We start from the raw sequence: 57,671 nt of genomic DNA on the forward strand, positions 1-57,671 counted from the left end.
GCCCTGGGTCNTTCCCNCCCCTCCGATTCCGCCCAATGCCAGGATCACCGGCAGCAGCACCCACGGCGCCAGCATCATCGGCAACGTCTCCGAGGAGATCGCGCCGATCGTGGTGAGTGCCCGCGGTGACAGCGTGTAGGCGAGTGCGGCGATGACCCGCGAGGTGGTGCTGCCGATCTTCAACGCCTCGGCGACCCGCAGCACGCCCCAGAAACCGACGGTGAGCAGCAGCGCCCACCACAACCGTTGGGTCACCCAGCCCGGGACGCCGAGCAGGTCGCCGGCCAGGAAGAAGGTGCCGTGGGGAAACAGGTAGCCGTAGGCCTGGTTCTGGGCCTGGCCGAACGGCAGGTCGCTGTTCCACAGGCTGAACGCGCGGGCCAGGAAGCGCAGCGGGTTCGCGGTGAGATCGAGCTTGGTGTCGGGTGAGATCTGTCCCGGAGACTGGGCGAACGTCAGGACCAGCGCCGCCGCGGCGGCCACCCACAGCCAGCGCCGGGAGAGCGGCTCGAGCGTCCCCGGGCGGGATCGGCTGGTAGCGGAGCGCAGGAGCGGGGCGTCCCGGGAATTAACTTCTGTCGCCGTACTCGACCCTGTTGAGAACGGACGACGCCGGATCGCCTGCTTGCAGCGGCGGCTTGGTGTCCTGCTGGACCATCAGCGTCACCCCGAACACGGCAGCCGCGCCCAGCAGCAGGCCGACGACGATACTGGCGGCAGCGGGCACGAGGAACCGATCCATGAGCCTCAAACTAGCACGCGCGGCATCATGGCCCCGGCGCCGCGAACAGCACCGGGTGATGCCCCTTACGCAGCACCTGATCACCCGGCACCGTGTTGAGGCGGGCGGGGCTAACGCCGCGACAGCGGCTGCCATTAGTGTCGGGACGCATGGTCATCCCCCGAACTCGATGGACAGCGCCCGGTGCCCTGCTGGCGATGGTGGCGACGGTCGCCTTCTCCGCGGGCTGCACCTCGGCCGACGACCAGACGGCAGCACCATCCAGCGCACCGTTGGCGATGGCGGCCGGCCCGGTCCCGAACAACGCGCCACCGCCCGCCGCCCCCGTCCCGGCCGCACCGGCCTGCGGCGATCCGGCCGCGATGTCGACGCGGGACAAGCTGGCCCAGCTCCTGATGGTCGGGGTGACCGGGGCCGCCGACGCCCGCGCGGTCGTCGACACCCACCACGTCGGCGGCATCATGATCGGCAGCTGGACCGACCTGTCCATGCTGTCGGACGGCTCCCTGGCCGACATCGCCGCGACCGCGGGCCCGCTGCCGTTGGCGGTGAGCGTCGACGAGGAGGGGGGTCGGGTCTCGCGGCTGTCCAGCGTGATCGGTTCGCAGCCCGCCCCCAGGGTGCTGGCGCAGAGCAGCAGCCCCGAAGAGGTGTACGCCATCGCGCTCGACCGCGGTCGCCAGATGCGCAACCTGGGGATCACCATCGACTTCGCGCCCGTCGTCGACCTCACCGACGCTCCGGCCAGCACCGTGATCGGCGACCGGTCCTTCGGTTCGGATCCCACCGTGGTCACCGACTATGCGGGTGCCTACGCCCGCGGGCTGCGCGACGGCGGGTTGCTGCCGGTGCTCAAGCACTTCCCGGGGCACGGGCAGGCGTCAGGCGACTCCCACGAGGGCAGCGTCGTCACCCCGTCGCTGGACACGTTGCAGGCCAGCGACCTGGTGCCCTACCGCACGCTGACCGCGGAAGCGCCGGTCGGCGTCATGGTCGGGCACATGGAGGTTCCCGGGTTGACCGGTAGCGAACCGGCCAGCCTGAGCCCGGCCGCGTACGCGCTGCTGCGCTCCGGCGACTACGGCGGTCCGCCGTTCAACGGCGTGGTGTTCACCGACGACCTGTCCAGCATGCGGGCGATCACCGACCGGTTCGGGGTCGCCGACGCGGTCCTTCGCTCGCTGCAGGCCGGCGCGGACGTCGCGCTGTGGGTGACCACCAGAGAGGTTCCCGCGGTGCTCGACCGGCTGGAGAAGGCGGTGGCGGCCGGCGAACTGACGATGTCCGGTGTGGACGCCGCGGTGACGCGGATCGCGGCCGTCAAGGGTCCGTCTCCGCTCTGCGGCGGCTGATCGGCGCGGCATTGCTTACCCTGTGGTGAGAACACGTCGCAGGAAGGCGGACCCATGGCAGGTGGTACCAAGCGGTTGCCGCGTGCTGTCCGCGAGCAGCAGATGCTCGACGCGGCCGTGCAGATGTTCTCGGTGAACGGCTATCACGAGACCTCCATGGACGCGATCGCGGCCGAGGCGCAGATCAGCAAGCCGATGCTCTACCTGTACTACGGCTCCAAAGAGGAACTGTTCGGCGCCTGCCTGGACCGGGAGCTGACCCGGTTCGTCGACGAAGTCCGCACCAACATCGACTTCGACGATGCGCCGAAGGAACTGTTGCGCAGCGCAGTGCTGGCGTTCCTGAAATACATCGACACCCACCGCGCGTCCTGGATGGTGCTCTACACCCAGGCCACCAGCTCGCAGCGGTTCGCCCACACTGTGCGCGAGGGTCGCGAACGCATCATCGAACTCGTCGGCCGGCTACTGCGGTCGGGCACCCGGTCTCCGGGGCCGGACACCGATTTCGACATGATGGCCGTCGCACTGGTGGGGGCGGGGGAGGCGGTGGCGTCGCGGGTCAGCACCGGTGACGCCGACGCCGACGAAGCCGCCAAACTGCTGATCGACCTGTTCTGGCTCGGCCTCAAAGGGAAGCCGTCCGACGCTGCGGTCGACGCCGCGGCCGTCGCCTCCCACTAGCGGCCCGCTCAGGCCGGTGTCACCGACCCGGTGAGGTGCGGGTGTCCCTTGGTGAGGTGGCGCAGGGTGAGCTCCCAGCCGTCGGCACTGCGGTCGACGTACAGGCCGGCCTGCGCAGGCAGCACCACCGGCTTGGCGAACCGCACCGAGTAGCGCACCGCATCCGGCAGCTGCCCCTCGATGTTGGCCAGCACGGCAGCCGCGCTGAACATGCCGTGCGCGATCACCGTGGGGAACCCGAACAACTTCGCAGCGACGGCGTTCGTGTGGATCGGGTTGTGGTCGCCGCCGACCGACGCGTAGTGGCGGATCTGGCCGGGCGTGATGCGCAGCACCGCGTTCGGCGGTCCCAGCTTCGGCTGCTTCTGTGGCGGAGGCTTGGGCTCGTCGGACAGGCTGGTCCGCTGCTGGTGCAGGAACGTCGTCACCTGATGCCAGGCGGTGTCGTTGCCGACGTTGACGTCGGTCACGATGTCGACCAGCAGACCCTTGCGGTGCTCGCGCAGGTTCTCGGCATGCGCCGAAACCCCGACGGTGTCGGTGACCGAGATCGGCCGGTACTGGGTGATGTGGTTCTCCAGATGCACCGAACCCATTGCGGCGAACGGGAAGTCGAAACTCGTCACCAACGACATCACCGTGGGGAAGGTCAGCGCGAACGGATAGGTCAGCGGCACGGTGTCGCCGAACCGCAGTCCGGTGACGGTGGCGTACTCGGCGACGCTGGCCGGGTCGATGGGTAACTCGTCGACGGTCAGCGTGCGGTCGGGCAGGGTGTCGTCGCGGGGCACGAACGGCAACGCGCCCGCAACGGCACGCAGCATGTTCCGCAAGCCCGAAGGCTGCTCGGTCATGATCCTCGATTCGCTTCGCAAGCTTCGCTCACCGTCACGCCCCCAGCATGGCCTGGCCGCACACCCGGATGGTGTTGCCGGTGACCGCGTTGGATGCCGGGTTGGCGAAGTAGGCGATGGCCTCGGCGACGTCGACCGGCTGACCGCCCTGGAACAGCGAGTTCAGCCGTCTGCCGACCTCGCGGGTGGCCAGTGGGATCGCGTCGGTCATCTTGGTCTCGATGAACCCCGGCGCGATCGCGTTGATAGTGATGTTCTTCTCGGCGAACGGCGGCGCCAGCGCGTCGGTGAGCCCGATCATGCCCGCTTTCGTCGCGGCGTAGTTGGTCTGGCCGCGGTTGCCCGCGATCCCCGCCATCGAGGACAACCCGACGATCCTGCCGCCGTCACCGATGACGCCGTTGCCCACCAGGCCTTCGGCCAGGCGCAGCGGGGCGAGCAGGTTCACGGCGATGACGGAGTCCCAGCGGCCTTCGTCCATGTTGGCGAGCAGCTTGTCGCGGGTGATGCCGGCGTTGTTGACCAGGATGTCCAACCGGCCGTCATAGTGCTCGCGGACATGCTCGGTGATCCGGTCGACGGCATCCGCTGCGGTGACGTCGAGGGTCAGGGCGGTACCACCCACCTTGGTGGCGACTTCGGCGAGGTCCTCGGCCGACCCCTCGATATCGACGGCGATCACCTTTGCGCCGTCGCGGCCGAACACCTCGGCGATCGTCGCACCGATGCCGCGGGCGGCGCCGGTGACCACCGCCACCTTGCCGTCCAGCGGCTTGTCCCAGTCGGCCGGCGGCGTGGAGTCGGCCGCGCCGACCCGGAACACCTGAGCGTCGACGTAGGCCGACTTCGCCGACAGGATGAACCGCAGCGTCGACTCGAGGCCGGTCGCGGCGGGCTTGGCGTCCGGGGACAGGTAGACCAGCGCGGCGGTGGAGCCGTTGCGCAGCTCCTTGGCCAGCGAGCGGGTGAACCCCTCGAGTGCACGCTGGGCGGTCCGCTCGTGCACGCTGTCGATGTCCTCCGGGGTGGTGCCGATGACGACCACGCGGCCGGAATGGCCGAGGTTGCGGAGCAGGGGCGTGAAGAACTCGTAGAGCCCCTTGAGGCCCTCGGGCTCGGTGATCCCGGTGGCGTCGAAGACCAGGCCACCGAAGGAATCCGCCCAGCGGCCGCCGAGGTTGTCGGCGACCACGTCGTAGTCGTCGGCCAGCGCAGCACGCAGCGGTTCCACCACGCGTCCACCGCCGGCGGAGCCGGCGATCGAGCCGGAGCCGGCGGAGCTGCCGATCAGCAGGGATCCGTCCAGGGGTGACTGCCCCGGGCGGTAACGGCGCAGCGGTTCGGGCTGCGGGACGCCGAGCTGTTTGGCCAGGAACCCTCCCGGCCCGGAGTTGACGACTTGTGAGAGGAGGTCGGAAGCCACAGCGCTGCCTTTCGGAAAATCTGAGGTACGTCTTCGATTTGAACTCGGTCCGTTGTGGGGTACCCACTGTTGTGCTGCTCACGAACTTACTCCAGAGTAATAACGGTGGGTAGTATGACCCTCGACACCCCAACGATCCTCGCGACGCCGGGAGGCAGATGTGGCCGACAACAAATCAACCCGCCGGGTAGCAGTTCTCGGAGGGAATCGGATCCCGTTCGCGCGCGCGGACGGCGCGTACGCAAACGCGTCCAACCAGGACATGTTCACCGCGGTGCTCGACGGTCTCGCCGACCGGTTCTCCCTCAAGGGCGAGAAGCTCGACGCGGTCATCGGCGGCGCGGTGCTCAAGCACAGCCGCGACTTCAACCTGATGCGTGAGTGCGTGCTGGGCAGTGCGCTGTCGTCCTACACCCCTGCTTTCGACCTGCAGCAGGCATGCGGCACCGGCCTGCAGGCCGCCATCTCCGCCGCCGACGGCATCGCGCTCGGCCGTTATGACGTGGCGGCGGCCGGAGGGGTGGACACCGCCTCGGATGCGCCGATCGCCTTCGGCGACGACCTGCGGCAGGTGCTGCTGGGGCTGCGTCGTGCCAAGTCGAACGTGGATCGCCTCAAGCTGGTCGGCAAGCTGCCTGCCTCGCTCGGAGTGGAGATCCCGGTCAACAGCGAGCCGCGCACCGGAATGTCTATGGGGGAGCACGCGGCCGTCACCGCCAAGGAAATGGGCGTCAAGCGCGTCGATCAGGACGCGCTCGCCGCGGCCAGCCACAACAACATGGCCGCCGCCTACGACCGAGGCTTCTTCGACGACCTGGTGACCCCGTTCCTCGGCGTCTACCGCGACAACAACCTGCGTGCGGACTCGTCGGCGGAGAAACTGGCCAAGCTCAAACCGGTTTTCGGGGTACGCAACGGCGACGCGACGATGACGGCCGGCAACTCGACACCGCTGACCGACGGTGCCTCGGTGGCGCTGCTGTCCAGCGAGGAGTGGGCGGCCGCACGCTCCATTCCGGTGCTGGCCTACTTCGTCGACGGAGAGACCGCGGCGGTGGACTACGTCAACGGGCCCGACGGACTGCTGATGGCCCCGACCTACGCGGTGCCGCGGCTGCTGGCGCGCAACGGGCTGTCGCTGCAGGATTTCGACTTCTACGAGATCCACGAGGCGTTCGCGTCGGTGGTGCTGGCGACGCTGGCGGCGTGGGAGTCCGACGAGTACTGCAAGGAGCGCCTCGGTCTGGATGGGGCGCTCGGCGCCATCGACCGGTCGAAGCTCAACGTCAACGGCTCGTCACTGGCCGCGGGGCATCCGTTCGCCGCGACGGGCGGCCGGATCCTGGCTCAGCTGGCTAAGCAGCTGGCAGAGAAGAAGGTGCAGACCGGCCAGCCGGTCCGCGGCCTGATCTCGGTCTGCGCCGCAGGTGGGCAGGGTGTGACGGCCATCCTGGAGGCCTGAGAAAAAACCTCGCCCAGGGCTGTAACGCCCGCCGGTGAGGGATCGATACATGGGATAGCTCCGTGTTGCCGTCTGACCCCCCGACCCGACGGCAACACGGGGCTCTTACTTTCGGCACTACAGTTCCTGGCATGCAGATCAGCATGTTCGGACAGCTCAGCGGTGCCGGGGACGGCTCACCGATCGACGCCACCATCGCCAACCTGGCGCAGCTGCGTGACGAGGGTTTCGGCAGGGTCTGGATGAGCCAACTTCCCTTCGAGCCCGACCTTCTCACCGTGTTGGCCGTGGCGCTGCGGGAGGTCGACGGCATCGAGGTCGCCAGCGGTGTCGTCCCGATCCAGAACCAGCACCCGATGCAGATGGCGCAGCGCGCGCTGACCGTCAGCCTGGCTTCGGGGGGCCGGTTCCTGTTGGGTCTCGGGATGACCCACGCCGCCGTCACCGAGGGTATGTGGGGCATCCCCTGGGACAAGCCGGTGCGCCGGCTCAACGAATACCTCGACGGGCTGCTCCCGCTGCTGGCGGGCGAACCCGCCGATGCGGTCGGGGAGACGGTCACCACCCGTGGCGCGCTGATGATTCCCGGTGCCCCCCGCCCCGATGTGTACATCGCCGCCCTGGGGCCTCAGCTGCTGCGCCTGGCGGGCCGTCGCACGTCGGGCACGTGCACCTGGATGACGGGGCCTACCACCCTGCGCGACCACGTCAGCCCGACGCTTCGGCAAGCCGCGGCCGACGCGGGCCGCCCCGACGGGTCGGTGCGCGTCGTCGCCGCTCTGCCGGTGGCCGTCACCGACGACGTCGATGCCGCGCGTCGCCAGGCCGCCGAGCAGTTCGCCATGTATGGCACGTTGCCCTCCTACCGCGCGATGCTGGATCGAGAGGGCTACGCGGGGCCGGAGGACGCGGCGATCATCGGCGACGAGCAGACGGTCTCGCAGCGACTGGACGAGCTGGCCGCAGCCGGCGTCGACGAGTTCGTCGGGGCCCCGTTCGACCCGTCCGCCGAAGGGCGGGCGCGGAGCCGCGCACTCCTCCGCAGCAAGGAGACCTGACCGAAAATCGGGCTGGTGTGACGTCACTCACAGGCGTAGCATCGATCGCACGACGGGTTCGGGAGTGACAGATCCAAAGAGTCGACAAGGGATGAAAGTCGGCCGCGTGAGACCAAGAAGAACGCACCCAATTGTCCTCCCGAACCCGCCCTTATGCGCCGGTCCCGCTCGCGAGCAGACATAAAGTCGCACAGTTCACTCGCAATTCGCGCGAGTTTGTGTCTGTTCGCCGGTCGAGTGGCTCCCAATGCAAGACGCCCCCGGGAAGAGTCCGGGGGCGTCTCGAACTGAAAGACCTTCTCTAGAAGGCCGCTTCGTCCAGTTCCATGACCTCGTTGTCGAGGTTGTCCACGATCGAGCGGGTGCTGGTGAGCAGCGGCAGGAAGTTCTTCGCGAAGAACGACGCCACCGCGACCTTGCCCTCGTAGAACGCGCGGTCGTCACCCGTCGCTCCGGCGTCGAGTTTCTCGATCGCCACGGCCGCCTGCTGCTGCAGCAGCCAGCCGATCACCAGGTCACCGACGCTCATCAAGAAGCGCACCGAGCCCAGCCCCACCTTGTAGATGCTCTGCGGATCCTCCTGCGAGGCCATCAGGTAGCCGGTCAGGGTGGCGGCCATGCCCTGGACGTCTTCCAGTGCGGTCGCCAGCAACGCGCGCTCTGCCTTGAGCCGGCCGTTGCCGGCCTCGGCCTTGACGAACTGCTCGATCTGGCCGGCGACGTGCGCCAGCGCGACGCCCTTGTCCCGGACGATCTTGCGGAAGAAGAAGTCCTGAGCCTGGATCGCGGTGGTGCCCTCGTAGAGCGAGTCGATCTTGGCGTCGCGGATGTACTGCTCGATCGGGTAGTCCTGCAGGAAGCCGGAGCCACCAAAGGTCTGCAGGCTCTCGGTGAGCTTGGCGTACGCCTGCTCGGAACCCACACCCTTGACGATCGGGAGCAGCAGGTCGTTGACCTTGACCGCCAATTCGGGCTCGATACCGTGCAGTTCCTTGGCCACCGCCGCGTTCTGGTGGGTGGCGGTGAACAGGTACAGCGCGCGCAGTCCCTCGGCGTAGGCCTTCTGGGTCATCAGCGAGCGACGCACGTCCGGGTGATGGGTGATGGTCACCCGGGGCGCGGTCTTGTCGGTCATCTGCGTCAGGTCGGCGCCCTGCACCCGCGTCTTGGCGTACTCCAGCGCGTTGAGGTAGCCGGTGGACAGCGTGGCGATCGCCTTGGTGCCCACCATCATCCGGGCCTGCTCGATGACGTCGAACATCTGCGCGATGCCCTCGTGCACCTCGCCCACCAACCAGCCCTTGGCCGGAACACCGTGCTGGCCGAGCGAGAGCTCACACGTCGTGGAGATCTTCAGGCCCATCTTGTGCTCGACGTTGGTGACGAACACGCCGTTGCGTTCACCGGGCTCGCCGGTTTCGGGGTCGAACAGGAACTTCGGGACGAAGAACAGCGAAAGCCCCTTGGTGCCCGGGCCGGCGCCCTCAGGGCGGGCCAGCACAAGATGCATGATGTTCTCGAACAGGTCGTCGGAATCGGCAGAGGTGATGAAGCGCTTCACGCCGTCGATGTGCCAGGTGCCGTCGGGCTGCTGGACGGCCTTGGTGCGCCCGGCGCCGACGTCGGAGCCGGCGTCCGGCTCGGTCAGCACCATCGTGGAGCCCCAACCGCGTTCGGCGGCCAGCACGGCCCACTTCTTCTGCTCCTCGGTGCCGAGGTTGTGGAAGATGCCGGCGAATCCGGCGCCCATCGCGTACATGTACACCGCGGGGTTGGCGCCGAGAATGTGCTCCTGCAGCGCCCACGACAGCGCGCTGGGCATCGGCGTGCCGCCGAGCTCCTCGCTGATGGTCAGTTTGTCCCAGCCGCCGTCGATCACGGCGCGCACGGACTTTTTGAAGGCCTCGGGCAGCTTCACGCTGTGGGTCTGGGGATCGAACACCGGCGGGTTGCGGTCGCCCTCGGCGAACGACTCCGCCACCGGGCCCTCGGCCAGCTTGGCCATCTCCGCCAGCATCTCGGCGGCGACGTCGGCATCGATGTCTGCGTACTCGCCCTGGCCCAGCGCCTTGTCGACGCCGAGCACCTCGAACAGGTTGAACACCTGGTCACGGACATTGCTCTTGTAGTGGCCCACTATTCCTCCTCGATGAGAACGCCACATGCGGTTGGGTACTTCGGCTAAGTTACCCACCAGTAACTGTGTCCGACTATACCGCCCGGTAACTTCAACGCAAAGCGACTGTGAGCAATTTCCGGCGATCGGCCAACCCGGCAGTTGGGCGGGCACCGGAATCGCGCTATTTCTGGCCTCTGAGCTGGACTTCTGCGTGGCTGTGATGATGGTCACCTTGACCCGGTTAGGGTGTATCGGTGGAGTCGAGAACACGGGTCGCGGTGTGGGGAACGGGCAACATGGGGGCGACCTCGATCCGATCGGTGACGGCCTTCCCCGGGCTCCGGTTGACAGGTGTCATCACGTCGTCGCAGGACAAGGCGGGTTCCGACGCCGCCGTCCTCGCCGGACTCGAAGGTGACACCGGGATCGCCGCGTCCACCGACGTCGACGCGGTGCTTGCGCAGTGCGACGCCGTCGCCTACATGGCATCCGGCGACATCCGCCCGGACGAGGCCGTCGCCGACATCGAACGCTGCCTGCGCGCCGGCGCGCATGTCGTCACCCCGTCGCTGTACTCGCTCTACGACCCGCGCTCCGCGCCGCCGGAGTGGGTGCAACGCCTCACCGCTGCGGCTGAGGAGGGCGGGGCGACACTGCTCGTCAGCGGCGTGGACCCGGGCTGGGGCAACGATGCGCTGGCGGTGACCGCAGCGGGACTGTGCACCAGGATCAAGACGATCCACTGTCAGGAGATTTTCGACTACTCCACCTACGACCAGCCCTACGCGGTGAAGGTGTCGTGTGGTTTCGGGGGCTCGATGGACGAGATTCCGATGATGCTGCTGCCGTCCATCCCGACGATGGTCTGGGGCGGCAACCTCCGGCTCATCGGCCGTGGTCTCGGGCTGGAGATCGACGAGATCACCGAGGACGTGCAACGCCGCCCACTCGAAGAGTCCGTCGACACCGTGATGGGCCGATTCGAGAAGGGCACTCAGGGCGCCTTCTGGCTCAAGGTCATCGGGTGGTCGGGTGGACGCGAACGGATCGTCATCGACCACATCACCCGGATCCACGAGTCCTGCGCGCCCGATTGGCCTTACCCCGACGAGGGTGTCGGCGACCACCGGGTGATCATCGACGGCGACCCGCAGCTGACGATCGTCAGCCGGGCCGACGTTCCCGGCGGCACCCGCGCCGACGGCGGTAACACCACCGCCGCCAACCGGCTGCTCGGCGCGATCGGCTGGTTGGCCACCCAGAAGCCTGGAATCTACGACGGTCTCGATGTGCCGTTGCATCCGCCGCTTCCGCCGGAGGTGGAGGCGACGCGGTGGTCGACCGACTGACTACCGACCCGCGAGGCGCTTGTTGACCAGCCTGGTGAGCCACGCCGGCGAGAAGCGAGATCCCAGCGCCAGCACCTTTGCCTGTGTCCCGACCGCGAAATGCACCTGGCTGACCAGCCGCCGCGGCAACGTCGGTTCGACCGCGGACACGATGTCCTCGGCGATGTCCTGGGCGCTGAGCCGGATACCCAACGACGTCGTGGTCCCGGTCTTCACGTCCCGGGTCATCGCGGTCTGCACATACAGCGGCCACATGTCGATCACGCGGATGTCGTGATCACCCCACTCGAGGTTGAGCGCCTCGGTGATCGCCCTGACGAAGAACTTGGTGGCGCTGTAGTTGGCGAGCTCGGCCTGGCCGTAGATCGCCGAGGCCGACGCGAGGTTCACCACCACCGCCCCCGGGGTCGTCTTGAGGTGGGGGAACGCCCCGTGCAAGCCGTTGACCACGCCTTTGATGTTGACGTCGATCTCGCGGTGGTGCACCGCGACGGGGATCTCCTCGAAGTGTCCGGCGTTGAGCAGGCCGGCGTTGTTGATCATCACGTCGAGCCGGCCGCCGGCGCCCGCGACGAACTCGGACAACCGCTGGGACACCTCGTCGGCGTCGGTGACGTCGAGATGCCCGACAACACCCGCACCGCCGACCGCGGCGATGTCGGCGGCCAGAATCTGCAAGCCCGTCTCGTCGATGTCGTAGCCGCCCACGAAGTAACCGCGTCCGGCGAACAACAAGGCGGTCGCCCGGCCGATACCCGTCGCGGCCCCTGTGATGAACACCGTCTTCGTCATACCTGCCCCTTTGCCACAGTCAATTGAGTTGCCACACTGCAAAATTCATACACAGGCGAACCCCGACCAGACGAGGTAGGGCAGCAGTGGAACAACGGGGTTCAGGCGGCGTTGAGCACCAACTGCACGGCATACACGGCCGGCGGATGGCGGGTTTGCGCCGACGGCGCCGATCGAGACGCCCAGCACCAGCCGTGACTTCGGGCGGGTGCTGGACGTCTCGGCCACCATGGACGGCAGGTTACCCGTCGGTGCTGGCTTCCTTACCGGCCCGGCTGTGGCCATTTGGTGACGACTGCTCGGCTACGGGGATCTGTTCGGCCTGTTCGGCCTGTTCGGCCTGTTCGGCCTGTTCGGCCTGTTCGGCCTGTTCGGCCTGCTCGGCCGGTTCGGCCTGCTCGGCCGGTTCGGCCTGCTCGGCCTGCTCGGCCGGTTGCGCCGCTGACTCCGTGTCGGGCAGCTGCGCCACCAGATACTCGGCAAGCCCGCCGATGGTCGGGTAATCGAATACCGCCGTCGCGTTGAGGGTGAACTTGCCGCCGAACTGGCTGTGCAACCGGTTGCGCAACTCGATCGCCATGAGCGAGTCCGTACCGAGATCCAGGAACCGGCTGGTGGCTGCCGGCGGCTGCGCCAGCCGAAGGAAGTTCTGCACCTCGCGCTGCAGGAACTCGGTGACGAACGCCGCACGCTGGGGCACCGGGATCTCCAGCAGTTGCTTGAGAACTTCGCTGTCCTCGGTGGCCTCGCCCGCCGCACTGGGCAACACGAGGTCCAGGATCGGCGGTCGCGCACCGCCCAACACCTTGGCCGCACGCTGCCAGTTCGCCTTGAGGATGGTGGCCTGGCCGGTGCCGTGGGCCACCGCCTCACCCAGCGCAGCCAATGCTGCCGACGGTTCCAGCGGGATCAGGCCCTGAGCACTGATGTTGGCCGTCGCCGCCTCGGAGGAAGCCATCCCGCCCTGGCCCCAGGGGCCGAAGTTGATCCCGGTGGCCGGCAATCCCAATGCTCGCCGCCGGGCGACCAGCCCGTCGAGGAACGCGTTGGCCGTCGCGTAATTGGACTGACCGGGGGAACCGAACAGACTGGACACCGACGACGACACGATGAAGAAGTCGAGGTCGTCGTCCTGGGTCAGGCGATCCAGGTACGAGGCGCCATACGCCTTGGCTGCCAACGACGTCCGGAACCGTTCCGGGGTCTGCTGGGACAGCAGTGCATCGTCGAGCACACCGGCCAGGTGCACCACCCCGCCCAGCGGCGGCAGCTCCGCGCGGATCTGGTCCAGCAGCGCTGCCACGGCGGCTTCGTCACCGACGTCGGCGCTGTGGACATGGATGCGGCACTTGAAACGTTCGACCATCTCGTCGATCAGCTGTTGGGTGTCGGCATCGGGTGCGCGCCGGCTGGTGAGCACGATGTCACCGGCACCCAATTGGGCGAGGTAGGACGCCGTGTGCAGACCGATGGCGCCGAGCCCGCCAGTGATCAGGTAGCTGCGGTCGGCCCGCGGCTGCAGCGGGGCCGGGATCTGCACGACGATCTTTCCGATGTGACGCGCGGTCTGCATACGCCGGAATGCGGCCCGCGCCTCGGTCACCGGGTAGATCTCGGCCGGCAGCGGTGTCCACTCTCCGTCGGCCAGCCCCTGCGACACCTCTGTGAGCAGGTCGCGAATGCGGTCGGGTTCGGTGAACATCACGGTGTCCAACGCGACGATCTCGTAGGCGATGTCGGGCCGCGCCTCGGCCATCCGCTCCGGTGACCAGATGTCGCGCTTGGCGATCTCGGCGAAACGGCCGTTCGAAGCGGTAGCCCGAAGGGTCGCATCGATGAACCCCTCTCCGGTCAGGGAGTTGAGGACCACGTCGACACCGGCACCGTCGGTGTCAGCCAGGATCTGATCCGCGAAATCGGTTGTGCGCGAGTCATAGACGTACTTGACACCCAGCTTGCGCAACGTCGCACGCTTGAAGGTGCTGGCCGTGGCGAAGACCTCGGCCCCGCACTTCTGGGCCATCTGGATGGCCGCGAGCCCCACCCCACCGCTGGCCGCATGGATGAGCACCTTGTCGCCCGGCTTGATCCGAGCCCAATCGAACGCCAGCCGAACAGTCAGCGCGGCAGCGGGGATCGTCGCGGCATCCACCGCGCTCACCCCGTCCGGGATCGGTGCCAGGAACTGAGCGGGCACGTTGAACCGGGTGGCGAAAGCACCCTGCATGGAGCCATAAACTCGCTGGCCCACCTGCAACCCGGTCACGCCGTCACCGAGCTGGGTCACCACCCCGGCGAAGTCACCGCCGATCGGCCCGGGGTCGCCAGGATAGAGACCCAGGACGTTGAGCACGTCGCGGAAGTTCAGACCGGCGGCTTCGACCCGGACCTGCACGTAACCCTCGGCCGGTGCCGACACCTCGGTGTCGACCAGGCGGAGGTTGTCGATCGCCCCGCGCTCGGTCGGAGCCAGCACGAAGTCGCCCCCTCGCGGTACCGCGAGGTTGCCGCTGCGCGCCCACGGCAGGAGCCGGGAGGCCAGCAACTTTCCTTGCCGAATCGCCAGTTCCGGTTCGTCGACCGGGGTGGCCATCAGACCGGCGACCGCGCTCACCGCTTCCGGCGAACCGTCACAGTCGACCAGGCGGCACCGCAGCGCAGGTTCTTCGTTGATCGTGGTGCGTCCGAATCCCCAGAGAGCGGCTTGCCCCGGGTCGACGGGTTCACCGGATTCGGTGGCCACCGCCCGCTCGGTGACGATCCACAGGCCGCCGGGGAGTTTCACCTCCCCGCCCTGCGTGGTGTGTACCGCGCTGAGCAGGTGGGTCACCTCGGCCTCGACGCGTGCGGCGAGCTCGGTAGCCGACTCACCGGCGCTGCCTGCCTTACTGCGCCAGATCACGCCGGCGAACGGCACGCCCTTCTCGTTGGCCTGGGTCAGGACCTGGCCCAGGGACTCGGAATCGGCGGACCGATCGAACGGTATGCAGCCGGCCACCTTGCCTGCCAGCTCATCGAAGCCGGCGATCAGCCAGGTGCCCTGCGGCGCGGCGGCGCCATCCTCCTCGGTGCCGGGCAACGGCACCTCGTGCCAGCCGAGCGTGTAGAGCAGCCGGGTGGCGTCGCCGCCGAGACCGCGCAGCAGTGCCTCGCGCGGTGCGCGCTTGACGGTGAACTCACGGATGCCGCCGAGCAGGCGACCATCCCGATCCAGGAAATCGAGGTCGAAGACCTGGGTTTCGGCGTTGAGTTCATTGCTGTGCCACTTGGTCCGGCAGTAGAACCGGCGCGGCATCTTCTCCTTGAGCATGACCTGTCCGTAACGCAGTGGCAGGAACAGGTCGTTGACACCCTGCTCGGCCGCCAGCACGGCCGGGAACGCGGGGAATGCGACCCCCGTGCACAGATCCATCAGCACCGGGTGCATCGGCTCGGCGCCGAGTTGCTCGGCGAGTTCCTCGCCCACCAGGATGTCGCCGATCGCTTCGCCGTCGCCCAGCCACAGCGACTTGAGTGAGCCCGACCATGTCGGTCCCCAGGACAGTTCCAGGTCAGCGAAGGTCTCGAACAACTCCTGCGGACGCATCCGGGTCAGCCGATCGACCATGTCGTCGACCGGTTCGGACTGCTCGGGGGAAGCGTCTTGTTCGGCGGCACCGGATAGCACCGTGCCTTCGGCGTTGAGCGCCCAGTCGGCAGTGCGGTCGCCGAACGGGCGGCTGTGCACCTGGAACTTCCACTCACCGTCGTGGTCCATCGGATGCAGCGTCAGCTGCATCTCACGAGAGCTCTTCTCGGGCAGGATGATCGGCTCGTAGAAGAACACGTCCTTGGCGTGCGCCGGGGTGCCGACAGCGGCCAGCGCCATGGCTGCGTACGTCGCGCCGGGGACGACGACGGTGCCGTAGATGACGTGGTCGGACAGCCAGGGCTGAGTCTTGACCGACAACCTGCTGGTGTAGATGGTGTCGCCAGAGGCGAGGTCTTTCTCCGCGCCCAACAGGCCGGACTGGGTGGGACCGTCGATGGTGATTCCCGACGTTCTCGGCCAGAAGCGGCGCCGCTGGAACGGGTAGGTCGGCAGCTCCACCCGGCGGCGGTGCTGGCCGTGGAGCGCGGCAAAGTCGGGCCGATGTCCGCTGACGTAGGCCGCTGCCAGCGCGTCGGCGATCTGGTGCCGGTCGGCAACCCCCTTGCGCAGCGACACGATCGCCCGCGGAGCGGCCAGATGCTCCGGCCAGACCTGGACCGCGGCACCGGTCAACACCGGCTGCGGTCCGATCTCCATCAGCACCGAGCAGCCGAGTGCTGCGATGGTGCGCACGCTCTCGGAGAACTGCACCGGCTGACGGGAGTGCCGGCGCCAGTACGGAGCGTCGAGCAAGGTCTGGCCGGCCAGCACAGCGCCGGTGCGGTTGCACACCAGTGGCAGCGTCGGCGCTGCGAACGTCAACTCTGCTGCCAGCGACTCGAATTCGTCGAGGACGGGATCGAGCAACTCCGAGTGGAAGGCGTGGCTGGTTTCCAACCAGGTGCAGCGAATAGCGTCTTCACCGAACTTCGCGACGATCTTCTCGAGGTCCTCGCCGGGCCCGGAGAGGACGGTGTTGGGCCCGTTGTAGGCGCCGACCGAGACCCGCGGGAACTCGGCCGAAACCGCTTCGACCTGCTTGGGGTCGGTGAAGATCGCCACCATCCGGCCACCCTCGGGCAGACTGCCGAACAGTCGCCCGCGGTGGGCCATCAACCGGGCCCCGTCCTCGAGGCTGAACACCCCGGCCACGCAGGCGGCGGCGTACTGGCCGACACTGTGGCCGAGCACCACGTCGGGCACGATCCCCCACGATTGCCACAGCCGGGCCAGACCCATCTCGACGGCGAACAACGCGGGCTGGGCGAATGACGTGTGCCGCAACAGGCCGGCAGTCTCGCGGTCGGTGGCGAACAGCACGTCAAGCAGCGGGCGGGGCAGGATCTCGCCGACCGCCTTGGCGCACTGGGTCACCGTCTCGGCGAACACCGGTTCACTGTCGAACAGTTCGCGCGCCATACTCGCGTACTGACTGCCCTGACCAGTGAACAACCACGCCGTCGTCGGGTGGTGGCTGTGCTCGCCGCGGACGACGCCGGGACGTAACCGATTCTCGGCCAGATCGGACAGTGCCGCGCGGGCGCTGTCCACCGAATCGACAACCATCGCCGCCCGGTGATCAAAATGCGAGCGTCCGGTACCGGCGGTCAGGCACACGTCGGCGATATCGGCGTCGGGACGGGCGCTCAACCAGGCTTCATACCGTTGAGCCAACTCGGCCAGGGCCGCCGGTGACTTCGCCGAGAGCGCAAGCACGTTGATCGCGTCTTCCCCCGACCCGGGTTGGGTAGCTGATGCGACGGCTTCCTCGCCCGGGGTCTGGGTTCCATCACCGACGACCGGCGCGCTCGGTGCCTCCTCGATCAGCACGTGGGCGTTGGTCCCGGTGAACCCGAACGAGCTGACGCCGGCGCGGCGCGGTCGGCCATTGGCCGTCCACGGCGTTGGCTTGTCCACGACCTGCACCGCTAGCGAATCCCACGGAATATGCGGCGAAGGGGTCTCGAAGTGCAGGCTCTGCGGCAGCAGATTGTGCTGCAGAGACAATACGACCTTGATCAAACCCGCTGCGCCGGAGGCTGACTCGGTGTGACCGATGTTGCTCTTCACCGAGCCCATCAGCAGTGGCCGGTCCGCCGCGCGCGAGCCGCCGTAAGCGGCGGCTGCGGCCTGGACTTCGATCGGATCACCAAGAGGGGTGCCGGTCCCGTGCGCCTCGAGGTAGTCGACGTCCGCGCCGGTCAGACCGGCACGCGTCAACGCGGTCCCGATGAGCCGTTGCTGAGCACCACCGTTGGGCACTGTCAGGCCGCTGGAGGCGCCGTCCTGGTTGACCGCACTGCTCGGTATGACCGCACAGATGCGGTCGCCGTCTCGCTGGGCGTCGCTGAGCCGCTTGAGAACCAACATGCCGCAGCCTTCGCTGCGGACGTAGCCGTCCGCGGAGGCGTCGAAGGTCTTGCACTGTCCGACCGGCGAGAGCATCCTCGCCCGCGATGCGGCGACGACGGTGACAGGGCTCAGCAGGACGTTCACCCCACCGGCCACGGCCAGGTCGCAGTCACCGGAACGCAATGCCTGACTGGCTTGATGCACGGCCACCAGCGAAGAGCTGCAGGCAGTGTCGACGGCCACTGCGGGCCCCTCGAATCCGAGTGCGAACGCGACGCGTCCCGATATCGCGTTGAGCGCGTTGCCGGTGATGAAGTGTGGCTCGATCTTCTCGATCGGTTCGGCCGACAACAAGTGCGCGTATTCGTTGGCGGCGACGCCGGTGAAGATGCCGGTCCGGCTGCCACGTAGAGCCGCTGGCGAGCACCCGGCACGTTCCAGTCCTTCCCAAACGGTCTCGAGTACGAGTCGCTGCTGGGGCTCGATCCAGACCGCTTCACGGGGGGAGATGCCGAAGAACTCGGGATCGAATCCGTCGATACCTTCCAGGAATCCGCCGAACCGCGTGTAGGTCTTGCCGGGGACGTCGGGGTCGGGGTCGTAGAACTCGTCGATGTCGAAGCGGTCCTCGGGGACTTCGCTGATCGCGTTGAGCCCGTTGGACAGTAGGTCCCAGAACGCTTCTGGATTCGGGGCACCCGGGAATCGGCATGACACCGCGATGATCGCGATCGACTCGTCATTGTGCGCGGACGAAACCGCTGCCGGGGCAAGCTGAGCCGCGGCCTCGGCGAGGCCGAGCACATCGCCGAGCAGGTAGTCGGCGACATCGGAGAGTCGAGGATGATCCATCGCCAACGTGGCCGGGATCTCGTGGCCGACGCCCTGTTCGATGCGGCGCCGCATTTCGACGGCCATCAGCGAGTCCATGCCGATGTCGAAGAAGCCGGTGTCCTCGCGGATCTCCGCGGCGTCGATGCGGGTGATGTCGGCTACCGATTCGCGGAGGTAGTCGGTGAGCAGCTTCTTGCGCTGTTGAACTGGAGCATTGGTGAGCCGTTCAACGAGCGCGGTCTTGCCCGACGCGGTCAGAACAGCTCCGGCGACGGTGCTGGTTTCGGGAAGTTCGCGCTCCAACTCCGCGAAGATCGCCCGTCGGCCCGCCTGCTGATACAGCGGCAGGAATCGCGCCCAGTCGACCCTGGCCACCATGCCCTGCGCGGGTCCCGGCGTCGACGCGGTCGCCACCACGTCGGCCAGACCGTCCAGAGCGTGGGTCGGTGACAGGGTCTTGATCCCGCGTTGTTCCAACCTGGCGCGGGATTCCGCGTCGGCCATGCCCGCCGACCAGGGGCCGAAGTTGACACTGACTCCGGCGATACCGCGTTCCCGCAGGCGCCAGGCAAGAGCATCGAGGAAGGCGTTGGCCGCCCCGTAGGCGGTTTGACCGAACCCGCCCCACACCGAGGCGATCGACGAGGTGCTGATGAAGAAATCCAACGGGAGGCCGGCCGCAGCCTCGCTCAGATGCCAAGCACCCCAGACCTTTCCGGAGAACACCCGATCGACCTCATCGTCATCGAGGTCGGTCAGCGCGGTGGTGCCGATTTCCCCGGCGGCATGCACGATTCCGCGCAGCGCCGGCATTTCGGCTCCCACCATGTCCAGGAGCCGTTCGACTTCCCGGGCGTCGGACACATCAGCGGTCACGACGCGGAACTCGCAATCGTGCTGTCGACCGAGCTCGTCGATACGCTGTTGGGTCGCTTCCGCGGGAGCACGCCGGCTGGTGAGCACCAGGTGTTTGGCACCTTGAGCGGCCAGGTAGCCGGCAATTTCCAGTCCGATCGCGCCCAGACCCCCGGTGACCAGGTAGGTAGCGTCCTCGCGCAGCTGCAGCGGTGTACCGCTGGGCAACTCGGCGTGCCGAACCAGGCGTGGGACGTAGACGGCCTGATCGCGCAGCGCGATCTGATCCTCGCGATCTGCCGTGTCGCGGGCCGCCGAGACCCGATCGATCAGCGCCGACCAGTCTTCGGCTGTGTCCGCACCGGCGGCGGGCATGTCGGCAAGTCCGCCCCACAGGTGGGGCATCTCCAGGGCTGCGGCTCGGCCGAATCCCCAGAGGCAGGCCTGATCTGGGGCAACCGAGTCGGAGTCGGTGACCCGCTGTGCACCGCGGGTCACCAGCCAGATTGGGCTGCGCAGTCCGGCGGTGTTGGCGGCGCAGAAGAGTCGACGCGTCCCGCTCATGATCCGTTGTTGCATTCGCTCGACACGCGCCGTCGCAGGTGCGTCGCCCGCGGAATCGAGAGCCGCGACATTCACGATGCGCACGGACGTGTTCTCGGCAGCAGCGGCCTGCAGTGTGTCGACCAGTTGCTCGGCATCGGCCTCGGATGCCGGTAGCCCGACGCTCCGGTGCTGCTGGCCGCATGCGTCGAGTGCCTCGACCAGCGGTGCGACGGCAGCGTCTTGCTCACCGACCAGGATCCACAGCGAACCTGCGGCAGTCATCCCGGCTGGAGCCGGGGCAGCAGCGACGTCCCAGCGGATCTCGTAGCGGGCGTCGGCGATCGACTGGGTGCCGCGCTGGCGGTTGTGCTGCTGGGCGAGCTTGGTCAACACGCTCAGGGTCTGTGGATCGGTGTCGGTGCCGTCGAGCAGCGCCGCGAGTTCCTGGACGCGCCCGTCTTCGAGGAGCCGCATGGACTGCGTCTGGGCCGAGCTCTTGCGCTGGTGGCTGGGCCTGCGCGCGTCGGCGCGGTTGTCCCAGAACCAATATTCGCGATGTTCGAAGGGATAGGTCGGCAGATCCACTTTGCGTGCGCGCTGACGCCGGAAGGCGGTGAAGTCGGGCAGGTGGCCCAGCACGTAGGCATCGGCGACTGCTTCGGTGATCTGCCGATGATCGGCGGAGTTGCGGCGCATCGAGGCGATCGCGCGGGGCGTGGTGGCCTGGGCCGGCCAGGCGCTCAGAGCAGCGGCGGTGAGGATCGGGCGTGGACCGATCTCGACCAGCACTCGGCAGTTCAGGTCCGCGAGCGTGCGCACGCTCTTGGCGAACTCGACCGGCTGGCGCGCGTGCCGACGCCAGTACGCGCCGTCGATCACGACGCTGCGGCCCAGCGCTGCACCGGTCCGGTTGTCGATCAAGAGGCGCTGCGGGGTTCGATACGTGAAACCCTCTGCATACGACTCGAATTCGTCGAGGATCGGGTCGAGCAGCGCCGAATGGAACGCATGGCTGGTCTCCAGCCAGTCGCACCGGACACCGTCCTTCTCCAAGGGTGCCACGGCGCGTTCGAGGTCGGCGGCAGGGCCGGACAGCACCGTGTTGGCGCCGTTGTACGCGGCGACGGACAGCGTCGGGAAGTCGTCGGTCAGTCGTTCCACGCGATCGGCGGCGGCGAACACCGCGACCATGCGGCCACCGGCGGGCAGGCTACCGAAGAGCCGACCCCGTTCGGCCATCAGTCGCATACCGTCTTCGAGACTGAACACGCCGGCAACGCAGGCAGCCGCGTACTGACCGACACTGTGCCCGAGGACTATGTCGGGTTCGAAGCCCCAGGACTGCCACAGTCGGGCTAGACCCATTTCGACGGCGAACAACGCCGGCTGGGCGTAGGAGGTCTGCCGCAGCCGTTCCTCGCTGGCGGTGCCTTCGTCGTCGAAAACCACACTCAGCAAAGGCTGTTCAAGTACATCTACGACGGCCGCGGCGCACCGATCCATGGTTTCGGCGAACACCGGTTCGGTGTCATAGAGCTCACGCGCCATGCCGGGGTACTGGCTGCCCTGGCCGGTGAACAGCCATGCTGTCTTCGGGGTGTCGTGCGACTCCCCGCGGACGAGACCGGGGACGGGCCGGTCCTCGGACAGCGCGGCCAGGAGCTCACGTGCCTTGTCCCGGGAGTTGACCACCAGTGCGGCGCGGTGCTCCAAATGGGAACGTCCCACCCCGGCGGTGAAGCAGACATCGGCGAGGTCGGCCTCGGGGTTCTGCTCCCACCACTGGCGGTACTGATCGGCGATCCGGACCAACGCCGACGGTGTCCGAGCCGAGAGCGGCACGATGCTGAACTTCTCGTCGGCGGACTCGTCGACCGGCGCGGAATCGGTCAGATGGGGTTGTTCGGGAGCTTCTTCGACGATGACGTGGGCATTCGTGCCTGCGAAACCGAACGAGCTGACACCGGCAATGCGGGGCCGGCTGTTGCGCTCCCAGACCGTGGATTCCTTGACGACCTCCACCGGAAGCCTGTTCCAGGGGATGTGGGGTGAGGGATTCTCGAAGTGCAAGTGCTTGGGCAGCAGGCCGTTCTCCAGGGCGAGGACGACCTTGATGACGCCGGCGATACCGGCCGCCGCTTCCAGGTGACCGATGTTGGTCTTGACCGATCCGATCAACAGCGGCTGCTCGGGGTCGCGCCCGACTCCGAAGGCTGCACCCGCGGCCTGGGCCTCGATCGGGTCACCCAGCGAAGTTCCGGTGCCATGGGCTTCGAGGTACCCGACCTCGCTTGGTGCCAGGCCAGCGCGGTTGAGTGCATCGGTGATCACCCGTTGCTGGGCAACGCCATTGGGCACCGTCAAGCCACCTGATGCGCCGTCCTGGTTGATTGCGCTGCCGCGAATCACCGCGCGGATGTGGTCGCCGTCCCGCTGGGCGTCCTCCAGCCTCTTGATGACGATCACGCCGCAACCTTCGCCCCGGACATAGCCGTCGGCTGCCGCGTCGAAGGTCTTGCAGCGGCCGTCCGGCGCGAGCATCTGCGCGTTGGAGAAAGTGATCATGGTCGCCGGAGTGAGCAGGACGTTGGCACCGCCGGCCAGGGCCAGGTCGCATTCCCCCAGTTGTAGCGCCTGGCATGCCTGGTGGATGGCGACCAGCGACGAGCTGCACGCGGTGTCCACCGCGACTGAGGGCCCCTGCAGGCCCAGTCGATAGCTGATCCGGCCGGCTGCTGCGGCGTTAGATGTTCCGATGGCCATGTAGGCCTCGATCTCGTGGTAGTCCAGCTCCGCGGCCGCCATATTGAGGTAGTCATGGGTCGCCAAACCCACGAAGACCCCGGTATTGCTGTTACTCAGCGAAGACGGCGCCATCCCGGAATGCTCGACGGCGCGCCATGCGGTTTCGAGCAGGAGGCGGTGCTGCGGATCCATCAGCCGGACCTCGCGCGCTGACATTCCGAAGAACGGTGCATCGAATCCGGTTGGATCCTCGACGAATCCGGCGCGGCGGGTAACGATCTTGCCGGCTGCGCCCGGTTCGGGGTCAAAGAAGTCGTCGACGTCCCAGCGGTCCTCGGGTACCTCGGATATCGCGTCGCGCCCGTCGCGGAGCATGCTCCAGAACCGGTCGGCATCGGGTGCGCCGGGGAACTGCGCGGCATAGCCGACGATCGCGTATCGCTGGACTCGTTCGTTCTGGAACTCGGTTGAATGCATGACCGTAGCCCCCCCTCCCTACTCGGCAGTAAGATACCATTCTGGGCGGTAAGCGTAACTTACCCAACCGTAAATACAACTGGTACCTCAGTCTTAGCTGAATTCGACCCCTGGGCCACTATTGCACGGCGGGGCCGAGGGGCGCGAGGCCTCCGAACATGAGTTTCCGTCGCGGTCGAGCCCGGCCCGAAGGTGCTCCGGTAGGTTGATGCCGCCACGAGATTGCTGGGCCGCCGATTGGCCTCACATGGAGGGGAAAATACATGCGCATAGGCAAGATAACGGTTGGCGCACTTGATGAATGGACGTTGCGTCCCGGCACGGTCACGTCGTGGCACCCGACGCCGACGGCTCAGGAAAGGGCTGGCCGAGCGCCTGTCAGCTCGGTTCCCGTTAGCTACATGCAAGGTCAGCATCTGCGCAACTACTGCGATCGGGAGGCTGCCGGACTGAACTTTTCCCGGCAGATCATCGGCAGCTGTGAAGTTGCTGGGACATGCGATATCGGTGCAATGAACGAAGCACTCAACGCTTACATCCGCCGTCACGATACCTTCCGCAGCTGGTTTCAGCGGGGGCCCGACGGGGCGTTCGTCCGCCACGCCATCGAGGACCCGGCGGACATGGAGTTCGTACCCGTCAACCACGGCGAGATGACCGTCGAGCAGATCCGTGAACACGTGATCGACATCCCCAGCCCGATGGAATGGGGTTGCTTCACCTTCGGTGTCGTCCAGGGGGACGGGTTCTTCAGCTTCTTTGCCGCGATGGACCATGTCCACGGCGATGCGACGCTGATCGGCACGACGATGATGGAAGCCAACGGCATGTACTCGGCGTTGAGCACCAGTGGCGAGGCGCTCGAGCTGCCCGCAGCCGGCAGCTTCGACGATTTCTGTGTCCGGGAGCGGGAGCATGCCGCCACCCTGACCCTCGATTCCCCTGGGGTCCGGGCCTGGATCGACTTTGCCGAGAACAACAGCGGCGGTTTCCCGGAATTTCCACTGCCGCTTGGTGATCCCAACGAATCGACCCGCAGCGTGATGAGTTCGGCGTTGTTGATGGACCCGGCGCAGACCGAGCGATTCGAGTCGGCGTGTACGGCTGCGGGCGCGCGTTTCGTCGGCGGTCTTTTCGCCTGTCTGGGTCTGGTCGAGCACGAGTTCACGGGCGCGCTCACCTACTACGGCCTCACGCCGCGAGACTCCCGCACGGCCGATGACAACTTCATGACCCAGGGGTGGTTCACCGGTCTGATCCCGATCACCGTCCCGGTAGCTGCCACCTCGTTCAACGAAGCCGCGTGGGCCGCGCAATCGTGTTTCGACTCGAGCCTGGGCATGGCTCGAGTGCCCTATTACCGGATCTTGGAACTTGCGCCGGATTTGAAGTGGCCTCAGCCGAACTTCCCGGTCTCGAATTTCTTTCACGGTGCCGCCGCGCCGATGAACGCCATCCTCGCCGCGGCCGAGATGGGCTTGGCCGACAACATCGGCATCTACCCCGACGGCCGGTTCTCCTACCAATTGACCATTTACATTTTCCGTTACCACGAGGGCACTCAGATAGCGATCATGCACCCCGACAACCCGACCGCACGGAAGTCGGTCAACCGCTACATGGAGGCGATGGGGCTGGTGTGCGCCAGGGTTGCTGACCGCGGTAACTGGGGTCGCGTCGCGTAGCGTGGAGCAAATCTATTTGGGGGGAATCCGTCGTGACTTCGTCCGGCCGATGGTGAGGGTGGTATGCGGCGGCTTGCCGATTTCGTAGTGCGGTGGCCGTGGGCCGTGATCGGGGTTTGGGTGGTGATGGCCATCGCGCTTCCCCTGAGCGTGCCCTCGCTCGGTGAGATGGCGGCCAGGAACCCGCTGGTGATCCTGCCGTCTGACGCACCGTCGAACGTCACCGCCAGGATGATGGCGGAGGCTTTCGAGGAGCCGGCGTCGGACAACCTGCTGGTCGTCGCGTTCATCAACGAAACCGGGCTCACCTCTGCCGACGAGCCGTCCTACCGCAAGCTGGTCAATGCGCTGCGTGAGGACGACCTTGACGTCGTCGCGGTGCAGGACTTCCACACCACGCCGCAACTGCGGGAGTTCTTGACCAGCGAAGACAACACCACCTGGGTGCTGCCCATCAGCTTGGAAGGCGAGCTGGGCACCCCACGGGGATATGAGTCCTTCACCCGGGTGGCGGACCTCATCCGGCACAACACCCCGGGAACCTCGCCCGACGGTGCGCTCGAAGTGTTCGTCACCGGTCCGGCGGCCACCGTCGCCGATCTGACGGTCGCGGGGGAGCAGGATCGGCTGCCGATCGAGCTCGCGATCGCCGTCATGGTCTTGACCGTACTGCTGATCGTGTACCGGAATCCGATCACGATGATGCTGCCGCTGGTGACGATCGGGGCATCGCTGCTGATTGCGCAAGCACTGGCCGCCGGATACTCGCTCCTGACCGGCGCGGGTGTGTCAAACCAGTCGGTGGTGTTCCTCAGCGCCATCATGGCCGGCGCGGGGACAGACTACGCAGTGTTCCTGATCAGCCGATATCACGACTGTCTGCGGGCAGGCTTGGCCTACGCCGACGCGGTGAAGGTGGCCATGCCTGCGATCGGAAAGGTGATCATCGCCTCCGCCAGCATGGTCGGCATCACCTTCATCATGATGAGCTTCGCCCAGATGGGGGTGTTCAGGACAGTCGGCGTGGTGTCGGCGATCGGCATCGCCGTGGCCTTCACCGCTGCGGTGACATTGTTGCCGGCGATCATGGTGCTGGCCGGGCCCCGTGGCTGGATCCAGCCCCGGCGAGAGGTGACCGCCCGGCTCTGGCGACGTTCGGGCATTCGCATCGTGCGCCGGCCGGTGGTGCACCTGGTGGCCAGTGCGCTGGTGCTGGGGATACTGGCTTCCTTTTCGGCATTCGCCACCTACAACTATGACGACCGCAAGGTGGTCTCGCCGTCGGCGCCGAGTTCGGTGGGGTATGCCGCGCTCGAACGTCACTTTCCCATCAATCAGTCCATCCCGGAGTACATCGTCGTCCAGTCGCCCAACGACCTGCGTAACCCACGCGCGATGGCCGATATGGAGCAGATGGCTGCCCGGATCGCGCAATTGCCGGACATCGAGCTGGTCAGTGGTGTCACCAGGCCATTGGGCGAAGTGCCGCCCGAGTTACGCGCGACCTTTCAGGCCGGCGTTGTCGGCGAACGCTTGGCCGACGGCTCCGCGCAGATCACCGAGCGCTTCGGAGATCTCAACCGGCTCGCCGCCGGGGCCGAAGAACTCGCCGACAGCCTCGCCGAGGTCCGTGCGCAGCTCAACAGGATCATCCCCAGCCTCCAGGGGGTGCTCGACACATTTTCCACGGTGCAATCCCAGTACGGCGGCCAGCAACTGGTCCAGGATGTCGAGGCGGCTGCCAAGCTGGTGCAGAGCGTCAACGAACTCGGCAATGCCATGGGCCTGAGATTCTCCGCGCTACAGGACATGTTCGCCTGGATCGGTCCGGTCACCCAGGCTCTGGACGGCAACGCGGTCTGCAACGCGAATCCGTCCTGCAGCGCTACCCGTGCCCAGTTCCAACGGCTCCTTGCCAACCGTGGCGATGGCAACTTCGAACAGATCAACCAGGCGGTCCGTCAGCTACAAGGTGTCGGTCAGCGCCAGTCTCTCAACGACACCGCCGCCACTCTGAATCGGACGCTGACCAGTCTGGCCAAACTCTCTGAGGAATTGGGAGTGAACCGGCCCCGCGGTGCTCAGTCCGCGTTGACCGAGCTTCGGCAAGGGGCCGACCAGCTGGCGGGCGGAAGCCGGCAGATCGCCGGTGGCGTCGACGAGATGGTCGCTCAGATCAGGGTGATGGCGTCGGGCTTGAATGAGGCGGCGCGTTTTCTCTTGACGATGCGCAGCCAGGCCGACAGCCCGGCGATGGCGGGTTTCAACATCCCCGTCGAGGCGCTCAGTGATCCCGGTTTCCAGCAGGCCACGAGCACGTTCATCTCCCCGGACGGTCGAACGGCACGCTATCTGGTCCAGACCAAGCTGAACCCGTTCAGCGCAGAGGCAATGGATCAGGTCGACACCATCTCTGAGGTCGCCGAGAACGCCAAGCCCAACACGATGTTGGCTGACGCGACCATATCGGTCGGCGGGTTTCCGGTGGCTTTGCGCGACACCCGGGATTACTACGAGCAGGACATCCGTCTCATCATCACCGTGACGATCATCGTCGTCTTGCTGATCCTGATCATTCTGTTGCGCGCGATCATCGCCCCGTTGTACCTCGTGGCTTCGGTCGTGATGTCCTACTTCGCTGCGATGGGTATCGGAGTGCTGGTCTTCCAGGTGCTTCTGGGGCAGCAATTGCATTGGAGCGTGCCGCCTTTGGCATTTGTCGTGCTGGTCGCGGTAGGAGCCGACTACAACATGCTCTTCGTGTCGCGATTGCGCGACGAAGGTGTGCGCAGTATCCGCTACGGGGTCATTCGGACGCTGTCCACGACCGGCGGTGTGATCACCGCGGCGGGCTTGATCTTTGCTGCTTCCATGGCCGGTCTGATGTTCTCCAGCATCGGGCTGGTGGTGCAAGGCGGTTTCGTGATCGGCGTTGGGATTTTGCTGGACACCTTCGTCGTCCGCACCATCACGGTGCCCGCGATAGCGGCATTGGTGGGTAAGGCGAATTGGTGGCCGTCGCAATTGTTGTCGAGATCATCGGCAGCCAGCCCAGTTCCGAAGAAGACGTCGGTTGGCTCGGAGAGCGCGCAGACGGAATGAGTGCAAAACTACGACAAGGAACGGAGCGGTCGGGGACATGAGTGAAGGGCTGCTTGAGGCGCAGAGACGCTGTTATCCCCACGTCGAGCAAGGTGGACGTGACATGACGATGAACGAGTCATCAATCCTGTCGATGCTGCACGGGCGGGCCCGGTTGCGGCCCGACGACGTCGCTTTCGTCTACACCGAGTACGCCGACGACCCAGCGGGTGTGGCCGAGTCCGTGACGTGGTCGCAGTTGTCCCGACGGACTCTCAATGCTGCGCGCGAGTTCCGCAACCACGGAACGGTCGGCGACCGGGCGATGATCTTGGCGCCCCAGGGCATGGAGTACATCGTGAGCTTTCTGGGGGCGATGCAAGCCGGGCTGATCGCGGTACCGCTTCCGTTGCCCAACCGGGGCTCCAGCCTGGACCGGGTGGCTGCGGTCTTCGACGACACCGACCCGGCCATCGTCTTGACGACCTCTGCGGTGCTGGACGACGTGGGGGACTACGTCGATCAGTCACGGATGGCCATCGCACCGAAGATCGTCGAGGTCGATTCCCTGACCCTGGACGTCGACGTGGCGGCCGGTGTCGACTTCTCGGCGACGGAATACCCCAGTACCGCGTATCTGCAGTACAGCTCGGGCTCGACGCGACGACCCACCGGGGTGATGGTCTCCCATCGCAATCTCCAGGTGAATTTCGAGCAACTCATGGGCGCGCTGTTCGGGCGGCGGCTGGCCGATCAGATGGAGGCCACGATCGTGTCGTGGCTGCCCTTCTATCACGACATGGGTTTGGTCCTGGGGATCTGCGCCCCGATTCTCGGCGGCTTCCGCGGAGTGCTGTCGAGTCCGGTGTCTTTCCTGGAGAATCCAGCCAGGTGGGTGCGGGAGCTCGCGCAGTACCCACGTGCGTTCTCGGGCGCACCGAACTTCGCCTTCGGGTTGGCCGCCCGAAAGACCTCCGACCGGGATCTCGACGGGCTCGATCTCGGTGGCGTGCTGGGCATCATCAACGGCGCCGAACGCGTCGAGCCGGCCACCTTGGAGCGCTTCGCGGACAGGTTCGCCCATTTCAATTTTCGCGAGGATATGCTGCGTCCTTGTTATGGGCTGGCGGAGGCGACGGTCTTCGTGACAGCCGGCACCTGGGGTGAGTCGGCGGCGGTCGAGTTCGACCCTGACGAACTGTCAGCGGGTCGGGTGGTGCGCTGCGCGTCCGGTGCGGGCACGGCGTTGGTGACGTACAAGATCCCGAGTTCGCCGGTGGTGCGGATCGTCGACGTGGACTCCAACCGAGAGTGCCCACCCGATGTGGTCGGCGAGATCTGGGTACACGGCGACAACGTCGCAGCGGGGTACTGGAGCCGGCCGCCGGAGGACCAGCAGTGTTTCGGTGCCACGTTGGCGGATCCGTCGCCCGGCACGCCCGAAGGGCCGTGGCTGCGCACCGGTGATCTGGGCTTCATTCTCGACGGTGAGCTGTTCATCGTGGGCCGGATCAAGGACATGCTGATCATCCGGGGTCGCAACTACTATCCCGAGGACATCGAGGCGACCGTTCAAGAGATCACCCGTGGTCGAGTCGCGGCGGTATCGGTGCCGGTGAAGAACAGCACCGAGAAACTGGTCACGGTCGTCGAGCTGAAGAAGCGGACCGACGTCGACGACCCGATGTCGTGGCTGGGCCAGATCAAGAGCGAGGTCACCTCGGCGATCTCGAATGCGCATGGCCTCAACGTCGAGGACCTCGTCCTGGTGCAGCCGGGGTCGATCCCCACCACGACGAGTGGCAAGATCCGTCGGGTCGCCACCGCCGAGCATTACCGACAGCACGAGTTCGTCCGGCTGGACGCGTGAGTGTCGTGGCTTGCCGGAAATGGGCATCCCGCGCTCGGGGTAAGGTCGAATCAACCAGACGTCTCGTTGAGGGGGCATGAGATGGCAATGCGTCGAGTTGTCACGACGGCCGCTGCGGCGATAGCCCTGGGAGTCACCGGAACTTTCGGCGTCGCGCTGGCCACCGCGGACGATACCGGTGTCACCCCGGCTCCCGGGTCCACCGGTGACGGGAAACCAGTGCGTGGTACCTCCGGAAATGCCTATGCCCTCGGCGGTGCACGGGTTTTGGGGATCCCCTACGACGAGTACATTCGCCGTACCGGCGCTGACTGGTTCCCTGGACTGGACCGGCAGAACATCGACTATCCGGCGGGCCAGGTCCAGGGCCACACGCTGGAGCGCATTCTCCCGGGTATTGGTGCCTGGGGGGAGGAGATCTACCCCGGCATCGGGCTCGACGGCCCCAGTATCGGAGAGTCGGTCGACGTCGGCGAGGCCAACCTGGTCAATGCCATCCGAGGAGGCGGTCCCGGCACCACCATGGGCCTGTCCGAAGGTGCGCTAGTGCTCAATGCGGTCAAAGCTCAGCTGGCCGAGGACCCCAACGCGCCACCACCCGATCAACTCAGTTTCGCCACCTTCGGTGACCCCGTCGTCAAGCACCCGTTCGGCGAGAGCTTCCTGACTCAGGTCTTCCCGGTGGGCTCTGTCGTGCCCTCTCTGGACTACCGGATTCCGCCCCCGGTGGAAAGCCAGTACGACACCTATCAGTACATTGCCGCCTACGACAGCATCTCTGACTGGCCGGACCGGCCGGACAACTGGATTTCGCTGGCCAACTCGATGGCCGGACTGGCGACCGGTCACACCGCCGTGGCGTTCACCGATCCGAGCATGGTGCCGGCGCAGAACATCAGAACCGAAGTCAACTCCAGAGGCGGGAAGACCACGACATATTTCGTTCCGCAGCAGCACCTCCCGCTGGTGCAGCCGTTGAAGTATCTCGGGGTGTCCCAGGACATCCTCAGCGACCTCGATGCGGTGCTCAAACCGATGGTGGACGCCGGTTACTCGCGCAACGACGATCCGGGCACCGCCCCGGTCACCGTGGATCCGGTGAACGGTTTCGACCCGGCCGAGGTCACCGCGCCGGCGACGCAGGCCGCGTTCGGCGGCGAGGCGGATCCGCTGTCCCAGTTGCTTTCGGGCGTCCAGGCCGCATTGGGCAACTAGCCGTACCCCGGTTTCTGGACTAGAGCGCGATCACCCCGGCGCCGAGCAGCACGCAGCCCACCACTGCCAGCATCAGGGCAACTCCTCGGCGTCCCTGCGCGCGCATCCAGTTGTGCAGCGCCGAGAGCAGCGCTTGAGTTCGCTCCGGGGCGAACAGGTAGGACAGCAGCGGGATCTCCACCAGCGCGAACGCCACGAGGTTGAACAGCACCAAGGCTCCGACCTGGACTCCGGCGGCTGCATTCGAGGCCACGATCAGGGCCAGCGCGGCGAGGTAGTCGACTGACGGCAGAGCGATGCCCAGACCGGCGAGGCCGGCTACCCACAATGATCGGCCGTCGAGCATCTGGCGCGCTCGGCGCACGATCGTCTGCCAGAGACGGTGTGTCCAGAGCGGGTTCTCGTCGTCGCGCGGGGTTCTGACCCGCCCGAAAGCCAGCAATGCTGCGTTCAGCAGAAGTACGGCACCGACCGCGATCTGGATCTTGGGCGCACTGACATGCGGCGAGTCCATGGCCGGGCGCAGGACGAACAGGATGACCAACCCGACCGAGATGCCCATCGTGAATCCGCCGGCGAGAAAAGCAACCAACTGCAATGCCGGTCGTGGCCGGTTCATCATCACGACCGTCATGCCGATCCGAAACGGTTCGAGGCTGACGGCCACAGCCATCACCAGGAGTGGGAGCCACATGGATGGGTCGGCGCCGCCGCTAGCTGCCGACTCGGATCAAGCGATCCTGCTGGTCGGTGATCGTGTAGGTCGCGGACATGAGCCATAACCTACCGTCGATCACGCGCTGCCCCGGGTATCGCGGCGGTGGCATTGCGACTCGCGCTGATTACGCGCGCCGGTCGAGCTTCTGTGTGCTCGACGCCGGGACGAGCCTGGCAACCGTGCGTCGGTACGTGCGAAGATGAGGTCGATGAGTGGTTCAGGAACCCATCCGGACACCGACCTCGACCCGTCGGCGCTGCGTGAGGCCTTCGGGCATTTCCCGACCGGTGTCATCGCGATCGCAGCGGAGATCGGCGGTGTCCGGGTTGGCTTGGCGGCCAGCACGTTCGTGCCGGTGTCGCTGGATCCGCCTCTGGTGTCCTTCTGCGTGCAGAACACCTCGACGACGTGGCCGCGCCTGCAGGAAGTTGCCTACCTCGGCATCAGCGTGCTCGGGGAGTCGCACGACGAGGCGGCCCGCGCCCTGGCAGCCAAGACCGGCGACCGGTTCGCCGGCCTGGAAACTGCGTCGAGTGAACGCGGGGCGGTGTTCGTGCACGGCACCAGCGTGTGGTTGGAAAGCGCCATCGAGCAGTTGATCCCGGCGGGGGATCACACCATCGTCATTCTGCGGGTCAGCGACATCACCGTGCATCCGGACGTCCCGCCGATCGTCTTCCATCGCAGCACGTTCCGCAGGCTCGGTGCCTGAAGCGCGTCGGATACCGCCCGGCTAAGGCCGGGCGCCGAGTTCCTCCCGGTAGTGCGTGACTCGTTGATCCAGCTCGGCGGCGTCCGCGCTGCGGCCCTCCCGGCGGGCCAACTCGGCGCGGGTGCTCAGCTCGCGGATCGCGGTGCGAATGTCGTTGATGCTTTGGGGCTCTCGAATCGACATATGAGCTGCCTTTCTCCAGTGATTGGCTGCTCCCTGGAGCCTACCCCCGCACAGCGGTCTCGACTCGTGCATGACCGTCCTGGTTGGGCACCGCGGTCAGCTCGTCCACCGGGCGGCGGGTACGTCCCTGCTGGTCGACGATCGAGAACCCCTCCCGGGCCCAGTACTCGAAGCCGCCGATGAGTTCCCGAACCCGGCGGTAGCCCATCCCGCTGAGCGTGAACGCTGCCCGGGTGGCGCCGTTGCATCCGGGTCCCCAGCAGTAGACGACGATGTCGGCGTCACGGTCGGGCAGCTCGGTGCCGGCGCGCTGCGCCAATTCGGAACCGGGGATGTGCACGGCGCCCGGGAGGTGGCCGCGGTCCCACGCCGCCGCCGAGCGGGTGTCTACCACGATCGGTGCCCGGCCCGCCGCGCGCGCGGCGGCGAGGTCGGCGGAATCGATCTCGTGGGCGAGCTTGGCAGCGAAGAACGCGTGAGCCGACAACTCGGCGTCGGCGGTGGTGGCAGTGGTGGCAGTCATGAGGACATCGAACAACGCCGAAGCGACCGGGAGAACGGGCGCCGCCCGGGATTTCGGCCGAACCGCCGCGATATCGACGGAATGCCGGCCTGAAGACCGGTCGATCCACGCTCGGGTTAGGGGCGCATCTCGTAGGCGCCGTCGTAGCCGCGCACCTGCTCCCAGACGCGGCCGAACCGGTCGGCGTCGGGGACCGGCTTGCGAACCGCCGACAGCGCCCACGCCTGTTGTGAGGGCGTGGAACTCGGCTTGCCGTGCAGTGCGATGGCGTATGCCGAGAAGTCCCGCACCTGGACATCGAAGATCTGGTCCAACAGATCGCGATCGAGCCCGGTCAACTCGGCCTGCTCCAGGATCAGCTGGCCGTAGACCACCAGCGTGAACAGGTGCCCGACGACGAGCACGAAGTCCAGGTCGGCCTGCTGGTCGGCGTCGGGCGCGGCGGCGGTCAGCAACGCCTTGAACGCATTGGCCTGTTCGTAGAACCGGGCGACGTTCGGGACATCACAGTGCCGGTCGTAGACCGGGGCCCAGTCCGCGAACTGCACCTTCGACGCACCGCGGGCCGGACCCTGCGACCAGAAGAACACATCATCGGCCGGATCGCTGCGGGTGCCGATCTCTGGATAGCCGGCCGGATTGAACATGTAGTTCGGCATGAACTTCAGGATCTGCGCCACGTTGACGTGCACCGTGCCCTCCAGGCGCGGTAACGCACCGATCAGTCGGGCTGCCTCGCTGAAATAGGTGTTCTTCTCGAAACCCTTGGCGGCCAGCACATCCCACAGCAGGGTGATCACCTTCTCGCCTTCGGAGGTGACTTTGGACTTGGTCACCGGGTTGAACAGCAGATAGCGGCGGTCCTCGAGGCCGGCGCTGCGGAAGTAGTCGATGGCCCGGTCGCTGAACAACTTCATCGCGATCAGGCGGGTGTAGGCGTCGACGAAGCTGGCACGCACGTGCGGGAAGTCGGTCACCGGGTTGCCGTACAGGATGCGGTTGTTGGCGTGGGTGATCGCTTCGTAGAACGCGTGCTCGCACATCCCGATCGAGCCGCTGCACAGGTTGAACTTGCCGACGTTGACGGTGTTCAGCGCTGCCGAGAAGGCCTCGGGCCCGGTGCACAGGATGTCCTCCTCGTACACCGGATAGTCGTTGAGCCGGAAGTTGCTGACGAACATCTGACCGTGGACCACGTTGTCGATCAGCTCGTAGTTCTCGTGGGCGCTGTCGGCCACGAACCACACGTAGCCCTCGGCACCGTCCACGTCGGTGCGCCGGGAGAACACCGACACCATGCCCGCCACGTTGCCGTTGCCGATGTAGTACTTCTCGCCCGACGCCCGGAACACCGGCCCTTCCTGCGCCCCGCTGCCTTCCCCGGCCGGCGTCAGCAGCAGGTCGGTGTTGTAGATGTCGGCGCCGTGTTCGCGTTCGGACAGCCCGAACGCCATCACGCCACCGGCTTCGAGTTGCGCGGCCGCCTTCTCCTTGGCCTTGACGTTGTCGCTCTGCCAGATCGGCCCGAGGCCGAGGATCGTGACCTGCTCGGCGTACCAGTAGGACAGCCCGTAAAACCCGAGGATCTCGCTCAGCACCGCGTTGCGCGAGGTATCCCAGCGCTTGTTCGGATCACCGCCGGCGAACTCCGACGGGGTGAGGAACGTGGCGAAGAGCCGCTCGCGCTCGACGAAGTCCAGGAAGTCGCTGACCCAGGTCGCTTCCAGGTCGTCGCGGAGGAGTCTGACCTTCCCGCGATCCTCGAACCAGTCGATCAGGGCGCGCAGCTGGCGCCGGGACTCCGGATCCAGGTGCGCCGGGGCGAAGGTGTGGGGGTTGAGCAACAATCCGCTGGAGGTCGGCATGCGTCGAACCTAGCGCGTCGACCCGGCGGATTCGGCGCGCTTTCAGACCCCGGCGGTCGATTGGCGCGCCCGATCCGCCGGAGGCAGGGATCATCGGCGATGTGCCGGACAATCAACACATCACCCTGGACCGTACCGACGAGGCGATCCTGCAGGCGCTGCAGACCGACGGCCGGATGAGTACCGCGGACCTGGCCCGCACCGTGTCACTGTCGGCGAGCGCGACGGCCGACCGGGTCCGTCGCCTCGTCGACGCCGGGGTGATCACGGGGTATGTCGCCACGGTCGCGGCTCCCGCGCTGGGCTACCCGATCACGGCGTTCGTCCGGCTCGCCTACCCGTCGGGCAACTACAAGCCGCTGCACGACCTGCTGGACGTGACCCCCGAGGTCATCGAGGCCCACCACGTGACGGGCAACGACTGCTTCATCATGAAGGTCCTCGCACGCTCGATGTCCGACCTGGAGCGGATCACCGGACGGATCGCGACGCTGGGGACGATCACCACCAGCGTCGTCTACTCGAGCCCGCTCACCGGACGCCGGCTCTCCCCGGCCTGACGGCGATGATCAGGCATGCACGTTGCGCATGCCCACCGCTCCTCGAAGCCCTGAGCAGTTCACACAGCCCACGCAGCCGATACAGTCCACACAGCCGATGCAGCCCACACATGCCCGGCACTTCGCACAGTCGATGCAACCCAGGCACGCCAGGCACCCCCGGCAGGCGAGGCACAGCACGGCGAGGATGCAGCCGGCAATGGCGGCGCTGCCCGCGGTGGCGATCGACCCGGCAACAGCGGCGCTTCCCGAGGTTGCGATCGAACGCACGACGACTGCGCTGCCCGCGGTGGCGACCGACCCTGCGACCGCGGCGCTGCCCGCGGTGGCGATCGACCCGGCGACGACCGCGCTGCCGCGGGTGGCGACCGACCCGGCGACGACGGCACTGTCCGACGTCGCTATCGACCCCGCGACGGCATAGCTGTTCTCGGTCTCTGCCGAGCGGACCACCGCCGCCGAGTCCGCCACCGGGCTACTTGCGTCGGAAGATCTTGTCGCCCAGCCAGACCACCGGGTCGTACTTGCGGTCGGCCGCGCGTTCCTTCATCGGGATCAGCGCGTTGTCGGTGATCTTGATGTGCTCGGGGCACACCTCGGTGCAGCACTTGGTGATGTTGCAGAAGCCCAGGCCGTTGTCTTCCTGGGCCTGCTCGGCGCGCCGCTCCTTGGTGTCCAGCGGGTGCATGTCCAGCTCGGCCTGACGCATCAGGTAGCGCGGGCCGGAGAACGCTTCCTTGTTCTCCTCGTGGTCACGCACCACGTGGCAGACGTTCTGGCACAGGAAGCACTCGATGCACTTGCGGAACTCCTGGCTGCGGTTCACGTCCTCCTGCTGCATGCGGTACTCACCGGGCTGCAGGTCCTTCGGCGGCGTGAACGACGGGATCTCCCTGGCCTTCTCGTAGTTGAACGAGACATCGGTGACCAGGTCGCGCATCACCGGGAAGGTGCGCAACGGCGTCACCGTCACCGTCTCATCCTCACCGAAGGTGGACATCCGGGTCATGCACAGCAGCCGCGGCCTGCCGTTGATCTCGGCCGAGCAGGAACCGCACTTGCCGGCCTTGCAGTTCCAGCGCACCGCGAGATCGGGCGTCTGGGTGGCCTGCAGCCGGTGGATGATGTCGAGAACCACTTCGCCCTCGTTGACCTCGACGGTGAAGTCCTGCAGCCCGCCACCGCTGACGTCGCCCCGCCAGACCCGCAAGCTTGCGTTGTAGGGAGCCATGGTCAGCCCTTCCGTTCCGGGTGCTCGGCGATTTGATCGTCGGTGTAGTACTTCTCGAGTTCGGACAGTTCGAAACACTCCAGCAGATCGGCCCGCATCGGGGGCTGTTGCTCGGCGGTCACGGTGACTCCGGGAACCAGGGCGTCACCGGTGGCGGCCTCGCCGGTGCGACACACCAGCAGCTTGTTGCGCCACGTGTTGTCCATCTTCGGGTAGTCGTCGCGGGTGTGTCCGCCGCGGCTCTCGGTGCGCTGCAGCGCGGACTTGGCCACGCATTCGCTGACCAGCAGCATGTTGCGCATGTCGAGGGCCAGGTGCCAGCCCGGGTTGAACACCCGGCCGCCTTCGACCGTCACCTTGTGCACCCGCTTCTTGAGCTCCTCGAGCTTGGCGAGTGCCTCTTTGATCTCGTCTTCCTTGCGGATGATGCCGACAAGATCGTTCATCGACTGCTGCAGTTCGGCGTGCAGGGTGTACGGGTTCTCCGGGTTCTCGGTCGAGTCGAACGGCAACAGGGCCATCTTCGTCGCCTCGTCGAGAGCCTCTTGGGAAACCTGCGGCCGTTCCTGCTGCAGGGCCCGCACGTAGTCGGAGGCCCCGAGCCCGGCTCGGCGGCCGAAGACCAGCAGGTCCGACAGTGAGTTGCCGCCGAGTCGGTTGGAGCCGTGCATGCCGCCGGCGCACTCGCCTGCGGCGAACAGCCCCGGCGTCGCCGCCGCGCCGGTGTCCGGGTCGACCTCGATGCCGCCCATCACGTAGTGACAGGTCGGGCCGACCTCCATCTCGTCCTTGGTGATATCCACCTCGGCCAGCTCGATGAACTGGTGGTACATCGAGGGCAGCCGCCGACGGATCTCCTCGGTCGGCATCCGGGACGCGATGTCGAGGTAGACGCCGCCATGGGGCGAGCCGCGGCCTTCTTTGACCTCGGTGTTGATGGCGCGGGCCACCTCGTCGCGGGGAAGCAGGTCAGGGGTGCGGCGCGCGGAGTCGTTGTCCTTGAGCCACTGGTCGGCTTCTTCTTCGGTCTCGGCGTACTGGCCCTTGAACACGTCGGGGATGTAGTCGAACATGAAGCGCTTGCCCTCGGAGTTCTTCAGCACTCCACCGTCGCCGCGCACGCCCTCGGTGACGAGGATGCCCTTCACCGACAGCGGCCAGACCATACCGGTCGGGTGGAACTGGATGAACTCCATGTTGATCAGGCCGGAACCCGCCCGCAGCGCCAATGCGTGACCGTCGCCGGTGTACTCCCACGAGTTCGACGAGACCTTGAACGACTTGCCGATGCCGCCGGTGGCCAGCACCACGGCGGGCGCCTCGAACAACACGAACTTGCCGGTCTCGCGGTAGTAGCCGAACGCTCCGGCGATCTTGTCGCCATCCTTGAGCAGGTCGGTGACGGCGCACTCGTGGAAGACCCGGATCCGGGCCTCGTAGTCGCCGAGTTCCCGCTTGTCCTCCTGCTGCAGCGAGACGATCTTCTGCTGCAGGGTGCGGATGATCTCCAGCCCGGTGCGGTCGCCGACGTGGGCGAGGCGCGGGTAGGTGTGGCCACCGAAGTTGCGCTGGCTGATCTTGCCGTCCTTGGTGCGGTCGAACAGCGCGCCGTAGGTCTCGAGCTCCCACACCCGGTCGGGGGCTTCCTGCGCGTGCAGTTCGGCCATCCGCCAGTTGTTCAGGAACTTGCCGCCGCGCATGGTGTCACCGAAGTGCACCTGCCAGGAGTCTTTGGTGTTGACGTTGCGCATGGCCGCCGCGCAACCGCCCTCGGCCATCACGGTGTGGGCCTTGCCGAACAACGACTTGGTCACCACCGCCACGCGCAGCCCCCGCTCGCGGGCCTCGATCACCGCACGCAGACCCGCACCGCCGGCACCGATCACGACGACGTCGTATTCGTGCCGTTCCAGGTCACTCATCTGTGTAAACCTCACTAGATCGCTGAATCAATGTCTCTGAATCCATTGTCAGCCAATGAATCTCAGGTCGGAGAACCATCCCGCGGAGACCGCCATGACGTAGAAGTCGGTCAGCATCAGCGTGCCCAGCGTGATCCAGGCGTACTGCTTGTGCCGGACATTGAGCCTGCTGATCTGGGTCCACATCCAGTAGCGGACGGGGTGTTTGGAGAAGTGCTTGAGCCTGCCGCCGGCGACATGCCTGCAGGAGTGGCAGGAGATCGTGTAGGTCCACAACAGGATGACGTTCGTGACCAGGATGACGTTGCCCAGGCCGAATCCGAACCCGGACGGCGAGTGGAACGCGATGATCGCGTCGTAGGTGTTGATCACCGAGATGATCGCGGCGATGTAGAAGAAGTACCGGTGAGTGTTCTGGATGACCAGCGGAAAGCGGGTTTCTCCGGTGTATTTCGCGTGTGGTTCGGCGACCGCGCAGGCGGTCGGGGCCTGCCAGACGGTGCGGTAGTAGGCGCCGCGGTAGTAGTAGCAGGTCAGCCGGAACAGCAGCAGGAACGGCAACGACATCGCCGCGTAGGGCAACCACCACACGTCGGGGAGGAACTGGCCGAAGTGGCTGGCCTCGGGCAGGCACCCGGTGCTGACACACGGTGAGTAGAACGGTGTCAGATAGTGGTACTCGGCGACGTAGTAGTGGTCCTGCATGAACGCCCGCACCGTCGCGTAGATGATGAACGCCGCGAACCCCAGATCGGTGATGATGGGGGACTTGAGCCAGTTGTCAGTGCGCAGTGTGCGTTTGGAAATCTGCGCGCGTCCAGGCGAAAAAACGCCGGTCGCTTTGCGGTCGGCGGTAGGTGCGCTCACGGTTGCCTTTCTATGCTGTTATGCCACCGGTCGCGGACCGTGATCCACGGCACGCGGCGCTCATCGCGTCCCGCCGAGACCTTCGTCGTCGACGCCGCGCCAGAATTCCCTGTCGTACTGGGTATCCGGAATCGCAATGCGCTCGCCTACATGTTGGTGTCCACTGACGCCGCGAGCAAGTTCGAGCTCTTCGGCGTCGATGTCGAGTCGGTCGATGTCGTTGAGGATGCGTTCGGCGTCGTTCACGATGCGACGGGTTGCTGGGCTGTTCCCGTATCGCGAGGCGAGCGAGGTCACGCACCTCCTCAGGTTTCCTATCAGGTCATGCAGTTCGGCGAGTTCGGTGGTGCTGGACAAGTGACCTCCTTGGGCTGAAGGGTGTCATGGATCACGGTATGCGATCGATGCTAGTCACAACACCGATGTGATGGTGAGACAGATCACGTTCGAGAAGCGGAGGAACCATGTCCGAGGACGAGTTGAAGGGGCGCGCGGCGGCGCTGCTCGAGCTGCATCAGCCCGGAAATCCGGTCATCCTGCCCACGGTGTGGGACGCCTGGTCGGCGCGACTGGCCGTGGATGCCGGGTTCGCTGCGCTCACGGTGGGCAGCCACCCGGTCGCCGACTCCGTCGGCAAACCCGACAACGAAGGCATGACGTTCGACGACGTCGTCGCCCGAGTCGGACAGATCACCGCCGCCGTGGACGTCCCCATCTCGGTGGACATCGAGTCGGGTTACGCACAGACGCCGGTCCGGCTCATCGAAGGCCTCCTGTCCGCGGGTGCGGTCGGGCTCAACATCGAGGACACCGTGCACAGCGACGGCGGTCGGCTGCGGTCGTCCGACGAGCACGCCGGGCTGGTCGCCGGGTTGCGGGCGGCGGCGGACGCCTCGGGGGTGCACGTGGTCGTCAACGCGCGCACCGACCTGTTTCTGCGCCAGGACGGAGACGAGGCCGACCGGGTCGACCGGGCCATCGCGCGGTTGCGGCAGGCCGCCGACGCCGGGGCCGACGTGCTGTACCCGGTGGGCCGGCACCAGCCGGAGACGTTGCGGCGCCTGACATCCGAGCTGCCGCTGCCGGTGAACGCGATCGGCGTGCCGGATCAGGACGACCCGGCCTCCTTCGGGCCGCTGGGCGTCGCGCGGGTCAGCTTCGGCCCGTTCTTCCAGGCCGCACTGGCCGCTCGCGGCAAGGAGATCCTCGCCCGCTGGGCGTGACGGTGCCCAAACGCGCAGAACCGGTGAGCCCATTTCGGGCCCACCGGTTCTCGTTCGCCGGGGTTACCTGCTCTCGATCGCGATGCGCTGTGCTTCGGCGCCCTTGTGGGCGCCGGCTACCCGCACGGTGAGCACGCCCGCGTCGTAGGCGGCCGATACGGCGTCGCCGGTGACATGGGCGGGCAGGCCGAACGAGCGCTGGAATGAGCCGTACCGCACCTCGCTGAGCTTGCGGACCTCGCCGCCGTCGGCGGCGTGTTCCTCGGTGCGCTCGTCACGGCGTTCACCGCGGATGACGAGTCGGCTGTTGTCCACCTCGACGGTGACGTCCTTGCCGACGTCCACGCCGGGCAGGTCCACCCGGATCACCGCGTCGTCACCGTCACGGGCGACGTCGACGGCCGGGTTGATGGCCGACCGGCCGGCGCTCGCCCAGTCGTTCGCGGTCGCGGGGCCGAAGAAGTCGCGCACCCAGCGGTCGGTGTTCCAGGCCGGCCGGGTCCACAGGGTCACATTGCTCATGGTTCATCTCCTGTTACTTGTCGACCGGCTCCGTACCGGTGCGTCCACACATAGAGAACTTGAGTCGACCACGCTCATGTTCCGTCAGGCCGTTCGCTGTGAGCGAACAGGCTCACAGCGGGGCGCCCGCGGGAGTGAGGACACCGTGATGGGCGCTTCACATGAGGCGACACGGAGGCAATATCGGCTCCCTAGCCTTCGCGGTATGGCGCCAACATCGCACGTCGTGGTCGTGGGTCACGGCATGGTCGGTCACCGGTTCGTCGAGGCTCTGCGATCCCGCGACACCGGTGGACAGTGGCGGGTGACCGTCCTTGCAGAAGAACTCGACGCGGCGTATGACCGCGTCGGGCTCACCGGCTACACCGACCACTGGGACCGGACTCGGCTGGCACTGCCCGGCAACGACTATCTCGGCGACGCGCTCGTCGACGTCCGGCTCGGCAGCCGGGTCGCCGAGATCGACCCGGTGACCAAGTCGGTGCGGACGGCCGACGGCGCGCGGATCGACTACGACGCGCTGGTGCTGGCGACGGGGTCGTATGCGTTCGTGCCGCCCGTGCCGGGACGCGACCTGCCCGCGTGCCATGTCTATCGCACCCTCGACGACCTCGATGCGATCCGCGCCGACGCGCAGCGGGCCCGCGACGCCGCGCCGGAACCGGTGGGTGTGGTGATCGGCGGCGGCCTGCTGGGGCTGGAGGCCGCCAACGCGCTGCGCACGTTCGGCCTGCGACCACACGTCGTCGAGATGGCACCCCGGCTGATGGCCCAGCAGCTCGACGAAGCCGGTGGCGCCCTGCTGGGCCGGATGGTCACCGAGTTGGGCATCACCGTGCACACCGGCGTCGGCACCGAGTCGATCAAGCCGGCGCAGCGCAATCGGCCGCTGCGGCGGTCCGCGCAGGACGAGTCGATGCGGGTGACGCTCAGCGACGGGACATTCGTCGACGCGGGCCTGGTGGTCTTCGCGGCGGGCGTGCGTCCGCGCGACGAACTGGCTCGCGACGCCGGTCTGCGGCTGGCCGAGCGCGGCGGAGTGCTCACCGATCTGTCCTGTGCCACAAGCAATCCCAACATCTTCGCGATCGGTGAGGTCGCGGCCATCGAGGGCCGGTGTTACGGACTCGTCGGACCCGGATACACCAGCGCCGAAGTCGTCGCCGACCGGCTGCTCGGCGGTGTCGCCGAATTCCCGGAAGCCGACATGTCCACCAAGCTCAAGCTGCTCGGGGTCGACGTCGCGAGTTTCGGCGACGCGATGGGCGCCACGCCCGACTGCCTGGAGGTGGTCGTCAACGACGCGATCAACCAGACCTACGCCAAACTGGTGCTCTCCGACGATGCCAAGACCCTGCTCGGCGGCATCCTGGTCGGTGACGCCTCGTCGTACGGGGTCCTGCGACCGATGGTCGGCGAGCCTCTGCCGGGCGATCCGCTCGCGCTCATCGCCCCGGCAGGATCAGAGGGCGGTGGCTCGGGACTCGGCGTCGGAGCGCTGCCGGCCGGCGCGCAGATCTGCTCGTGCAACAACGTCACCAAGGGTGATCTCACCGAGGCCATCGGCTCGGGCTGCTGCGACGTCGCCGAGCTGAAGAAGTGCACGCTGGCCGGTACCTCGTGCGGCTCGTGTGTGCCGCTGCTCAAGCAGCTCCTGGAAGCCGAAGGCGTCGAACAGTCCAAGGCGCTGTGTGAACACTTCGGCCAGTCGCGAGCCGAACTGTTCGAGATCGTCACCGCCACCGACATCCGGACGTTCACCGGGCTGATCGAGCGCTTCGGCACCGGAAGGGGTTGCGACATCTGCAAACCCGTGGTGGCGTCGATCCTCGCGTCGACCAGCTCCGACCACATCCTCGACGGCGAGCAGGCGTCGCTGCAGGACTCGAACGACCATTTCCTGGCCAACATCCAGCGCAACGGCAGCTATTCGATCGTGCCCCGGGTGCCCGGCGGTGACATCACCCCCGAGCACCTCATCTTGATCGGCGAGATCGCCCGGGATTTCGGGCTTTACACCAAGATCACCGGCGGCCAGCGGATCGATATGTTCGGCGCCCGGGTCGACCAGCTGCCCGACATCTGGCGGCGCCTGGTCGACGGCGGGATGGAATCCGGCCATGCCTACGGCAAGGCGCTGCGGACGGTGAAGAGCTGCGTGGGCAGCGACTGGTGCCGCTACGGCCAACAGGACTCGGTGCAGATGGCCATCAACCTGGAGCTGCGCTACCGCGGTCTGCGTGCCCCGCACAAGATCAAGATGGGCGTGTCCGGATGCGCCCGCGAATGCGCGGAGGCCCGCGGCAAGGACGTCGGCGTCATCGCCACCGAGACCGGCTGGAACCTCTACGTCGGCGGCAACGGCGGAGCCACCCCGCGGCACGCCGAACTGCTGGCCGGTGACCTCGACGACGACACCCTGGTGCGCTACGTCGACCGGTTCCTGATGTTCTACATCCGCACCGCCGACCGGTTGCAGCGCACCGCGCCGTGGGTTGAGCAGGTCGGACTGGACCATCTGCGCGAAGTGGTGTGCGAGGACTCGCTGGGCCTGGCCGCCGAGTTCGAGGCCGCGATCACCCGGCACGTCGAGAACTACGCGTGCGAGTGGAAGGGCGTGCTCGAGGATCCGGACAAGCTGTCGAGGTTCGTCTCGTTCGTCAACGCCCCGGACGTCCCCGATCCCACGGTCGAGTTCACCGAACGCTCGGGCCGCAAGGTGCCGGTGCCGATCGGCATGCCGAAGGTAGGAGGTAGCCCGCGATGACGCTGCTCGACGACACCCAGGTGTGGACCACGGCGTGTGCCTACGAGTTCCTGCAGCCGTGCCGCGGGGTGGGGGTGCTGCTGCCTGGTGGTGTCCAGGCGGCGCTGTTCCGGCTCGACGACGGAACCCTGCACGCGGTCGGCAACATCGATCCGTTCTCCGGCGCGGCGGTGATGTCGCGCGGCATCGTCGGCGACCGGGGTGGACGCGCCACCGTGCAGTCCCCGTTGAAGAAGCAGGCCTTCGCCCTCGACGACGGCAGCTGTCTCGACGATCCGGAGATGTGCCTGCCGGTCTATGCGACGCGGGTCACCCCCGACGGCGACGTCCAAGTCGGCAGCTGACTTCCCCGCCGGAACGGTATTCCAGCAGGGCTTCTCTCGACCTTTCCCGGCGAGGACGCAATCTAGTCGTGACCAAACTGGGGACTTTTGGCCCACGCTTTCGACGGGCGCGCCTCGTACCGTCGTAACCATGACCTACGTGATCGGCAGTGCATGTGTCGACGTCGTCGACAAGTCCTGCATGCTGGAGTGCCCGGCGGACTGCATCTACGAGGGCGACCGGGCGATGTACATCAACCCCAACGAGTGCGTGGACTGCGGCGCGTGCCGCATCGCGTGCCGGATGGACGCCATCTACTACGAGACGGACCTGCCCGACGAGGAAGCGCAGTTCCTCGAGGACAACGCCGCCTTCTTCACGATGACGCTGCCCGGCCGTGACGGGCCTCTGGGGGATCCGGGCGGTGCGCTGAAGCTGGGACGTGTCGGCGCGGACACCCCTTTGGTGGCCGGCCTGCCCCCGTCAACCACGCCACACCCCTAGCACCTACCGCCGGAACGGTATTCCAGCAGCCAAACTCCGCGTGATGCGCTGCTGGAATACCGTTCCGGCGGGGTGGTGACCGGGGACCTCGGCGCGCAGGAAGCGGCTGACGATCAACCGTGCCACGCCGGGATGAGTGCCCAGCGGTGCGGTCACCACGTCGGCGCCGCTGTCGCGCAAGCGATCCTGGAACAGGCCGTCGGAGAGCAGATACGACGCGACGACCACCCGCCGGCCCTGCGTGCGGTTCGCCGCGACCGCGTCGGCCACCCGTGGTTCACCGGTGGCGGCGAACGCCAGCTCGACGCGCGAGCCGACCATCGCCGACAACCAGGTCGCGGTGGTGTGCAGATCCGTCATCGCCGCCGGATCCGAGGTACCTGCCGCCGCCAGGATCACCGAATCCTCGGGCCGCCAACCGGATTCGACGAGTCTGTCGACGAGTGCCCGCACCAGCGCCGGGTCTGGCCCGAGGGCCCGGGTGACGGTCACGTGCTGGTGTCCGCTGTCCTGGACGTGTTTGGGAATGTCGCTGGTGACGTGGTACCCACGCGCCAGGAAAGCCGGCACCAGCACGGTCGCCCGATCACGGGTCGCGCTGAGCAGTTCGCTCGGAGTCGGGCCGAGCACATCGACGAATGCGACGTGCACCGGCCGGTCCAGGGTCTCGGAAACCTGCGCCGCCAGGTCCCCGATCAGCGACACCCCCTGTTGTTTGCGGGTGCCGTGGGCCACCAACAGGTAACTCATGACGCGTGTGCCTCGTCGATGGTCAGCCGGTAACCCCGCTTGACCACCGTGGACACCATCCTCTTGTCTCCCAACGCACTTCGCAGCCGCAGCACCGCTGTCTCGACCGCGTGGGTGTCGGTGCCGCTGCCGGGGAGCGCCCGTAGCAGGTCTGTCCGCGACACCACCGCGCCGGGGTGGTGTGACAACGCCCGCACCGTGGCCATCGCGGCCGGGGACATCGCCTTGACCTCGCCGTCGACCAGCACGCAGTTGCCGCGGATCTCGAGCAGATGTCCTGCGACCCGGACGGTGCGCGCCTGCAGCAGCGGTAGCTCGTCGGTAATGTGGCGGGCCAACGCGCCCAACCGCATCCGCTCCGGCGCCGAGGTCGGAACGCCGAGGCGTACCAGCGGACGCGCTGTGACGGGACCGACGCACATCGCGTGCACGTTGTTGCGCAGCGCCGAGAGCACTTCGGCTTCGAGACCCATCTCGGTGGCCCGCAACAGCATCGCTGCCACCGCGGGCGCGGACGTGAAGCTCACCGCGTCGAACTTGTCCTCGGCGATGCCTGCCACCAGTTGATCGAACTCGCCGTCGCGGGGCACCGGGTGCCAGCGATACACCCGGATCGGCACCACTTCGGCTCCGGCCGAACGTAATTCGTCGAGGAACTCCGGGAACGGGTCCCAGTCGGCGGTGGCGCCGTGCAACTGCACGGCGATGCGCGCACCGGAGATGCCGCCCTCGACCAGGTAGTGCAGCACCTCACGCGAGGACTCCGATTCCGGCGACCACTCCTCGGGCAGCCCGCCCGCGCGCAGCGCGCCGGTGGCTTTGGGTCCCCGCGACACCACCCGGGCCTTGGCCAGCGCCGCGGTCAACTCGGTGGCCAGCCCCCAACCGTCGGCCGCCGCGATCCAGCCCCGGAAGCCGATGCCGGTGGTGGCGACGACGATGTCAGGCGGGTTGTCGATCAACGCCTGGGTGCGCTGACGCAGTTCGTCGTCGTCGGGCAGCGGCACCATCTCGATGGCCGCGGCGCTGGTGACGGTCGCTCCGCGGCGCTTGAGCAGCGCGCTCAGTTCGTCGGCGCGCCGCGCTGACGTCACCGCGACTCGGAATCCGGTGAGCGGCGACCAGTCCGGCTCACTCATGCTCTCTGTCTATTCAGGTCGTGTTTCGCCGTGATTAAGCAGCCGTTGCGTGAGCGTGTCACCCCCGCTCAGGGCGTGAATTTCCGCTCACCGCCGCAGTGCTGCCGCTGTGAGGTCACCATACGTCGCCGTCGCGCCAGTCGCAGGTGATCTCGGCGTCGAGGTCGAGGTCGACGGCCGCGGGTAGTTCGGCAGGCAGCACGTACACCGAGCCGTCGTCGTCGGGTGTGCGGACCAGCCCGTCCGGCGACAGCACCGACGTCGGCCCCCGCCACGGCAGCCACCCCCGGGCCTCGTACACCGGTCTGCCCAGATCAGTCGCCCCCAGCGCCCCGAGGTGGTAGCCACCGCGCACCACCTGTTCGACGGCGTCCATGAGCGCGCTGCCCAGTCCCTGTCCGCGGTGGTCCTCCCGGACCGCGACGCCCTCGACGTACCCGCAGCGCAGCACCGTGCCGCCGTGCAGGAGCCGACGTTGCACGACCGCGGCGTGCCCGATCAGCGCGCCGCGCTGGAAGATCACCGCATGCATCCCGCCGAGGGAGTGTTCCCAGTCCGCGTCGGTGAACTCGCCGTCCGAAGACCCACGGAAGGCCTCGATCACCATCAAGCGGGCGTGCTCGCGCGTCTCGGGGTCGAGATCGGACGTGTGGACTAGGCGGGCACGCACACTCCCGGTTCTACCACCGCGGCCGGGCCACGGCTGCCCATCAGCGACCGCGCCGTGTCAGCCGTCGGCGCCTTCGAACGGCCGACGGGGCCGCGACCAGTGCAACCGCACCGTCTGGCCGGGACGTGCCTGCGCGACCTTGTCGATGTCGTCGTCGACGACCACGCCGATCACCGGGTAGCCCCCGGTCACCGGATGGTCTGGACCGAGGATCACCGGGAAACCGGTCGGCGGGACCTGGATCGCGCCCCGGGTGGCGCCCTCGCTGGGCAGCTGAGTGTCCGGGCGGCGGTACTCCAACGGCATGCCGATCAACCGCATCCCCACCCGGTCGCTGCGGTTGGTCACCTGCCAGTTGGTGCGCACCAGGATGTCGGGGTCGACGAACCAGTCGTCGCGGGGTCCCGGCACCACCCTGAGCTCGACGACGTCGTCGGCGATGGCGGCCACCGGCGCCTGGTCGAGTTCGGGGAAGTCGTCGGTGTGCTCGCCGATCGGCAGCACATCGCCCGGCTGCAACGGTCCGGGGCCGATCGCCGACATCACGTCGTAGCTTCGCGACCCCAGCACCGGTTCGACGTCGAAACCGCCACGCACCGCCAGATATGAGCGCAACCCCGAAGGCGGCGGACTGAGCGAGATCACCTCGCCGTCCTGTGCGTAGTGGATGCTGTTGGTGCCGAAGGGAACTCCGTCGACGGCCGGGTCGGTGTCGGCGCCGGTCACCGCGATGGCGACGCCCTCTCTGCCACCGCCGCGCACCCGCGCGGTGAACCCGCCCAGCATCACCTCGACGGTCGCCCGGTCGCCCGGGTTGGCGACGAGCCGGTTGGCCAGCGTGTGCGAGCGGCGGTCGGCCGCGCCGGACCGGGTGACGCCGAGATGGGACAGGCCCGCCCGGCCGAGGTCCTCGACCAGTGCGAGTGGACCCGTCTTCAGGATCTCCAGCGATGCTCCACTCATGACGCCGCCTCCCGGAACTCGACCCACATGCCGGGTGTCAGCAGCGCCGGGTTGTCCCGCCCGATGTCCCACAGCACCGCGGAGGTGCGACCGATCAACTGCCAGCCACCCGGCGATTCGCGGGGGTAGATGCCACTGAACTCACCGGCCAACCCGACGGAGCCGACGGGCACCTTGGTGCGCGGGTCCGCCCTCCTGGGCACCGCGAGCCGCTCGTCGCCGCCGACCAGGTATCCGAAACCCGGTGCAAAACCGCAGAAGCCGACGCGCCAGAGCCGCCCGGTGTGTGCCGCGACGACCTCGCGCGGCGACAGTCCGGTGAGCCGGGCGACGTCCTCGAGGTCCTCACCGTCGTAGGTGACGTCGATGACGACGTCGGCCGACGCCACCGTCTCGTCCAGCGCGGCCGCGTCCGGGTGCACCTGGTTCAGCCGCTGGCGGGTGGGTGCCTGGTACCGGTGTCCGTCGAGCTTCACCAGGATGGTCCGGGCGGCGGGCACGATGTCCACGACGCCCGGAAGGCCGGCGGCGCGGAGCGCGTCGGTCCATGCGAGAACCTCAGCGGTGCCGTCGAACTCGAGAAGCAGCGCGCGGTCACCGTAGTCAAGAATGCTGCTCGCGCGGCCGGCATGGAGCCCGGCCGTCGCATCCGCTGTCACGCTCATGTCCCAAAGCTACCGGGCAGTAGTTTTGAACGCTCGTACTCTTCTGAAGCTCTTTGTGCCTTGCCAGAGGTGCCTTAAAGTCGGCTCACACCGCGGCTCGGTACGTCGGCTCGCGGCGCTTGATATAGCCGATGACGCGGTAGGTGATCGGCAGCACCAGGATCTCGATGGCGGTCTTGTACAGCCAGCCCTGCGCGGTGTAGGTGGCGAAGTCGCCGAATGTGGTGATGCCGATGACGCTGGCCGCGATCGCGCAGAACACCACGGTGTCGCCGAGCTGGCCGACGAACGTCGACCCGATCAGCCGTGCCCACAGGTGCTTCTCCTTGGTGCGCTCCTTGATCCGCACCACCACCCAGGCGTTGAGTGTCTGCCCGACGATGAAACCTGCCAGGCCCGCCACGATCAGCCCGGTGTAGGCGCCGGCGATGTTCTCGAAGTGCTCCTGGTTTTCGTAGAAGTTCGCCGCCGGCAGATAGACGGTCACCCAGAAGGCGCCGGCGGCAAGCGCATTCATCGCGAACCCGGTCAGGATGGCCCGGCGGGCGGCCTTGAATCCGTACACCTCGGAGAGCACGTCGCCGATCACGTAGGTCAGCGGGAAGACGATGAACCCGCCGTCGGTGATGATCGGCCCGAACTCCACGCCCTTGGTTGCGGTGACGTTGGAGATGATCACCAGCGCGGTGAACACCGCGACCAGGACCGGATAGTAGGCCGAGCCCACCCGGGCGAATGCGGCGTGGCTGTCCTGGTCGGTGGTCTGGCTGGTCACCGGGCTATTAGATCAGCCCAGGGCAGCGGCGATCATCGGCGGCAACTTCTCGGCGACCACCGGGTAGGACAGTGTGGAGGCATAGGCGATCGCCCCGGCGAGCTCCTTGCCGGTGAAGACGTTGCGCCGGCCGAGCGCCGCGATCGCCGGGTCGGCCAGAAGCGCCGCCTGTTCCTCGTCGCTCTCGGTGGTCCAGATGACGACGTCGGCGGAGTCGAGGACCGGGGCCGTGTCGTCGCGCGGGATCAACTCCCGGTCGGGGGTCACGACGGTCAGCCCCATCTGAGTCAGGAACTCATGTCGCCATCCGGGGCCCTGGACCTGCACGCTGTCCCGGAACATGGTGCCCTCGAGCAGCAACACCTGCTTGTCGGCGAACTGCGGGTTGGCCTCCTTGACCGCGGCGAACTGCGCGTCGACGTCGGCGATGAGCGCCTGCATGTCGTCGTGGCGGAACACCGCCTGGCCGATGGCGGTGGCCCGGTCGCGCCACGGTTCGAAGAACGCGTCGCGTCCGGACTGCGGGATCGTCGGCGCGACGGCCGACAGCCGGGTGTAGCTGTCCTGGTCGAGACCGGCGTCCGTCGCCACGATCAGATCGGGTCGAAGTCCTGCGATCTGGTCGATCGGCACACCGTCGGTCAGGTAGAGCACCACCGGCTGTGCGTCGCCGAGCCGCGGCAGTGCCCACGGCCAGACCCCGAACGGTTCGCCGCCGAACCAGTCGGTCACCGCGATCGGGACGACGTCGAGGGCGAGCAGGTCGTCGGCGCCGGTCAGGCCGGCGCTGACCACCCGCGTCGGTGGCGCGGGGATCCGCGTCTCACCGAAGGCGTGCGGGACGGTCACCGACCCGTCGTCGGCGACGCTGCCCGGCTGGTCTGATCCGCAGCCGGCTATCACCACCGCGGCTCCGGCCGACATCGTCAGGAAACTCCGCCGGGACCACCTCGTGGGCACCCGCGTAGCCAAGCGGTGCGGCCTACGGAACGGGGATGGGCACCATGCCGGCGGGCGGCCACACCGGCGGTGGCGCGGGCGCCGGGGCGGGCGGCGCACCGGGAGGCGCCTCGGGGGAGACGACGCCCGGAGGGAGCGTGCCTGGCGGGAGCATCGGCATCTGCCGCACGCCCATCGCGTCGGCCATCGCCGGGTCCATCTGCGACGGATAGAGCGTCTGGTAGAGCTCCTCGGTACCGCGCATGTTCCACAGTTCGCGCAGGAAGCTCATCTGGCCGGTGTTGTTGAAATCGCCGTTCTGCACCGGCGGAATGAAGGGCGCGGTCCCCGGCGGTGGCGGAGGTGCTGCCGGTCCCGGGATGGGAGCACCCTCCGCGATGGGCGTGTAGGTGAAGACCTGGTTGGGCGCAGGCGCGGGACCAGGCGCACCGGGCGCCGGTGCGGCGACCCCCGGGGCGGGTGGCAGCGCGGGGTCGACGGGCGCCGGTTGCGCGCCGGCGGGCCAGGCGGCGGCCAGAGCGCCCCCGGCCATGAGCGCGCCGACGAGGGCGATCTTGATGCGGGGCGGTGTGACCATGGTACGAAGGCTATCGGGTTGGGCGCACGGACGTTACTTTTTGCAGTCAGGTCAGCGCCAGGGCGGCGGCCAGGCCGATCATCATCGCGGCGATCAGGCCGTCGAGCAGGCGCCATGTTCGGGGTGTTGCGAAGAACCGGCTGAGCTTTCTGGCGCCGAATCCGAGGCCGGTGAACCACACCACGCTGGCGGTCACCGCGCCGACGCCGAACAGCCACCTGCCCTCCTGATGTTCGTTGGCCAGTGCGCCCAGCAGGATGACGGTGTCCAGGTAGACGTGCGGGTTGAGGAATGTCAGCGCCAGGCAGGTCGCCAGCACACCGCCCAGTCGCGCCGGCGCGGCGTCCGAGGGCGTCAACGTCCCCGGGTTCAGCGCGCGCCGGGCGGCGAGCAGGCCGTAGCCGAGCAGGAAGACGACGCCGCCGTACTTGGCGACGGAGACGGCGTCGGGGTGCGCCGCGATCAGGGCGCCGAAGCCGGCGATGCCGGCGAAGATCAGCATCAGGTCCGAGACCGCGCACAACGCGACCACCGGCAGCACGTGCTCGCCGCGGATGCCTTGGCGCAGGACGAAGGCGTTCTGGGCACCGATGGCCGCGATGAGGGCCATGGTGGTCGCGAAACCGGTCAGCACGACGAGGTAGGGCACGTTCACCCGACTCACGTTAGGTAGCCGACCGTGATCCAGTACAGCTAAATATTCTTCATCGGATTAAATGAAACTAATGATGGCGCGGGACGGATTCGACAATCCGGATCGGACGGCCGGCCTACATCATCTTGTTGGTGAGAAATCTGGCGAATCCGCTGTGCTGTATAGAGACTCGCGCAGGGCGACATCGACAACGCAGGCGATGATTGGTGAAACAATCGGAGGCGGCGTAGCCGGTGGACGGCACAGCTAGACGCACCCCGACCTCATATGGTTGACCCGTGGCACCGACTTCGTCTGCAAAGGCAGTTACCCCGAATGCAACCCATCGCTGTTTGGGATGTCAGGTCGCCGTTCTCGGCCGAATTGCTGAAAAGGGTTGGCGCAGCGTCACCGAGAGCGAGCGACCTGTCGACTCAGGGTGCTAACAGGACTATTCGTCGCGGTCGGTGGCTTTGTCGCGGACATCGTCGGACGAAGTCCTTTTCCGGTCCTCATCCTTCGTCGTCGTCGCACCGTCCGTCTCGGCACCGGTAGTCGCCGTTCCCCCTGACTTTTTGTCCTCGGTGGTCGGCTCGGTGCTGTCCTCGGCAGTTCGCACGGCGGTCGACTGCTTCGCATCACTGGCCATTGCCGCCGCTTCTTCTGCGTTGATCCCCGCCGCGTCGGTTTCGCCAGCCTCGGAGTTGGGCGGCTCTTCACGATCCGCATGGTCGGCCACGTCCGATGCTGACGTGGCGGCGACCGTGCTGATCACACCCGAGTCGTTGCGGTCGACATTCTGCTCTCCGGGCTTCGCATCGACTGACGGTGTAGCCGGGTCGGCGGCCAGCGGAATAGAGAGCGCGGGGGTGCTCGCCGGTTCCTCCTCCGCCGCCGGGAGATACGACCGGTCGTAGCCCCGCTCCACGATTTCTTTCAGCGGCCCGTTGAGCGCGTCGGCCAACCCCGTGAGCCCCAGCCGCCGCAGCGGCTCGAGCAGCGGAAGGTTCTCGGTCGGCACAAAGACGTAGGTGGTGTTCCCCTCCTTCCACACAATATTTGCGGGATCGTGCATGTCCACGTCCTCGTAATCGGTGTGGATGACCGTGAACGCGGCCAAAGAGTTGAGCAGGGACAGCAAGTTGAGCGGATTGTCGGGGAAGTCGGAGGCGGTGTCGTACTGGCGCGATATGTCGATCACCTGGTATTGGGTTTGCGGCATCACCTTGCTGTCTGAGCCACCGTAGGCTCGAGTGGGATTGCCGATGAAGACGAACGACAGCTCGTCCGGCGAGGGGGCATCGGGGTCGTCGGCATGCTCGTCCAGCCAGTCCGTGATCGACCGAGCCCCTTCGCTATACGAGAACACGACCTTGGTGCCGAGCGTCGTGTCGATGGCTGTCTCGATGCTCGCGAGGCCATTCGGATCCCAGAGGGACTGATCGACCCGGACGCAGTTGTTAGGCGCTTGGCATAGCGTTCCTTGAAGTTCGTCTTCCATGGACCCTTCCCAGGGAAAGATGGTCAACACGGTGGCCGGACTTGGCACCGGAGGCACCGTAGCTGCGCCCGCGGTCGACACGGCGAGGAGTGGCAGCAGAGCCGCGCCCACGGCAAGCCCCATTGCTCCTCGCTTGAATCTGTTGTCCGGGCGGTTGGGGTGGAAGCCCGCCCAGACCGTCCGGCCGGTCGGCAACGATCGACGATGTTCCTCGTTGGCGGGCCGGTGCAGATGCCGGCCCCCAGACTGATGAGACAACTTTGCCGGACTACCCATATTTGTTTGATTCCCCCAGTGCGAAGCTGATGTGTCATCCACGGCCGAACCGGGTCTGTAGTTTGCTGAACGGAGACCCGTTTACAGTGTGACCCAGACAGCACCCTAGCAAAAGGCCGCTATGCATTTGCTGTTTCGGCGCCGCGTCCGACAGACGAACTGCTGCGTCCTAGCGCCAGTGTTCTCGCCACAGCCACTCGTCAGTGGCGTTTCCGGCAAGACCCAGTGTTCCGGTGTCATCGACCCCCCACCTACACCTCCATGACACAGATCGCCGCCGATGCTCTCGGCATGCCGGTCGGTCGAGTTCGATTCAACTTGGGCGACAGCGACTTTCCGAAGCTCCCATGCACGGCGGACAACAGACGATGGCGAGTGTGGGGGCAGGCGTGCCCCCGTCAGTGCTGACGTCCCCGCTCTCGCTGCCACCTTCCTGCCCGCTGGGGACACGATCGCCCCGGGGTGAAGGGGGTCAAAACCCCCGAGCGTCTGCTGTGATTCCCATGGAGGCAGTCGATGTTGGCAGAAGAACTTACTGATCAGTAAGATCGACTTCCGAGCAGACGGGAGTCGCGATGTTCGAAACGAAGTTCGTCGACATTCATGGCGTGAGTCAAGCTGTGGTGGACGTCGGTGAGGGCGATGAGGTCCTGTTGCTGATCCACGGCATGGCAGGCAGCGCGGACACGTGGCGGGCGGTGATACCCCAGCTCGCCAAGAAGTACCGTGTGGTCGCCCCCGACTTGACGGGCCACGGGCAGTCGTCGAAACCTCGCACCGACTACTCACTGGGTGCGTTCGCCGTCGGTCTGCGTGACCTGCTCGACGAACTCGGCATCGAGTCGGCGACGATCGTCGGCCATTCGCTGGGCGGCGGTGTGGCGATGCAGTTCCTGTATCAGCACCCCGACTACTGCCGCAGGCTGGTCCTGATCAGCAGCGGTGGTCTCGGTCCTGATGTCGGCTGGGTCCTGCGCCTGCTCGCGGCCCCGGGCGCGGAGTTGGTGATGCCGATCATCGCGCCCGCCCCGGTGCTGCGTGCCGGCAACGCCGTTCGGACCTGGTTGAGTTCGGCGGGCCTGCGCTCACCGCGCGGCGCAGAGATCTGGAGCGCGTATTCGTCCTTCTCGGATCGAGAAACCCGGGAGGCATTTCTGCGGACCCTGCGGTCGGTGGTCGACTACCGCGGTCAGTCCGTCAGCGCGCTGAATCGGTTGACGCTTCGGGCCGACCTGCCCGCGCTCGCGATCTGGGGTGAGCAGGACACCATCATCCCGGTCGCCCACGCTTACTCGGCCTTGGAGGCGCGGCCGGACTGCCGGCTCGAAGTCCTGCCCGATGTCGGGCACTTTGCGCAGGTCGAGGCGCCGACCGAGGTGGTCGACCTGATCGAGGACTTCATCGCGACGACGGTCCCGGCTGATACGCGCGGGTGAGCGGCCGCAGGCTCCTAGAGCGGCAGTCCCGCATCGAGAAAGTCCAGACCCGCAAAGATCGACTCCGGCGACATCGGGGTGCCGTGTAGCGCCGCCATCATCACGCCGGTCATCGCACCCGCGGTGATGCGCAACATGGGGTCGTCGGCCGGCCGGTTCAGCCGGGTGGCCAGCGCGTCGGTGATCAGGTCGATGACGTGCACGTATTCGTTGTAGAGGGCGCCGGCGGCCTCCGGCAGCGTGTACAGCAGTTGCTGGCGGGCGATCTCCTCGCCCCACTCGGGGCCCGCCATGCCTGCGAACACCTGTTCCAGGGCATGGCGGTAGGCGGGGATGGGACGCAGTTCCGGGGGTGCGGCGAGGAACAGCTCGATGATCGGTTCCATCAACTGGTCGGGGACCAGCAGCGCGGCCTTGTTGGGGAAGTACCGGAAGAACGTTCGCGGTGAGACGTCGGCGAGTTCGGCGATCTGTTCGATGGTGGTGTCGGGGTAGCCGTTCTTCTCGAAGAGCTCATATGCGGCGAGACGCACCGTCTCCCGGGTCCGGCGCTTCTTGCGCTCCCGGAGACCCATCTCGTCGTCGGTGGTCACACCACCCATTGTTCCGCATCGGCGGGCGGGAGTCAGACGATACATGCGACTGGCGTCGCGGTGAACGGGTGAACCTTCCAGTGGCAGGACGTGTACGCCCTGTTGCTGGTCGGTCAAGATCACTTGCGGCGGAGGCAGATTCGTCGACACTGCCCGCACGGTTCTGCGTCACCACGACGAGGGTCAAGTGGACTTGCTCGCAAGACATTCGACCCTGCCGCGCACCTCTGCGGTCGCCGGCAGCAAACCTGCGTGCGGTAGGTCGGACCGCCGCCGATTGACTCCGAAGAGGCATGTTTATCCCCCATGATGGAGCAGTCACCGCAGCACTCCGTCGATAGCGTCTTCCAGTATGACTTGCGTCGAGGGTGACGGCCGGTGGGCTGAGGTCGAGGCTCTCCTCGCAACGGCAGTGCGGGTCCAGCACCCTCCGCTGATCATTCCCCCGAGGGCGCCGCGGTGACGCTGGCAACCTCCGCCACCAAGCCGTTGCGCGGTGTCGGCGAGTTCTTCGCGATGTCGCTGGACACCCTTGTTCAGATGTTCAAGCCGCCGTTTGCCTGGCGCGAGTACGTGTTGCAGTCGTGGTTCGTGGCGCGAGTATCGGTGCTGCCCGCGCTGATGCTGACGATGCCCTACTCGGTGCTGCTGGTGTTCACGTTCAACATTCTGCTCACCGAGTTCGGGGCAGCGGACTTCTCCGGCACCGGCGCCGCAATCGGCACCGTGAACCAGATCGGGCCTATCGTCACCGTGCTGGTGGTCTCCGGCGCGGGCGCCACCGCCATGTGTGCCGATCTCGGTGCGCGGACCATTCGGGAAGAACTCGACGCGATGCGGGTGATGGGCATCAACCCGATCCAGGCGCTTGTGGTTCCCCGCGTGCTGGCGGCCACGACGGTGGCTTTGGCGCTGTCCGCGACGGTGATCCTGGTGGGTCTCGTCGGCGCCTTCTTCTTCACCGTGTTCATCCAAAACGTTTCGGCGGGTGCGTTTGTCGCGGGGCTGACGCTGCTCACCGGGGTCTCCGACGTCATCGTGTCGCTGGTCAAAGCCACACTGTTCGGGATGGCTGCAGGCCTGATCGCCTGTTACAAGGGAATCTCGGTCGGTGGTGGCCCGGCCGGTGTCGGGAACGCGGTGAACGAAACCGTGGTCTTCACCTTCATGGTGCTGTTCGCGATCAATGTGATCGTGACCGCTGTCGGCATCCAGTTCACGGTGCAATGAGATGGCGCCATGACAGCTGTCCCGAGCAAGCCCAATCCCAGGCTCCGCCGCGCATCCGAAAGCCTTTCCGGGGGCTGGAATCACATCGGCGAGCAGGCGTACTTCTATGCCAAGACGGTGTCGTCGATCCCCGATGCGGTCGTCAACTACCGCACCGAGCTCTACCGGCTGATCGCCCAGATGGGTTTGGGTGCAGGAGCACTCGCGGTCGTCGGCGGCACTGTGGCGATCGTGGGATTCCTCACCATCACCACGGGAGCCTTGGTTGCGGTGCAGGGGTACAACCAGTTGGCATCCGTCGGTTTCGAGGCGCTGACCGGCTTCGCCTCTGCGTTCTTCAACGTCCGGCTCATCGTGCCGGGAACCACGGCAGTGGCACTGTCGGCGACCATCGGCGCCGGTGCCACCGCCCAGCTGGGTGCGATGCGCATCAACGAGGAGATCGACGCGCTCGA

The 57,671-nt window shown here is 66.9% G+C and carries 45 protein-coding genes and 1 pseudogene (1 of these 46 running past the window's edge); 18 read left to right on the top strand and 28 right to left on the bottom strand.

Translation table 11 applies throughout. The features are described from left to right. Positions 1–549: alpha-(1->3)-arabinofuranosyltransferase domain-containing protein (locus BEMPMBAN_RS07275; RefSeq protein ID WP_200845910.1), on the bottom strand; the 549-nt coding region annotated here is incomplete at its 3' end. 19 nt (positions 550–568) lie between these two features. Beyond that, the gene (locus BEMPMBAN_RS07280) at positions 569–742 is read right to left on the bottom strand and encodes a DUF2613 domain-containing protein (RefSeq protein WP_014813542.1); all 174 of its coding nucleotides are present in this window, start codon (positions 740–742) and stop codon (positions 569–571) included. Positions 743–891: 149 nt separating this feature from the next. On the opposite strand from BEMPMBAN_RS07280, the gene BEMPMBAN_RS07285 reads away from it, so the two are divergent. Beyond that, complete coding sequence (locus tag BEMPMBAN_RS07285; protein ID WP_234897342.1) at positions 892–2,094, top strand: glycoside hydrolase family 3 N-terminal domain-containing protein; 1,203 nt, start codon at positions 892–894, stop codon at positions 2,092–2,094. A gap of 54 nt (positions 2,095–2,148) precedes the next feature. Further along, positions 2,149–2,778 carry a TetR/AcrR family transcriptional regulator gene (locus tag BEMPMBAN_RS07290; protein ID WP_159229693.1) on the top strand — a complete coding sequence of 210 codons (630 nt, stop codon included), beginning with the start codon at positions 2,149–2,151 and terminating at the stop codon, positions 2,776–2,778. A gap of 8 nt (positions 2,779–2,786) precedes the next feature. Here the strand turns inward: BEMPMBAN_RS07290 and BEMPMBAN_RS07295 are convergent, their stop codons facing one another. Both BEMPMBAN_RS07295 and BEMPMBAN_RS07300 read right to left on the bottom strand, forming a co-directional pair. Further along, positions 2,787–3,632 carry a MaoC/PaaZ C-terminal domain-containing protein gene (locus tag BEMPMBAN_RS07295; RefSeq protein ID WP_159229694.1) on the bottom strand — a complete coding sequence of 282 codons (846 nt, stop codon included), beginning with the start codon at positions 3,630–3,632 and terminating at the stop codon, positions 2,787–2,789. A 34-nt stretch (positions 3,633–3,666) separates the two neighbouring features. Then, on the bottom strand, positions 3,667–5,055 hold the full coding sequence (locus tag BEMPMBAN_RS07300) for a 3-oxoacyl-ACP reductase (protein ID WP_159229695.1): 1,389 nt from the start codon (positions 5,053–5,055) through the stop codon (positions 3,667–3,669). 160 nt (positions 5,056–5,215) lie between these two features. Here BEMPMBAN_RS07300 and BEMPMBAN_RS07305 point away from each other — a divergent pair, with 160 nt between their 5' ends. Together BEMPMBAN_RS07305 and BEMPMBAN_RS07310 are read left to right on the top strand one after the other, a co-directional pair. Continuing rightward, on the top strand, positions 5,216–6,517 hold the full coding sequence (locus BEMPMBAN_RS07305) for an acetyl-CoA C-acetyltransferase (protein WP_159229696.1): 1,302 nt from the start codon (positions 5,216–5,218) through the stop codon (positions 6,515–6,517). Between the two features lie 131 nt (positions 6,518–6,648). Beyond that, positions 6,649–7,575 (top strand): TIGR03564 family F420-dependent LLM class oxidoreductase, encoded by a 927-nt coding sequence (locus BEMPMBAN_RS07310; protein ID WP_159229697.1) that lies wholly within the window; start codon positions 6,649–6,651, stop codon positions 7,573–7,575. Positions 7,576–7,876: 301 nt separating this feature from the next. On the opposite strand, the gene BEMPMBAN_RS07315 is transcribed toward BEMPMBAN_RS07310, so the two are convergent. Then, a complete protein-coding gene (locus tag BEMPMBAN_RS07315) occupies positions 7,877–9,712 on the bottom strand; it encodes an acyl-CoA dehydrogenase (protein ID WP_159229698.1) in 1,836 nt (611 codons plus the stop codon). A 236-nt stretch (positions 9,713–9,948) separates the two neighbouring features. Here BEMPMBAN_RS07315 and BEMPMBAN_RS07320 point away from each other — a divergent pair, with 236 nt between their 5' ends. Then, on the top strand, positions 9,949–11,043 hold the full coding sequence (locus BEMPMBAN_RS07320; RefSeq protein WP_159229699.1) for an NAD(P)H-dependent amine dehydrogenase family protein: 1,095 nt from the start codon (positions 9,949–9,951) through the stop codon (positions 11,041–11,043). Here BEMPMBAN_RS07320 and BEMPMBAN_RS07325 read toward each other — a convergent pair whose 3' ends face one another. Together BEMPMBAN_RS07325 and BEMPMBAN_RS07330 are read right to left on the bottom strand one after the other, a co-directional pair. Then, a complete protein-coding gene (locus tag BEMPMBAN_RS07325; RefSeq protein WP_159229700.1) occupies positions 11,044–11,835 on the bottom strand; it encodes an SDR family oxidoreductase in 792 nt (263 codons plus the stop codon). It lies immediately after the preceding gene. Between the two features lie 430 nt (positions 11,836–12,265). Further along, positions 12,266–23,275 (bottom strand): annotated as a pseudogene (locus BEMPMBAN_RS07330) (type I polyketide synthase); the annotation flags it as partial. A gap of 263 nt (positions 23,276–23,538) precedes the next feature. Here BEMPMBAN_RS07330 and BEMPMBAN_RS07335 point away from each other — a divergent pair. From BEMPMBAN_RS07335 to pe, 4 genes are all read left to right on the top strand, one after another. After that, entirely contained in the window at positions 23,539–24,960 is a 1,422-nt protein-coding gene (locus BEMPMBAN_RS07335; protein WP_159229702.1) for a condensation domain-containing protein, read from the top strand. 63 nt (positions 24,961–25,023) lie between these two features. After that, positions 25,024–28,062 (top strand): MMPL/RND family transporter, encoded by a 3,039-nt coding sequence (locus BEMPMBAN_RS07340; protein WP_159229703.1) that lies wholly within the window; start codon positions 25,024–25,026, stop codon positions 28,060–28,062. A gap of 109 nt (positions 28,063–28,171) precedes the next feature. Beyond that, the gene (locus BEMPMBAN_RS07345; protein WP_200845911.1) at positions 28,172–29,911 is read left to right on the top strand and encodes an AMP-binding protein; all 1,740 of its coding nucleotides are present in this window, start codon (positions 28,172–28,174) and stop codon (positions 29,909–29,911) included. An 87-nt stretch (positions 29,912–29,998) separates the two neighbouring features. After that, a complete protein-coding gene (gene pe / locus BEMPMBAN_RS07350) occupies positions 29,999–31,126 on the top strand; it encodes an acyltransferase PE (RefSeq protein ID WP_159229705.1) in 1,128 nt (375 codons plus the stop codon). A 19-nt stretch (positions 31,127–31,145) separates the two neighbouring features. On the opposite strand, the gene BEMPMBAN_RS07355 is transcribed toward pe, so the two are convergent. Then, positions 31,146–31,820 carry a GAP family protein gene (locus BEMPMBAN_RS07355; protein WP_159229706.1) on the bottom strand — a complete coding sequence of 225 codons (675 nt, stop codon included), beginning with the start codon at positions 31,818–31,820 and terminating at the stop codon, positions 31,146–31,148. 232 nt (positions 31,821–32,052) lie between these two features. On the opposite strand from BEMPMBAN_RS07355, the gene BEMPMBAN_RS07360 reads away from it, so the two are divergent. Then, positions 32,053–32,556 carry a flavin reductase family protein gene (locus BEMPMBAN_RS07360; protein WP_159229707.1) on the top strand — a complete coding sequence of 168 codons (504 nt, stop codon included), beginning with the start codon at positions 32,053–32,055 and terminating at the stop codon, positions 32,554–32,556. Positions 32,557–32,577: 21 nt separating this feature from the next. Here BEMPMBAN_RS07360 and BEMPMBAN_RS07365 read toward each other — a convergent pair whose 3' ends face one another. The 3 genes from BEMPMBAN_RS07365 to BEMPMBAN_RS07375 form a co-directional block, all read right to left on the bottom strand. Beyond that, positions 32,578–32,739, bottom strand: a complete 162-nt coding sequence (locus BEMPMBAN_RS07365; protein WP_200845907.1) for a hypothetical protein — start codon at positions 32,737–32,739, stop codon at positions 32,578–32,580. Positions 32,740–32,779: 40 nt separating this feature from the next. After that, entirely contained in the window at positions 32,780–33,262 is a 483-nt protein-coding gene (locus BEMPMBAN_RS07370) for a rhodanese-like domain-containing protein (protein WP_159229708.1), read from the bottom strand. Positions 33,263–33,378: 116 nt separating this feature from the next. Next, positions 33,379–35,127: an acyl-CoA dehydrogenase family protein gene (locus BEMPMBAN_RS07375; RefSeq protein ID WP_159229709.1), complete on the bottom strand. Its 1,749-nt coding sequence runs from the start codon at positions 35,125–35,127 to the stop codon at positions 33,379–33,381. A 101-nt stretch (positions 35,128–35,228) separates the two neighbouring features. On the opposite strand from BEMPMBAN_RS07375, the gene BEMPMBAN_RS07380 reads away from it, so the two are divergent. Then, positions 35,229–35,687, top strand: a complete 459-nt coding sequence (locus tag BEMPMBAN_RS07380; protein ID WP_159229710.1) for an Lrp/AsnC family transcriptional regulator — start codon at positions 35,229–35,231, stop codon at positions 35,685–35,687. Between the two features lie 9 nt (positions 35,688–35,696). On the opposite strand, the gene BEMPMBAN_RS32515 is transcribed toward BEMPMBAN_RS07380, so the two are convergent. The 5 genes from BEMPMBAN_RS32515 to BEMPMBAN_RS07405 all read right to left on the bottom strand — a co-directional run bounded on the left by BEMPMBAN_RS32515 (position 35,697) and on the right by BEMPMBAN_RS07405 (position 40,064). Then, entirely contained in the window at positions 35,697–36,092 is a 396-nt protein-coding gene (locus BEMPMBAN_RS32515; protein WP_234897353.1) for a hypothetical protein, read from the bottom strand. 70 nt (positions 36,093–36,162) lie between these two features. Continuing rightward, positions 36,163–36,918 carry a succinate dehydrogenase/fumarate reductase iron-sulfur subunit gene (locus tag BEMPMBAN_RS07390; protein ID WP_159229712.1) on the bottom strand — a complete coding sequence of 252 codons (756 nt, stop codon included), beginning with the start codon at positions 36,916–36,918 and terminating at the stop codon, positions 36,163–36,165. A 2-nt stretch (positions 36,919–36,920) separates the two neighbouring features. After that, the gene (locus BEMPMBAN_RS07395) at positions 36,921–38,840 is read right to left on the bottom strand and encodes a fumarate reductase/succinate dehydrogenase flavoprotein subunit (RefSeq protein WP_159229713.1); all 1,920 of its coding nucleotides are present in this window, start codon (positions 38,838–38,840) and stop codon (positions 36,921–36,923) included. A gap of 48 nt (positions 38,841–38,888) precedes the next feature. After that, the gene (locus BEMPMBAN_RS07400) at positions 38,889–39,707 is read right to left on the bottom strand and encodes a succinate dehydrogenase subunit SdhC (RefSeq protein ID WP_159229714.1); all 819 of its coding nucleotides are present in this window, start codon (positions 39,705–39,707) and stop codon (positions 38,889–38,891) included. Between the two features lie 60 nt (positions 39,708–39,767). After that, positions 39,768–40,064, bottom strand: coding sequence for an Rv0250c family protein (locus BEMPMBAN_RS07405; RefSeq protein WP_159229715.1), 297 nt, complete (start codon positions 40,062–40,064; stop codon positions 39,768–39,770). A 107-nt stretch (positions 40,065–40,171) separates the two neighbouring features. Between BEMPMBAN_RS07405 and BEMPMBAN_RS07410 the strand changes: the two genes are divergently transcribed. After that, the gene (locus tag BEMPMBAN_RS07410; RefSeq protein ID WP_159229716.1) at positions 40,172–40,930 is read left to right on the top strand and encodes an isocitrate lyase/PEP mutase family protein; all 759 of its coding nucleotides are present in this window, start codon (positions 40,172–40,174) and stop codon (positions 40,928–40,930) included. A 63-nt stretch (positions 40,931–40,993) separates the two neighbouring features. Here BEMPMBAN_RS07410 and BEMPMBAN_RS07415 read toward each other — a convergent pair whose 3' ends face one another. Further along, complete coding sequence (locus BEMPMBAN_RS07415; protein ID WP_159229717.1) at positions 40,994–41,452, bottom strand: Hsp20/alpha crystallin family protein; 459 nt, start codon at positions 41,450–41,452, stop codon at positions 40,994–40,996. 205 nt (positions 41,453–41,657) lie between these two features. Between BEMPMBAN_RS07415 and nirB the strand changes: the two genes are divergently transcribed. The 3 genes from nirB to fdxA all read left to right on the top strand — a co-directional run bounded on the left by nirB (position 41,658) and on the right by fdxA (position 45,047). Further along, positions 41,658–44,219 (top strand): nitrite reductase large subunit NirB, encoded by a 2,562-nt coding sequence (nirB, locus tag BEMPMBAN_RS07420; RefSeq protein WP_159229718.1) that lies wholly within the window; start codon positions 41,658–41,660, stop codon positions 44,217–44,219. Then, positions 44,216–44,563, top strand: a complete 348-nt coding sequence (nirD, locus tag BEMPMBAN_RS07425; protein ID WP_159229719.1) for a nitrite reductase small subunit NirD — start codon at positions 44,216–44,218, stop codon at positions 44,561–44,563. The genes nirB and nirD overlap by 4 nt, the downstream gene beginning before the upstream one ends. 130 nt (positions 44,564–44,693) lie before the next feature. Continuing rightward, positions 44,694–45,047, top strand: coding sequence for a ferredoxin (gene fdxA, locus BEMPMBAN_RS07430; protein ID WP_159229720.1), 354 nt, complete (start codon positions 44,694–44,696; stop codon positions 45,045–45,047). A 3-nt stretch (positions 45,048–45,050) separates the two neighbouring features. Here fdxA and BEMPMBAN_RS07435 read toward each other — a convergent pair whose 3' ends face one another. The 10 genes from BEMPMBAN_RS07435 to BEMPMBAN_RS07480 form a co-directional block, all read right to left on the bottom strand. Continuing rightward, a complete protein-coding gene (locus BEMPMBAN_RS07435; RefSeq protein ID WP_159229721.1) occupies positions 45,051–45,797 on the bottom strand; it encodes a sirohydrochlorin chelatase in 747 nt (248 codons plus the stop codon). Further along, the gene (locus tag BEMPMBAN_RS07440; protein WP_159229722.1) at positions 45,794–46,936 is read right to left on the bottom strand and encodes a uroporphyrinogen-III synthase; all 1,143 of its coding nucleotides are present in this window, start codon (positions 46,934–46,936) and stop codon (positions 45,794–45,796) included. The genes BEMPMBAN_RS07435 and BEMPMBAN_RS07440 overlap by 4 nt, the downstream gene beginning before the upstream one ends. Positions 46,937–47,051: 115 nt before the next feature. Continuing rightward, positions 47,052–47,606, bottom strand: coding sequence for a GNAT family N-acetyltransferase (locus tag BEMPMBAN_RS07445; RefSeq protein ID WP_234897343.1), 555 nt, complete (start codon positions 47,604–47,606; stop codon positions 47,052–47,054). A 57-nt stretch (positions 47,607–47,663) separates the two neighbouring features. Further along, positions 47,664–48,569: a 5-oxoprolinase/urea amidolyase family protein gene (locus BEMPMBAN_RS07450; protein ID WP_159229723.1), complete on the bottom strand. Its 906-nt coding sequence runs from the start codon at positions 48,567–48,569 to the stop codon at positions 47,664–47,666. Continuing rightward, on the bottom strand, positions 48,566–49,234 hold the full coding sequence (locus BEMPMBAN_RS07455; RefSeq protein WP_159229724.1) for a 5-oxoprolinase subunit B family protein: 669 nt from the start codon (positions 49,232–49,234) through the stop codon (positions 48,566–48,568). Before BEMPMBAN_RS07455 ends, BEMPMBAN_RS07450 begins: the two co-directional genes overlap by 4 nt. 85 nt (positions 49,235–49,319) lie before the next feature. Beyond that, the gene (locus BEMPMBAN_RS07460) at positions 49,320–50,009 is read right to left on the bottom strand and encodes a queuosine precursor transporter (RefSeq protein ID WP_159229725.1); all 690 of its coding nucleotides are present in this window, start codon (positions 50,007–50,009) and stop codon (positions 49,320–49,322) included. A 12-nt stretch (positions 50,010–50,021) separates the two neighbouring features. Next, entirely contained in the window at positions 50,022–50,933 is a 912-nt protein-coding gene (locus BEMPMBAN_RS07465) for an ABC transporter substrate-binding protein (protein WP_425294941.1), read from the bottom strand. Between the two features lie 58 nt (positions 50,934–50,991). Next, the gene (locus BEMPMBAN_RS07470; protein ID WP_159229727.1) at positions 50,992–51,546 is read right to left on the bottom strand and encodes a hypothetical protein; all 555 of its coding nucleotides are present in this window, start codon (positions 51,544–51,546) and stop codon (positions 50,992–50,994) included. 46 nt (positions 51,547–51,592) lie between these two features. Further along, positions 51,593–52,156 (bottom strand): L-lysine exporter, encoded by a 564-nt coding sequence (gene lysE, locus BEMPMBAN_RS07475; RefSeq protein ID WP_200845912.1) that lies wholly within the window; start codon positions 52,154–52,156, stop codon positions 51,593–51,595. A gap of 475 nt (positions 52,157–52,631) precedes the next feature. Beyond that, a complete protein-coding gene (locus tag BEMPMBAN_RS07480) occupies positions 52,632–53,681 on the bottom strand; it encodes a PE-PPE domain-containing protein (protein WP_159229729.1) in 1,050 nt (349 codons plus the stop codon). 851 nt (positions 53,682–54,532) lie between these two features. On the opposite strand from BEMPMBAN_RS07480, the gene BEMPMBAN_RS07485 reads away from it, so the two are divergent. Then, a complete protein-coding gene (locus tag BEMPMBAN_RS07485) occupies positions 54,533–55,393 on the top strand; it encodes an alpha/beta fold hydrolase (RefSeq protein WP_159229730.1) in 861 nt (286 codons plus the stop codon). Between the two features lie 14 nt (positions 55,394–55,407). Here the strand turns inward: BEMPMBAN_RS07485 and BEMPMBAN_RS07490 are convergent, their stop codons facing one another. Next, entirely contained in the window at positions 55,408–55,986 is a 579-nt protein-coding gene (locus tag BEMPMBAN_RS07490; RefSeq protein ID WP_159229731.1) for a TetR/AcrR family transcriptional regulator, read from the bottom strand. A gap of 516 nt (positions 55,987–56,502) precedes the next feature. Between BEMPMBAN_RS07490 and BEMPMBAN_RS07495 the strand changes: the two genes are divergently transcribed. Then, entirely contained in the window at positions 56,503–57,216 is a 714-nt protein-coding gene (locus BEMPMBAN_RS07495) for an MlaE family ABC transporter permease (protein WP_159229782.1), read from the top strand. 9 nt (positions 57,217–57,225) lie between these two features. Then, positions 57,226–57,671, top strand: partial view of an ABC transporter permease gene (locus BEMPMBAN_RS07500; protein ID WP_159229732.1) — the 5' portion only. The gene runs 406 nt beyond the window's last position; only the first 446 of its 852 coding nucleotides appear in the window; it begins with the start codon at positions 57,226–57,228; its stop codon lies beyond the right edge, outside the window.

This window comes from Mycolicibacterium austroafricanum, assembly GCF_902705885.1.
GTDB classification, from domain to species: Bacteria; Actinomycetota; Actinomycetes; order Mycobacteriales; family Mycobacteriaceae; genus Mycobacterium; species Mycobacterium vanbaalenii_A.

What these genes read in the sequence shown, in the direction of transcription:
- BEMPMBAN_RS07280 (WP_014813542.1), bottom strand. Translation starts at nt 742, where the DNA reads ATGGATCGGTTCCTCGTGCCCGCTGCCGCCAGTATCGTCGTCGGCCTG.
- BEMPMBAN_RS07285 (WP_234897342.1), top strand. Translation starts at nt 892, where the DNA reads ATGGTCATCCCCCGAACTCGATGGACAGCGCCCGGTGCCCTGCTGGCG.
- BEMPMBAN_RS07290 (WP_159229693.1), top strand. Translation starts at nt 2,149, where the DNA reads ATGGCAGGTGGTACCAAGCGGTTGCCGCGTGCTGTCCGCGAGCAGCAG.
- BEMPMBAN_RS07295 (WP_159229694.1), bottom strand. Translation starts at nt 3,632, where the DNA reads ATGACCGAGCAGCCTTCGGGCTTGCGGAACATGCTGCGTGCCGTTGCG.
- BEMPMBAN_RS07310 (WP_159229697.1), top strand. Translation starts at nt 6,649, where the DNA reads ATGCAGATCAGCATGTTCGGACAGCTCAGCGGTGCCGGGGACGGCTCA.
- BEMPMBAN_RS07325 (WP_159229700.1), bottom strand. Translation starts at nt 11,835, where the DNA reads ATGACGAAGACGGTGTTCATCACAGGGGCCGCGACGGGTATCGGCCGG.
- BEMPMBAN_RS07335 (WP_159229702.1), top strand. Translation starts at nt 23,539, where the DNA reads ATGCGCATAGGCAAGATAACGGTTGGCGCACTTGATGAATGGACGTTG.
- BEMPMBAN_RS07340 (WP_159229703.1), top strand. Translation starts at nt 25,024, where the DNA reads ATGCGGCGGCTTGCCGATTTCGTAGTGCGGTGGCCGTGGGCCGTGATC.
- BEMPMBAN_RS07345 (WP_200845911.1), top strand. Translation starts at nt 28,172, where the DNA reads ATGAACGAGTCATCAATCCTGTCGATGCTGCACGGGCGGGCCCGGTTG.
- pe (WP_159229705.1), top strand. Translation starts at nt 29,999, where the DNA reads ATGCGTCGAGTTGTCACGACGGCCGCTGCGGCGATAGCCCTGGGAGTC.
- BEMPMBAN_RS07355 (WP_159229706.1), bottom strand. Translation starts at nt 31,820, where the DNA reads ATGTGGCTCCCACTCCTGGTGATGGCTGTGGCCGTCAGCCTCGAACCG.
- BEMPMBAN_RS07360 (WP_159229707.1), top strand. Translation starts at nt 32,053, where the DNA reads ATGAGTGGTTCAGGAACCCATCCGGACACCGACCTCGACCCGTCGGCG.
- BEMPMBAN_RS07365 (WP_200845907.1), bottom strand. Translation starts at nt 32,739, where the DNA reads ATGTCGATTCGAGAGCCCCAAAGCATCAACGACATTCGCACCGCGATC.
- BEMPMBAN_RS07370 (WP_159229708.1), bottom strand. Translation starts at nt 33,262, where the DNA reads ATGACTGCCACCACTGCCACCACCGCCGACGCCGAGTTGTCGGCTCAC.
- BEMPMBAN_RS07375 (WP_159229709.1), bottom strand. Translation starts at nt 35,127, where the DNA reads ATGCCGACCTCCAGCGGATTGTTGCTCAACCCCCACACCTTCGCCCCG.
- BEMPMBAN_RS07390 (WP_159229712.1), bottom strand. Translation starts at nt 36,918, where the DNA reads ATGGCTCCCTACAACGCAAGCTTGCGGGTCTGGCGGGGCGACGTCAGC.
- BEMPMBAN_RS07395 (WP_159229713.1), bottom strand. Translation starts at nt 38,840, where the DNA reads ATGAGTGACCTGGAACGGCACGAATACGACGTCGTCGTGATCGGTGCC.
- BEMPMBAN_RS07410 (WP_159229716.1), top strand. Translation starts at nt 40,172, where the DNA reads ATGTCCGAGGACGAGTTGAAGGGGCGCGCGGCGGCGCTGCTCGAGCTG.
- BEMPMBAN_RS07415 (WP_159229717.1), bottom strand. Translation starts at nt 41,452, where the DNA reads ATGAGCAATGTGACCCTGTGGACCCGGCCGGCCTGGAACACCGACCGC.
- nirB (WP_159229718.1), top strand. Translation starts at nt 41,658, where the DNA reads ATGGCGCCAACATCGCACGTCGTGGTCGTGGGTCACGGCATGGTCGGT.
- nirD (WP_159229719.1), top strand. Translation starts at nt 44,216, where the DNA reads ATGACGCTGCTCGACGACACCCAGGTGTGGACCACGGCGTGTGCCTAC.
- fdxA (WP_159229720.1), top strand. Translation starts at nt 44,694, where the DNA reads ATGACCTACGTGATCGGCAGTGCATGTGTCGACGTCGTCGACAAGTCC.
- BEMPMBAN_RS07435 (WP_159229721.1), bottom strand. Translation starts at nt 45,797, where the DNA reads ATGAGTTACCTGTTGGTGGCCCACGGCACCCGCAAACAACAGGGGGTG.
- BEMPMBAN_RS07440 (WP_159229722.1), bottom strand. Translation starts at nt 46,936, where the DNA reads ATGAGTGAGCCGGACTGGTCGCCGCTCACCGGATTCCGAGTCGCGGTG.
- BEMPMBAN_RS07450 (WP_159229723.1), bottom strand. Translation starts at nt 48,569, where the DNA reads ATGAGTGGAGCATCGCTGGAGATCCTGAAGACGGGTCCACTCGCACTG.
- BEMPMBAN_RS07455 (WP_159229724.1), bottom strand. Translation starts at nt 49,234, where the DNA reads ATGAGCGTGACAGCGGATGCGACGGCCGGGCTCCATGCCGGCCGCGCG.
- BEMPMBAN_RS07465 (WP_425294941.1), bottom strand. Translation starts at nt 50,933, where the DNA reads ATGTCGGCCGGAGCCGCGGTGGTGATAGCCGGCTGCGGATCAGACCAG.
- BEMPMBAN_RS07470 (WP_159229727.1), bottom strand. Translation starts at nt 51,546, where the DNA reads ATGGTCACACCGCCCCGCATCAAGATCGCCCTCGTCGGCGCGCTCATG.
- lysE (WP_200845912.1), bottom strand. Translation starts at nt 52,156, where the DNA reads ATGGCCCTCATCGCGGCCATCGGTGCCCAGAACGCCTTCGTCCTGCGC.
- BEMPMBAN_RS07480 (WP_159229729.1), bottom strand. Translation starts at nt 53,681, where the DNA reads ATGGAAGACGAACTTCAAGGAACGCTATGCCAAGCGCCTAACAACTGC.
- BEMPMBAN_RS07485 (WP_159229730.1), top strand. Translation starts at nt 54,533, where the DNA reads ATGTTCGAAACGAAGTTCGTCGACATTCATGGCGTGAGTCAAGCTGTG.
- BEMPMBAN_RS07495 (WP_159229782.1), top strand. Translation starts at nt 56,503, where the DNA reads ATGTCGCTGGACACCCTTGTTCAGATGTTCAAGCCGCCGTTTGCCTGG.